Here is a 56599-nt window from a genome sequence, read left to right as displayed (position 1 = left end):
GGCGCCGTCCACGTCGCCCGGTCCGAGTGCTCCACCCTGCCGGGCGCGCTCATAGAGCCCTTCCAGAACCCGGCGCGCCAGCTCGGAGCCCTCGGGCGTTCCCTTGACGGTGACCCGGTTGCCGTTGGCGATGGCGGTCACGTTCAGGCGCCGCTCCAGATGGGCGAGGTTCTGGTCGTATTGTCCGAAGACGAGGCTGGCGAGGCGGTTGTCGTCGAAGGTGAGAATGATCTCCGCCTCTTCCACGACGCCGGGGTGCAAGCTGTTGGCGTTCCGTCCCTTTTGGGCTCGTGCGGTCGCGTTGTCCGCTGGGCTCAAATGCCTCTCCTCTGAATGTCGGCCGCAAGACGTGCGGCCAACGGATATGGGGTCTCGCGGGGCTGGAGACTAGGCCGCCACCTGGCTGCCCGGCCCGACCCATTCCCCGAACAGGCTGTTGGAACCGGCCTGCGTGATCCGCACCGTCACGATCTCGCCGACGGCATGGCGATCGGTCTCGATCTGCACGGCCTGCAGATAGGGCGACTTGCCTGCCATCTGGCCCGGATGACGACCCGGCTTCTCCAAGAGAACGTCGAGGGTCTGCCCCACGGTTCCGTGATTGAAGGCCTGCCGCTGGATTTCCAGCAAATTCTGAAGCCGGGCCAGACGCTCGGCCTTCACGGGCTCGGGCACCTGGGCGTCGATCTCGGCCGCCGGCGTGCCGGGGCGGGGGCTGTACTTGAACGAGAAGGAGCTGGCAAAGCCCACATCGGCCACGAGCCGCATGGTCTCCTCGAACTCCGCATCCGTCTCGCCCGGGAAGCCGACGATGAAGTCGGACGAGAGGGCGAGACGCGGCTGGGCCTTGCGGATGCGCTCGATCAGGCGGCGATACTCGTCGCCCGTATGCTTGCGGTTCATCACGTCGAGAATCCGGTCGGACCCGGATTGCACCGGCAGGTGCAGATAGGGCATCACGGCAGGCAGGTCCCGATGGGCGGCGATCAGCTCGTCGTCCATGTCGCGCGGATGGCTGGTTGTGTAGCGGAGCCGGGCGATGCCGGGCACCTCGGCGAGTCGGTGGAGCAGGCGGCCCAGCGACCAGACGGAGCCGTCCGGCCCCTCGCCATGATAGGCATTCACGTTCTGGCCGATCAGCGTCAGCTCGCGAACGCCCGCATCGGCCAGGCGCAGCGCCTCGTCGAGGATCTTGGCGACCGGGCGCGAGACTTCCGCGCCCCTCGTATAGGGCACCACGCAGAAGGTGCAGAACTTGTCGCAGCCTTCCTGGATGGTGAGGAAGGCCGACACGCCGCGGCTCCGGGTCCTGGCCTTGCTCGGGGCTGGCAGGTGGTCGAACTTGTCCTCGATCGGGAATTCCGTGTCGACGACCCGCTCGGAACGCGACTTGTTCAGGAGTGCGGGCAGGTTGTGATAATTCTGCGGGCCGACCACCACGTCGACGGCGGGCGCCCGGCGCAGGATCTCCTTGCCCTCGGCCTGGGCGACGCAGCCGGCGACCACGACCTTCGTCTCCTGGCCCGACGCCTCGCGCTCCTTCTTGAGCTCGCGCACCCGTCCGAGCTCGGAATAGACCTTCTCGGCGGCCTTCTCGCGGATGTGGCAGGTGTTGAGGATGACGAGATCCGCCTCCTCCATGGCCTTGGTCTCAGAATAGCCTTCCGTCGCCAGCATGTCCGCCATGCGCTCGGCATCGTAGACGTTCATCTGGCAGCCATAGGATTTGACGAAGACTTTTTTCACGAGTTCGGCCTGTCTGCTTGCAATCGGGCGGTGGAGGGTGGACGCCGTTTTAAGCCTTTTACGCGTGCAAGAGAATAGCGGCGGTTTGGCTCAAGACCCCGGTCGCCCTGCCGCCCTCCCCGGACCGCGCGGCGGAACCCGGGATCGGACGGGCTACGGCTCTTCTTCCCCTTCTGGGACGGGGAAGAAGAGCACCGGATCTGAACTTACCCCAGCAGCCCTTCCTGCTGCGCCAGCTCGCGCAGGTTCGCCTGCGGGCGGGCGCCCAGGTGGCTGATGATCTCGGCGGCGGCGAGGCCGCCGAGGCGGGCGCAATCGACGAGGTCGAGATTGTTCACGAGGCCTGCGAGGAAGCCCGAAGCGAAGAGGTCGCCCGCGCCCGTGGTGTCGACGACGCGCTCGACCGGGAAAGCCGGGACGGCCTTGGTCTCGCCGCGGGTCACGATCAGGGCCCCCTCCGCCGAACGGGTGATGGCGCCGAGCACGTTCTCCTCACGGAGCGCCGCCAGGGCGGTATCGGCGTCCGAGGTGCCGTAGAGGCTCTGCAGCTCGTGGATGTTGGCGAAGAGGATGTCGAGGCTGCCGTCGCGCATGAGTCCTAAGAACTCGTCGCGGTAGCGGTCGACGCAGAAGGCGTCGGACAGGGTGAGCGCCACCTTGTTGCCGGCCTCGTGGGCGATCTTCACCGCCTTGCGGAAGGCCTCCTTGGCGGCCGGCGGATCCCAGAGATAGCCTTCGAGATAGACGATGCTGGAAGCCCGCACCGTCTCCGGATTCACGTCGTCGGGCGTTAGGTTCTGGCACGCGCCTAGATAGGTGTTCATGGTGCGCTCGCCGTCCGGCGTCACCAGGATGAAGCTGCGCGCCGTGGCGGGACCGTCCTCGGCGGGATTCACGTCGTAGTGGACGTCGATGGCCCTCAGATCGTGGGCGAAGAGCTTGCCGGTCTCGTCGTTCTTCACCTTGCCGATGAAACCGGCCTTCACGCCGAAGGAGGCCGCGCCCGCCGCCGTGTTGGCGCCCGAGCCGCCCGACACGATCACCGCCGGACCCATGTCGGTGTACAGCTCCTCGGCGCGCGCCTCGTCGATGAGCTGCATAGCGCCCTTGTGCACCTTCTTCTGGAGCAGGAAGGCCTCGTCCGTATGGGCGAGCACGTCAACGATGGCGTTGCCGAGGGTGAGGACGTCGATGCGGGTCTGGGACATGAGCCACCGGGGTTATGAAATGACGGGGCGCTTTCGCATCCACTGCCCCGTCGGTCAAGGCTCGCGTCTTCTCAGACCGTGTCCTGCACCGCCTGGATGGGCACGGGCAAACGCCTCTCCCGGGTCTGGGCCCTGTCGAGAACCGCCAGCATCTCCTCGAGCTCGCTTTCGGACAGGGACTGGATCTCGCGGGCGAGGCGGTTGGCCAGCAGGGTCGCCTTGGGGTCGCCGCCCGCCGTGTCGATCTTCACCTTGGGGTCGGAGAGATCGGCGAGGCGCGTCAGCTCGTCGGCCTCGTCCCAGATGATGTGGAAATATTGCAGGACGCCCTGGATGAGGGCCCAGGTTGGCTTGCCGCGCTCGCCGCGCTCGAGGGCCGAGAGATAGGCGCTCGACACGCCGAGATGGGAGGCCATGTCCTTCAACATCCGCCCGCGTTCCCGGCGCAGCTGCCGCACCCGTTCACCGAAGGGAGTCATGTCGTTATCCCGCGCCCCGCCGCCGGCGGAGCCTGACATAGAGTGCACCGGATCCACCGTGCTGGGGAGAGGCCTCCTCGAAGCCGATCACCACGTGGCGCAGGTCGGGCAGGCGCAGCCAATGGGGCACCATGCGGCGCAGCACTCCTCGCTCGTCGAACAGGCCCCCGGCAACGGCCGCGCCGCCCTTGCCGGTGATCACGAGGACGAGACCATAGCCGGAGCCCTGCGCCCGATGCAGGAAACGCAGAAGGGCGAAATGCGCCTCTTCCTGGCGCATCCCATGCAGGTCGATGACGCTGTCGACTTCCTTGCGGCCCCGGCGCAGGGCCTGAAGGGTCTTGCGCTCCACCGGAGCAAGCGGGGGCAGGGCGGGTTTCACGGGAGGCGGGAGCGAGGGCAGGACGGGGGAGGCCGCGACAACCTGAGGAACGGGAGCCGTGGCGGGCTTGGCCTCGGGTTCCGGCTCGACCGGGAGGCGCTTACCCTTCATGGGCTTCACGTGCCTGGCCACATGGGACCAGAGCCGCTTCTCCTCGGAGCTGAGCTGGCGGGTGCGGCTTCTCTTGGTCATGAACGGGATTTGGGCTGCAGGACCACGAATCGCACGGCATGCCGGAGCAGACCGGCGCGCCGCCCCGCCTCCTCGCCGCTGCCGAAGAAGAAATCCCCTCGTGCCGGGCCGACGATGGCCGAGCCCGTATCCTGGGCGATCATCAGCCGCCGCAGGGGCTCGGCCTCCCCGAGGCTCAGGGGCAATTGCCCGTCGAGCCAGACGGGCAGGCCGTAGGTCCACAGGGACCGGTCGACGGCGAGGCTGCGGCCGGGCACGAGCGGAGTGCCGGCGCCACCGATGGGACCGTCCTCGGGCGCAAGCTCGCCCGCCTCGCGGAAGAAGATGTAGGATTGGTTCTGCCGCATCAGGGCCTTGGCCGGTTCCGGATGGCTCTTGAGCCAGCCCATGAGCTTCTCCAGCGTCATGGTCTCCAGATCCATCTCGCCCCGCTGCACCAGGAGCCGGCCGATGGAGGTGTAAGGCCGGCCGTTGCGTCCGGCATAGGCCACGCGCATCACCGAGCCGTCGTCGAGGCGGATGCGGGCCGAGCCCTGGACATGGATGATGAAGGCCTCGCCCGGCTCGCGCAGATAAACGATGGGCCGGGCGAGCGTCCCCAAGGCCCCTTCCTCGATGGCGGCGCGGTCGGGATAGGGCTCGTAGCCGTCCTTGCTGCGCCGGGCCGCCTGGAGGCCCTTGTCGAGGCCGGGCAGGGTTTCGCCCTGCGGGATCGTGACGAGATCGGCGGGCCGGTCGAGCAGGGGGACCCGATAGGTGGCGTCCGGCGTGCGCGAGCCCTGGAATTCTGGCTCGTAATAGCCGGTGAGGAAGCCGTCCCCGGAGCGCGGCGTCACGGCAACAGGCTGAAAATGGGTCTCGAAGAAGCGCCTCGCCTCGGCTCGGCCGAGATCGGGCGTCTTCAGGGCCTCGCGGCAGACGGCCAGGAGGTCCGCTTGCGGCGCCTGGGCCGGGCGCAGCTCGGCGGCGCTCGCCTCGAGAGCCCGGCAGGAGCGCAGAAAGGCCCGGAAGGCGGCGTCGTGATCGTCCGCCTCCCAGCCGGCAAGATCCTGGAAGGGCAGGGGCTCAAGGCGCGCCTGGTCGGCCAGCGCCGATGCTGCGCCAGTGGACATGGTCACCGCCCAGGCGAGAGAGCAAGCGAGAAGAGCCCGCCCGGCATGCCTCATTGCCCCGCTTCGGTCGCCACGAGCTGCCAGTTGGGATCGCGGTTGCCGAGGGTGCGGGCGAAGGTCCACACGTCGGTGACGTCGGCCACGGTCTCGGGGCTGCCGTCGACCACGGTGCCGGAGGCGTCGCGGGTGGCCGTGATGAGCTTGGAGAGGAAGCGCACGACGATCTGAGCCGTCTTGCCCTGGAGCTCGGCGCCGGCCATCTCGGCCTTGTCGATCGACACGAAAGTGGTCTCCACCGTCTCGCCACGGCGCTCGCGCTCGGTGATCGCCCTCTCGAAGCCTTCATAGACGTCGCGGGAGAGAAGATCCTTGAGGGTCTTGCGGTCGCCCTGGGCGAAGGCGGTCACGATCATCTCATAGGCCGACTTGGCGCCCTCCAGGAATTCGCCCGCGTCGAAGCCGGGCTCGACGCGGGCGATGCCGTCGAGGGCCTGGGCCGTGGGCGTGCCGGGCTCGGCGATGCCCTTCCAGCGCTCGGCCGGGGGAATTTCGGACGCGGGACGGGCTCCGTTGGTGCCGGGCAGACGCACCACATTGTGATCGGGCTCGGCCGGCGCATTGCCCGGGCGCAAGGGGGCATCCCGGCGCGACATCGGGTCGAACGGCGGTTGCTCGTTGCCGGTCTTCTGCCCCAGGACGGAGCGCAGACGCCAGATCACGAAAACAGCGAGTACGATGAAAATGAGGGTCGTGATGTCGAAGGAATCCTGCATCGTCGATCCGTTGTGAGCCTGCCCGTGCCCGGTTGTCGCCGGGCGTTGTGTGGAGGAGGCGAAGGTGTCATCCTTCGCATATGGGGTCTTGAGGTCGTAACATCCACCTCTGCCCCCGACAAGCGAATGAGTCGGCTGAAATCTTGCCTCATGCGGGAGAAGCTGATAGCGCGAAGATCCATGGCCCGAAGCGAGCCGGCGCTTTGCCTGACGACGTGTTTCGTCCGGGCCCGAGAAGACACCCCTCAGGGAGCATGAACCCATGGCCGAGAACCCGGCAAACAACGGAGCGCCCGCGCTCAACGCCCTTGCGCAGTACTGCAAGGACTTTTCCTTCGAGAACCCCAACGCCCCCCGTTCCCTGCAGCAGCAGTCGGAAGGCCCGCAGATCAACCTGCAGGTCAACGTGAACGCCAAGCAGCTGGCGGAAGCCGATTTCGAGGTCGACCTGACACTCGAGGGCGATGCCAAGATCGGCGGCAAGGACGTGCTGTTCGCCTTCGAGCTGACCTATTCGGGCGTGTTCCGGATCCAGAACATCCCGCAGGAGCAGCTGCACCCGGTGGTGATGATCGAGTGCCCGCGCCTGCTGTTCCCCTTCGCCCGTCAGATCGTGGCCGATGCGGTGCGCAACGGCGGCTTCCCGCCCCTCTACATCGACCCGATCGACTTCGTGGCCCTCTACCGTCAGCGCGCCGCCGAGGTGCAGTCCCAGCAGAACGGCAACGGTCCGACGCTGTCGTAAGCCTTCGAACCACCGACGTTTTTCAGGATCGGGCGAGGCGGCTTCCGTCTCGCCCGATTTTTTTGTTTTCAGCCTCTCGGGATGAGGGCTGAGCTAGAATTCTTAGGACGCCTCCGGCGTGGTCTCTCCGAGATATTCGCGCCAGAGGGCATTGGGCCCGAGCTGCTGGATGAAGGCTTCGTGGGCCGCGCGCTCGGCCTCGGTCAGGCGCGAGATCAAGGTACGGGGCCGGGCGTCGCGCGCCGCCGCGGCGGCCTGGCGGGAAGCGGCCGACCGCGCGGCGGGCTGGAGCGAAAGGTCGAAGCCGACCTGCCGGCCGCCGATCAGCTCGATATAGACCTCGGCCAGGATTTCCGCGTCGAGGAGCGCGCCGTGCTTGGTGCGCCTGGAATTGTCGATTCCGTATCGCGAGCAGAGGGCATCGAGGTTGTTCGCCGCGCCCGGATGCTTGCGCCGCGCCATCGAGAGGGTGTCGATCACGTCGGGCAGGTTGAATGGCGCATGCCCGGTGCGGGCGAATTCCGCATTGAGGAAGCCGATATCGAAGGCGGCGTTGTGGATGACGAGCCGCGCATCGCGGACGAACTCGGCGAATTCGTCCGCAACGGCTGCGAAGACCGGCTTGTCTTTGAGGAATTCGTCGGAGAGCCCGTGGACCGCGAAGGCGCCGGGCGAGACCGGGCATTCCGGATTGATGTAGACGTGATAGCTCTTGCCCGTCGGGATGTGGTTGAGCAGCTCGACGCAGCCGATTTCGATGACCCGGTCGCCATTGGCATGGCTGGTGCCGGTGGTTTCGGTATCGAGAACGATTTCACGCAACATCAGGAAAACTCTTCATCAAAAACGGTGACGCCGTCCGGGCCGACCGGCGAGACAGGCAAGGATCGATCGCACCTGCGCCTCGGCGGAGGAAAAGCCGCGGCTGGTATCGACCAGAAAATGGGCCCGGGCCCGCTTGTCGGCATCCGGCATCTGCTTGGCCAGGATGGCACGAAATTTCTCGTCCGTCATGCCGGGGCGGGCCATGACGCGGTCGCGCTGGACGAAAGCCGGCGCGGTGACCACCAGAACGGCGTCGCAGCGCGCCTCGCCGCCCGTTTCGAACAGGAGGGGAATGTCCAGGACGGCGACCGGCGACACAGCCGAGACCCTCTCAAGAAAATTTTCCTCTTCGTCCCGCACCAGGGGGTGGATGATCGCCTCGAGCTGCTTCATGCGCTCCGGATTGCCGAGCACCACCGCCCCCAGCTTCGTCCGGTCGACGGCCTCGTCCACGACGGTGCCGGGAAAGGCTTTCTCGATCAGCGGGGCGGCGCGGCCGCGATAGAGCCTGTGGACGGTGGCGTCGGCATCGTGAACCGGCACGCCGAGCCGGCGGAAAAGATCGGCCGTGGCCGATTTTCCCATGCCGATGGAACCGGTGAGGCCGAGGACGAAGGTCATCGATGCCTCTCGATATCGGCCAGGATCAGCGCCCGAAGCTCCGGTGTCACCTTCGGCGTCACGCCGAACCAGCGCCGGAAGCCCGGCACCGCCTGATGCAGCAGCATGCCCAGTCCGTCGACGGTTCTCAGACCCTGCGCGGCGGCCGCCGCGAGGAGAGGGGTTTCCAGCGGAACATAGACGATGTCCGCGACAATGGCGTCGCGCGGCGCTCGGGACAGATCGACGGGCAGTGGCGGCTGGCCCGGCATGCCGAGGGACGTGGTGTTGACGATGAGCCGGGCCTGCGGGATTGCCTGCGGAATGGCCTCCAAGGCACAGGCCGCCAAGGCGACGGAACTGCCGGACCCGAGGTCACGCACCAGATCCTCGGCCTTCGACAGAGTGCGGTTCGCCACGACGATCCGTTTCAGGGGCCGATCCTGGACCCCCGCCACCACGGCACGGGCCGCCCCACCGGCGCCGAGCACGAGGGCCGTATCCACATCCTGTTCCCAGCCTGTCCCCAAGGTGGAGTCGAGATTGGCCATGAAGCCGGGCACATCCGTGTTGTCGCCCCAGAGCACGCCGTCCTCGATCCAGAGGGTGTTCACGGCTCCCACGCGCTCCGCCTGCGCGGTCCTGCGCTCGACTCCCAGGAAAGCCGCCTCCTTGTGCGGAATGGTGACGTTGCCGCCGGCGAAGCCCTGGGACCGGAAGCCTTTCAGAAATTCCCCGAAGTTCACAGGCGCCACATCGATGCGCTCGTAGGAGCCTTCGAGCCCGTATTGCTTCAGCCAATAGCCGTGGATCAGCGGCGAACGTGAATGCTTGATCGGATGGCCGACGACGAAGGCCTTCGTCATGACGTCAAATCCTTAGAGGGCGAGGCTGCCGAGGCGGCGCAGGGAGGCGAGAAGCGGAAGGAGAGGGAGACCCAGAATCGTCGAATGGTCTCCCTCGACCGTCTCGAAGAGATGAATGCCGAACCCTTCGAGCTGGTAAACGCCGACGCTTCTGAGCACGTCCGGCCCGGCCAGGGCGAGATAAAGGTCGATCCCCTGCTCGGTCAAAGGCCGCATGGTGAGATGCGCGCTCGCGGCGAAGCGCTCAATCACCTGCCCGCCGACCGCGATGGCGCCGGCCGAATGGAGAGCGTGCCGACGGCCCGACAGCGCCGCCAGATGGGCTCTCGCCGCATCGCGATCCGCAGGCTTGTGGAACACTGCCCCTTCGCATTCGAGGACCTGGTCGGCTCCAAGCACGACCCGTTCCGGATGGCGGCGGCTGACGGCAAGCGCCTTTTCGGCCGCGAGCCTCCCGGCGAGCGCCGGCGGATCGAGCGCCTCATGAGCGGCCGCTTCTTCGACGGCGCGCTCGTCAATGTCGGAATTCTGCGTTTCGACGGGAAGCCCCGCGCTCACGAGCAGGGCGAGCCTCGTCGCGCTCGTCGAAGCAAGAAGCAGTTTTTCCGCATGGGTCCAGAGCACCGGCATGGATCTATTCCGCGATGAAGCGCAGGCGATGGTCGCGATAATGGTCGATGATCGCCGCGGCCGTCTCCTCGATGGAGCGTCGGGTCACGTCGATCACCGGCCAGCCGTTGCGCGCGAACAGCCGCCGCGAGGCCGCCAGTTCTTCCGCCACGGCGTCGCGGTCCACATAGGAGGTGTCGTCGTCGGCGTTGAGGCTGAGCAGCCGGTTCTGCCTGATCTGCACGATCCGCTCCGGCGTCGCCACAAGGCCGACGATGAGCGCCTTCCGGGCCGTTTCAAGAACCGACGGCGGCGGCACGCCCGGAACGAGAGGAATATTCGCCGTCTTCAACCCACGATTGGCGAGATAGACGGCCGTCGGCGTCTTCGAGGTCCGGCTCACGCCGACCAGGATCACGTCCGCCTCGTCGAGATCGTGCGGCAGGTGCCCGTCATCGTGCAGGAGGGTGAAGTTCATCGCGTCGATGCGCTTGAAATACTCCGCGTTCAGCATGTGCTGCGCGCCGGGCCGGGCCGTCGAATGGGTGCCGAGATAGGAGGAGAGCAGGGCGTGCACCGGCTCCAGCACGGAGAGGTGCGGCGAGCCCGTATTGCGGCAGACCTCCTCGAGCCTGTGGGCCAGATCCTGCTCCACCAAGGTGTAGAGCACGATGCCCGGCGCGGTCTCGATCTCGCTGATCACGCGCTCCAACTGCGTGTTGGAGCGTACCAGCGGATAGACATGCTCGATGGCGGCCACGCCCTCGTATTGCGCCACCACGGCGCGGGCGACCGTGATCAGCGTTTCGCCGGTCGAATCCGACACCAGATGAAGATGGAAATAGCTGCGTCCCACGGTGGAGGCCCTCTATGACGCATCGTGCGGAAAAATGGATCGGATTTCCCGCGAAAACGATGCGTCTCGATAATAAAGCATCGGATCGATCCCAACAGTGAAAGCCACTCTTGGGTCCGATGCACGAGGAGTCGATCAGTGTGGATAAAACGCCCTTGTCCGGAGGTCCAGCCGAGAGGCCTGTGGGATTCGGCCGAAGCCATCAACAGGGCTCGTCGTTGTGCGAGTCTTGGAATGCCGATTTGGGAGAATCCGGCACGAATCGGCACCGAGAATTCGATTCAGATCTGGTTAATCTTCATTAACGGGCTGTTAAGATTTAAGAATTCGGAAAGGATTGTGACACCCTCGCCCCATCCGTTAATGACCCGTTAACGGCACAGGCCGTGTGGACCGCTTGTGGACGGACTTGCGGCTTTGCGATTCACGGCCCAAGAGAAACATCAGATTCTTAGATTCAAAGATTATATTTTTAAGAGAGGGCCTGTGAACGAGCGTCCCACCAAAGCGATCCTCCGCGTGCTGAACGGCGAACCGGTCTGGCCGCTTCCGATCTGGATCATGCGCCAAGCCGGCCGGTATCTGCCGGAATACCGGGAGACCCGGAAGCAGGCGGGCTCCTTCCTCGACCTCTGCTACAATCCGAGGCTTGCCGAGGAAGTGACCCTTCAGCCGATCCGGCGCTTCGGCTTCGACGCCTCGATCCTGTTCTCCGACATCCTTGTCATTCCCCATGCCCTGGGCCAGGAGGTTCGCTTCGTCGAGAACGAGGGCCCCAAGCTCGATCCGGTGACCTCCCAGGCGGATTTCTCGCGGCTTGCCGAGGAGCTGCCGCTGGAGCGCCTGGAACCCGTCTTCGAGACCCTGGACCGTTTGAGGCAGTCTCTGCCGAAGGAGACGACCCTTCTCGGCTTCTGCGGCGCGCCCTGGACGGTGGCGAGCTACATGATCGCCGGCAAGGGCACCCCCGACCAGGCGCCGGCCCGGCTCACCGCCTATCGCGATCCCGCCTTCATGGACGGGTTGATCGACAAACTGGTGCGGGCCTCCACGGCCTATCTCATCCGCCAGATCGACGCGGGCGCCGAGGCGGTGCAGATCTTCGAGAGCTTCGGCTCGGCCCTGCCGCCCGCTCTCTTCGACCGGCTGTCCCTGGACCCGATCCGGCGCATGGTGGAGGGTCTTAAGGAGGCCCGTCCCCAGGCGAAGGTGATCGTTTTCGTCCGCGGCGGCGGCGCGAACCTTCATCGCTTCGCCTCGGCCGGCATCGGCGATGCGCTCGCCCTCGACTGGACCCTCGATCCCGCCATCGTGCTGAAGACCCTGCCGGGCACGGTCGCGACCCAGGGCAATCTCGACCCCCTGGCGCTGATCGCCGGCGGAGCGGCCCTGACCGACGGCATCGACCATATCCTCGGCACGGTGCGCGGACGCCCGCACATCTTCAATCTCGGGCACGGCATCCTGCCGGAAACGCCCGTCGAGCATGTCGCGCAGATGATCGCTCGCGTAAGGGGAGCCTGAACGCCATGCTCTATCTCTGGCTCAAGGCGTTCCACGTGATCGCCGTCATCGCGTGGATGGCCGGTATGCTCTATCTGCCGCGCCTCTTCGTCTATCATTGCGACGCGCCGAAGGGCTCGATCCAGTCCGAGACCTTCAAGATCATGGAGCGGCGCCTGCTCAAGGCCATCATCAACCCGGCCATGGCGGTGACCTGGGTGCTCGGCCTGTATCTGGTCTGGGAGGGCGGCTGGTACAGCTCCGGCTGGCTCCATGCCAAGGTGCTGCTCGTCCTCGTCATGTCCGGCCTGCACGGGGTCTATGTGCGCCGGCTGAAGGAGTTCGCCGCGGACAAGAACACGAAGCCGGCGAAATATTACCGCATCCTCAACGAGGTCCCGACGCTTCTCCTGATCGGCATCGTGATCCTGGTGATCGTGAAGCCGTTCTGACATCGTCAGGATTGCGTCATCCCGGCGCCGCAGAGCGGAATCCAGGATCCCAGGACGAGGATGGCGCGGGAAGACCTCTCCCAAGGGGATAGGTCGGACCGGACGTCCAGGTGAGGGGTCAGCGTCGTCTCCGGATGGACCTGTAACTCCTCATCCCAGCCCTCTCCCTCAGGAAGAGGGAACGCAGCGTGCCATCCTGCCGCCGCTCCGAACCCCTTGCCCGCCTGGCCCGGAATGACCCTTTTGGATTCAATCCTTCAAAGCCTCTTGAGCCCCAGCCCGAATGAGGCTAAATAAGAATCCTCCTCCTCTAAAGACAGGTGCGCTGCACGGGGCCCCCGGGGCTCTCTCTCAAGTCACCCCTCGTGAACTGAGCGGCCCTGTCGAACGTTTCCCCGATCTCCTCCGCGTACAGCTCCATCTGCCCGCGAATTTACCCCGAGAGTGTTCCCCGATGAGGGAAATCAAACTTCAAGACCTGAAATCCAAGACGCCCACCGAACTCATTGCTTTCGCCGAAGAGCTCGAGGTCGAGAATGCGAGCACCATGCGCAAGCAGGAGCTCATGTTCGCCATCCTCAAGCAGCTGGCGGCCCGCGAGGTGGAAATCATCGGCGCCGGCGTCGTCGAGGTGCTGCAGGACGGCTTCGGCTTCCTGCGCTCGGCCGATTCGAACTACCTGCCCGGCCCCGACGACATTTATGTCAGCCCGAGCCAGATCCGGAAATTCGGCCTGCGCACCGGCGACACGGTGGACGGCCCGATCCGCGGCCCTAAGGAAGGCGAGCGCTATTTCGCCCTGCTCAAGGTCAACACGATCAATTTCGAGGATCCGGAGAAGATCCGGCACAAGGTTCATTTCGACAACCTGACGCCGCTCTTCCCGCATGAGCGCTTCAAGCTCGAGCTCGAGGATCCGACCCGGAAGGACTTCTCGCCCCGGATCATCGACATCGTGTCGCCCATCGGCAAGGGCCAGCGCGCCCTCATCGTGGCGCCGCCCCGCACCGGTAAGACGGTGCTGATGCAGAACGTGGCCCAGTCGATCACCACCAACCATCCCGAGTGCTACCTCATCGTGCTGCTCATCGACGAGCGCCCGGAGGAAGTGACCGACATGCAGCGCTCCGTGAAGGGCGAGGTCGTGGCCTCCACCTTCGACGAGCCGGCGACCCGCCACGTGCAGGTGGCCGAGATGGTGATCGAGAAGGCCAAGCGCCTCGTGGAGCACGGCCGCGACGTGGTCATCCTGCTCGACTCGATCACCCGCCTGGGCCGCGCCTACAACACGGTGGTGCCGTCCTCCGGCAAGGTGCTCACCGGCGGTGTCGACGCCAACGCCCTGCAGCGTCCGAAGCGCTTCTTCGGTGCGGCGCGCAACATCGAGGAGGGCGGTTCGCTCACCATCATCGCCACCGCGCTCATCGATACCGGCTCGCGCATGGACGAGGTGATCTTCGAAGAGTTCAAGGGCACCGGCAACTCGGAAATCATCCTCGACCGCAAGGTCGCCGACAAGCGGACCTTCCCGGCCATCGACATCACGCGGTCCGGCACCCGCAAGGAAGAGCTGCTGGTCCCGTCCGACACGCTCAAGAAGATGTACGTGCTGCGCCGCATCCTCAACCCGATGGGCACGGTCGACGCCATCGAGTTCCTGCTCGACAAGCTGCGCCAGACCAAGTCGAACCAGGAATTCTTCGACTCGATGAATACCTGAGGCGGCCGGACCGTCCGGCTCCGAACATCAGCCCACCCTCTCAAGCCGAGAGGGTGGGGTTTTTGTTTGCCGTCACACCACACCCATCAGCCACAGGACGATCAGGGTCAGCACGGCGGAGACCAGAAGCGAGCCCGCGCAGCCCAGGCGGTTCGAGAAAAAGAAAAACATCGCCGCTTCCCTGACGCCTCAATCCCTCGGAGCCGAGCCGATATCGGCGCTCGACATCTCCAGGACCTGCGCCTTCAACCCATCCGCGTCCGTCACGGGCAGCGAGCAGCGCATCCCCGCGCAGACGAGCGCCCGTGGTCCGGCGCCCGATGCGGCGAGGGCCTTGGCCGGATGGTTGTCGTCGAGCTCTTCGTCCGATTTCAGACGACGGATGCTGCGGATCGGGTAGGGGATCTTCAGCCCTGCCTCGAACAGGGCGTCGGCACCGTTTCCCGTGACGAGGATGGTCAGGCCCCGCAGGTGCAGGTCGAGGGCGTTGAGGATCGACGTATGACCGAGCGGCGAAGAGCGGGCGATTCCCCCGAGCTTGGTCAAGACTTCCGAGGCTTGCCGGAGATCGCCGTCCATTTCCGTGAGCTGCGCCAGGCGGACGAGAGCTTCGGCGCAGACCCCATTGGCGTTGGGGACCGCATCGTCCTGGGTCGGCTGCGGCCGGACCACCAGGGGGTCGGCGTTCCTTGCCGTCATGGCGAGGGCACCGGTGTCCTCTATCCGATAATCGGACATCAGCCGGTCGCGCCACGTCTGGGCGTCCCGGAGGTAAGCTTGGTCAGCCGTTACCTCGAAGAGCGCCAGGGCTGCCCGCATCATGGCGGCATGGTCGAGGGCGAAGCCCGGAACGATCAGCGCGCCGCCGCGCCAGGAATGGCCGAGCCGGCCGTCGCGGGTCATTGCTTCCGTGACGAAACGGTAGGCCCGTTGCGCGAGGGCGATCCAGTCGGGCCGGTCGAGCAGGGGAGAAGCCCGCACCAGCGCGGCGATCATGAGCCCGTTCCAGTCCGCCAGCACCTTGTCGTCGAGGCCGGGCCTCACCCGCGCCGACCGCCGTTCCAGCAGTTTCGCTCGCAGGGCGGCGAGGCGCTCTTCGATGGCGAGCGGAGCCACGCCGGAGAGGAGACGGTTCGGAATGTTGCGCCCCTCGAAATTGCCTTCTTCGGTGATATCGTAGACCTGTCCGAAGAAGGCCGCGTCCTCCTCGCCCAGGACCTCCCGGATCTCGGCGAGGCTCCAGACGTAGAACAGGCCTTCCTCGCCCTCCGAATCCGCGTCGAGGCTTGATGCGAACCCGCCCTCCGGTGTGGTCATCTCCCGCCCGAGCCAGATGACGATCCCCTCGGCCGCATCCCGGAACAGGGCGCGGCCGGTCTCGGCATAGGCCAGCCCATAGAGTTCCAGAAGCTGCGCATTGTCGTAGAGCATCTTCTCGAAATGCGGCACGAGCCAACGCTCGTCGACGGAGTAGCGGGCGAAGCCGCCGCCGAGATGATCGTGGATTCCCCCGAGCGCCATTCGCTCCAGGGTCAGGAGAAAGCGCCGCTTCGCCTCGCCGTCGCCCGTGCGGCCGGCATAGCGATAGAGACATTCGAGGATCGGCGGATTGGGAAACTTCGGTGCGCCCTGCAATCCGCCATTCTCGGTGTCGATCAGCTCGGCCAGACGGGCGCCCAGGCGGTCGAGATCAACGAGGCCGAGGGTGCCGCCGTCGCCCCTATCCGACCTCGCCAGATGCTGCTTGATCGCGTCCCGGTTCTTGAGGATGCGCTCCGGCTCGGAACGGTAGAGGCGGCTTATCTCGCGCAGCACGCCGACGAAGCCGGGCCGGCCGAAGCGCGGCTCCTTCGGAAAATAGGTGCCGCCCCAGAACGGTTCACCCTCCGGGGTGAGGAACATGGTGAGCGGCCATCCGCCGGGCTCGCCCAGGAGATGCAGGGCGCTCATATAGACATGGTCCACGTCCGGCCGCTCCTCGCGGTCGACCTTGATATTGACGAAGAGCTCGTTCATGACCGCCGCCACGTCAGCATCCTCGAAGCTTTCATGCGCCATCACATGGCACCAGTGGCAGGCGGCATAGCCGATGGAGATCAGAATCGGCTTGTCCAGCCGCTTGGCCTCGGCGAGGGCGTCGGGTCCCCATTCCCACCAATGGACAGGATTGGCCCTGTGCTGCAGAAGGTAGGGCGAGCTGGCCTCGTTCAGGCGGTTCATCGTGTCTGCTCCGGCGTCGCTCGTCGCTTGCTCGACCTGGGTTGCGGCTCGTGGCCTTAAGACTTCATCAACCTTAAATCCTCTCACGCTGACGAGGTTCATCCCCATGCGTTCCGACGACACGATCTTCGCCATCGCTTCCGGTCACGGCCGCGCCGCCGTGTGCCTGATCCGGATCAGCGGACCGGAGAGCCGCACGATCCTGGAGAGTATGGCCGGGAGGGTGCCGGAACCGCGGCGCGCGGTGGTGCGCACCCTGAAGGACCCGATGACGGGAGAGCCGCTCGATCAGGCCCTCGTCCTGTGGATGCCCGGACCGGGCAGCTTCACCGGCGAGGATCAGGCCGAGCTCCAGATCCATGGCGGGCTGGCGACCCGCGCCGCCGTGCTGCGCGCCCTCGGCTCCCTGGAGAATTGCCGCGCCGCGGAAGCCGGCGAGTTCACCCGACGGGCCTTCCTCAACGGGCGGATGGATCTTGCCCAGGTTGAGGGTCTGGCGGACATCATCGACGCCGAGACGGAGGCGCAGCGGCGGCAGGCCATGCGTCAGCTCGGCGGCCGGCTCGGGAATGCCGCCGAGGGCTGGCGCGAGAGCGTTCTGCAGGTTCTGGCGCTTCTCGAGGCGAGCCTCGATTTCTCGGACGAAGGGGACGTGCCGGAGGATCTCGAGGCGGAAAGCCTTCAGATGATCGACCAGGTCCGCGGCGAGATCGGCCAGGCCATGGCGAACCGCAGCGGCGAGCGCCTGCGCGAAGGCCTCACCGTCGTGCTCGCGGGGCCGCCGAACGCGGGCAAGTCGACCCTGTTGAATGCGCTTGCCCGGCGGGACGTGGCCATCGTATCGCCGATCGCCGGGACGACCCGCGACGTGATCGAGGTTCATTGCGACCTCGGCGGATTGCCTGTGATCATCGTCGATACGGCGGGCCTGCGGGAGAGCGCCGATGCGATCGAGCAGGAGGGGGTGTCCCGTGCCCGGGCCCGGGCGGAGAATGCCGACCTGGTGCTCTGGCTCGTACCTCCGGAAGGTGAAGAGAGTGCGCCACCTCCGGCGCGTCGCCTTCTACGGGTCGGTACGAAGTCGGACCTGGACCGGACGAGCTGGGATTGCGACCTGACGATCGCCGCTGCCACGGGCGAGGGCCTGCCGGAGCTGATCGCACGGTTGGAAGAGGAAGCCGCCGCGCTGATCGGGCAGGGGGATGCCATCGTGACCCGCGAGCGTCACCGGAGGGCGCTTGAGCGGGCCCATGGGGCGCTCGATCGTTCACGCGCGATGCTCGTGAGCCACGGGCCTCTCGAACTGGCCGCCGAGGAAGTGCGCATGGCGGCTCGCTCCATCGGCGAGATCACTGGCCGGGTGGATGTGGAGGACGTGCTCGACCGGCTGTTCTCCAGCTTCTGCATCGGCAAGTAACGGGCGGGCGGGCGGGCCGTCACCGAATCTGTGAGAGTCCCGTTTCGCCTGTTCACGAATCGGTGGAACAATGCTGAATCCGGATGGCACATCGTGTGAATGGAATGTGCAGAACCGGGGCGGATCCAAAATGTTTCACGTGAAACATTTTGCCCTTTTGACCTCCGTCGTGCGGACCCCTAAAGCATCGGACCCATAAGTCGGGTCCGCTATTTGGGTCCGATCCGATGCTCTTGTCTCATCAGAGCATCGGACGCAAAGGTCAGACCCGCTTACGCCTGAAATGGCGCGAGGCCGAATGTTGCGAGCATTGGACGTGACGGCGCATTAACGTCCTGTGCTTTAGAACCCAGGCCCATCGCGTAAGAACAAGGTGTTTTCAGTTTCCCGTGTCGGGCACCACGCTCGACATGGGGGAGCATCGATCCAATCCCGAGGGAAGATCTGCCCGAGGATGCGGTGCCCCGCATTGGAGAATGTCATGAGTCAGGTGTTCGATGTGATCGTCGTGGGCGGCGGTCATGCGGGGTCCGAGGCAGCCGCGGCGGCAGCCCGCATGGGCGCGCGCACGGCTCTCGTCACCCATAAGCTCGCCACCATCGGGGCCATGTCCTGCAACCCGGCCATCGGCGGTCTCGGCAAGGGTCACCTCGTGCGCGAGATCGATGCTCTCGACGGGGTCATGGGACGTATCGCTGATCGGGCCGGTATCCAGTTCCGTCTGCTCAACCGCCGCAAGGGTCCGGCCGTCCGAGGACCGCGCACCCAGGCGGATCGCAAGCTTTATGCCCGTGCCATGCAGGCGGAGCTGCTGCGGACGCCGAACCTGTCCATTGTCGAAGGGGAGGCGGATGATCTCGTCGTCCGGGACGGCCGGATCGTCGGTCTTCTCCTGACCGACGGACGCATTCTCGCGACCGCTTCGGTGGTCATCACCACCGGCACCTTCCTGTCCGGCCTGATTCATATCGGTGAGAAGAAGATTCCGGCGGGACGCATGGGGGAGCGCCCGTCCCTGGGCCTGCCGAAGACCTTCGCGCGGCTTGGCTTCACCCTCGGGCGGCTCAAGACGGGCACCCCGCCACGCCTCGACGGCCGTACCATCGACTGGGCCGGCGTCGACAAGCAGGCGGCCGATGACGAGCCGGTGCCGTTCTCCCTCCTGACCACCCGGATCGAGAACCCGCAGATCGAGTGTGGCATCACCCGGACCACGGACAAGGTGCATTCCCTGATCCGCGACAACCTGCATCGCTCGGCCATGTATTCCGGCGAGATCCAGGGCAGGGGACCCCGCTATTGCCCGTCCATCGAGGACAAGGTGGTGCGTTTCGGCGACCGGGACGGTCACCAGATCTTCCTCGAGCCCGAGGGCCTCGACGACATTACGGTCTATCCGAACGGGATCTCCACCTCCCTGCCGGAGGACGTGCAGCTTGCCTTCCTCCAGCATATCCCGGGCCTGAAGAACGTCCGGATGCTCCAGCCCGCCTATGCCATCGAGTACGATTACGTGGACCCGCGCAACCTGACAGCTGCGCTCGAGACCAAGGCGGTCCAGGGCCTCTTTCTCGCAGGCCAGATCAACGGTACGACGGGCTACGAGGAGGCGGCGGCCCAGGGGCTGGTGGCCGGCATCAATGCGGCCCGCAGGGCCTGCGGGCTAGACGGCACCGTGTTCGACCGGGCCGAATCCTACATCGGCGTGCTCATCGACGACCTGATCACCCGGGGTGTGAGCGAGCCCTACCGGATGTTCACCTCCCGATCCGAGTATCGCTTGAGCCTGCGCATCGACAATGTGGATGAGCGCCTGACGGGAAAAGGCCTTGAACTCGGCTGCGTCGCCTCGGAGCGCGAACGGCATTTCCAGCAGTCGCAGTCGGAGATTCGGGAGACGCGGCAGCGCCTTCAGGCCCTCATGCTGACGCCGCAGGAGGCTTCCCGCCACGGGATCGACCTGAACCAGGACGGAGTTCGCCGCTCGGCCTACCAGCTCCTGTCCTATCCGAATATCGGCTGGAACGACTTGATCCGGGTCTGGCCTGATCTGTCCGGCGTCGGCGTTGCCGTGAAAGAGCGGCTGGAAACGGACGCGACTTATGCGGTCTATCTCGACCGCCAGCAGGCCGACATTGCTGCCTACCGCCGGGACGAGAGCGTCGTTCTGGAGGAGAGCATCGATTTTCAGGGCTTGCCCGGATTGTCGAACGAGATCAAGGCCAAGCTCGATCTCGTGCGCCCGAAGACCCTGGGACAGGCGGCACGGATCGAGGGGATCACCCCCGCCGCCCTGACCCTTCTTGCCGCGCATGCCCGCAAGAATTCGAGCCGGAGCAGCCGCGTGGCTGAACCTGCGGCATGACGGAACCTCGCATGACCACCGCATCCGACCTGAATGTTTCACGTGAAACATTCGAGAAGCTGGAACTGCTGGAGCGCGAGCTTCGCCGCTGGCAGGCAATCAAGAACCTGGTTGGCCCGGCCACGCTGACCCAGATCTGGGACCGCCATATCGTCGATTCGCTCCAGCTTCTCGACCTCGCGCCCGATGCCGGAACCTGGCTGGACCTGGGATCCGGTGCCGGCTTTCCTGGTCTGGTTCTTGCCATCGCAGGAGCGGAAAGGGGGCTCAATGTCCACCTCGTTGAGAGCAATTCGCGCAAATGTGCCTTCCTTCGCCACATCGCCCGGCTCACGGGCGTATCGGCGACGATCCATGAAACGCGGCTTGAAACCGTGGTGCCGACCTTCGTCGGCAAGGCCGACGTGGTCTCAGCGCGCGCTTTGGCGTCCCTTGCCATGCTGCTGGATTGGACCGCCCCCTTGTTGAAAGCGGGGACAATAGGCCTGTTTCCCAAAGGGCGGGACGCCGAGACTGAATTGACCGAGGCGCGGAAAAAGTGGACATTCGCGGCAGAGATCCTGCCGAGCCTGACCGATTCCGAAGCCAGGATTCTTCGCATAACCTCCATCGAGAGCCATTCATGATGACCGATCGCAACGGATCCGAAGCAGGCGCGCGTGGCGTGACACCACGCGTTCTCGTGCTCGCCAACCAGAAGGGGGGCGTCGGCAAGACCACGACGGCGATCAACCTCGGCACTGCGCTTGCCGCCATCGGCGAGAAGGTCCTGATCATCGATCTCGATCCGCAGGGCAACGCTTCGACGGGTTTGGGGATCGACCGCAAGAGCCGCCAAGTCTCGACGTACCATGTGCTCGCCGGGGAAGCGTCGCTGTCTGCGGCGATCACCGAGACCGTCGTGCCCGGTTTGTCGGTCGCGCCGTCGACTCTCGACCTGCTCGGCGTCGAGCTGGAGATCGCTCACGAACGGAATCGGTCGCACCGGCTCCGCTCGGCGATTCAGAGCCTTTCCGGCTTCGAGGTAAGCGAACCTTTTACCTATATTTTGATCGATTGTCCGCCATCGCTCAATCTTTTGACCATCAATGCCTTGGTCGCTGCCGACGCGGTTCTGGTCCCCCTCCAATGCGAATTTTTTGCTCTGGAAGGCCTCAGCCAGTTGCTCAAGACGGTCGAACAGGTCCGTTCGGCTCTCAACCCGGATTTGTCGATCCACGGCGTCGTGCTGACCATGTTCGACCCGCGCAACAACCTCTCGGGCCAAGTGGTGGCCGACGTGCGCGAGTTCATGGGCAACAAAGTCTACGAGACCATGATCCCGCGGAACGTTCGCGTGTCCGAGGCGCCGTCGCACGGCAAGCCCGTCCTGCTCTACGACCTGAAATGCGCCGGCTCGCAGGCCTATCTCCGTTTGGCATCCGAAGTCATTCAGCGTGAGCGCGCCCTGCGCGCGGCATAAAATATTTGAGAGAGACAATGGCAGAAGAAGGTAAGTCGCGCCTGGGTCGTGGATTGGCCGCCCTGATCGGGGAGGTCGGGGACGAGATCGGCAATCTCGAACGCAAGGGTTTCGTGCCCCGCCACGTGCCGGTGGAGTTCCTGCGCCCGAACCCGCGCAACCCGCGCAAGGTCTTCGACGACGAGGATCTGCAGGAACTGACCCAGTCGATCAAGGATCGTGGCATCATCCAGCCCATCGTGGTGCGCTCCCTCGTGCCGGGTTCAACCGAAAACTACGAGATCGTCGCCGGCGAGCGCCGCTGGCGCGCGGCCCAGAAGGCGGGCCTGCACAAGGTGCCGGTGGTTGTCGTCACCATCGACGACAAGACCTCGCTCGAATACGCGATCCTCGAAAACGTCCAGCGCGCCGACCTCAACCCGATCGAGGAATCGGAGGGCTATTCGCGCCTGATGGTCGAGTTCTCCTACACGCAGGAGAACCTCTCGAAGATCATCGGCAAGAGCCGCAGCCACATCGCCAACATGCTGCGCCTTGCCGATCTTCCGGCCGGCGTGCGCAAGCTCCTGATGGAGCGCAAGCTCACGGCGGGCCACGGCCGCGCGCTTCTGTCCGTGAAGGATCCGGTCCAGGTCGCCAAGCGCGTCATCGACGAGGGCCTGAGCGTGCGTCAGGTCGAGGAGATCGCGCAGAATGACAACGCGACGCCCGAGAAGGCGGAAGCCAAGGCGGAGAAGGCCGCCAAGGCTGAGAAGGACCCGGATACCCGTGCCCTCGAAAGAGCCCTGCAGGATGTGCTCGGCCTTACCGTCAGCATCGATCACAAGGCCAAGGGCGGCGAATTGCGCATCAAGTACAAGACCCTGGAACAGCTCGACGGCCTGTGCCGGCGGTTGAATCCCTGAGCGCCAGATCGTCCTTCTCGACGATACGCAGGTTCAAGCCGCACATTTCCCACGTCATCACCGGCCTTGTGCCGGTGATTTCGTTTGAAAGAGCGCGGCGCTTCATGGCAGCGGGATAGCCGACGCAAGGCCTGACAGGGCGTGATACTTGTTCTGCCGAGACAGGTTTTTACCGCCGTGCCGCCCGCGCGATATCCAGCAGGGTCTTAGCCGCGATCGTGTCGTCCAGGTCGGCGAGGCGGCGGGTCTGCAACAGGCTTGCCTGGAGAAGCGCGACGACGGTCTTGAGATTGTCGCTCGTCCAGCGCTGAAGGTGGCGCTCCACCAGGGGCTTGCGCCGGAAATGCAGGCTGCGCATGGTTTCCAAGACGGCGGGGATCGGCCGTCCTTCCTCTACGGAAATGCGCGCCGTCAGCAGCATCAGGGCATGGCGCAAGGCTGCACCGAGCAGAACCGCCGCATTGACGCCCTCGGCAGCCAGACGCCGGGAGCCGGTTTCCAGGCCCGTGCCCTCGCCGCCGAAGGCGGCATCGACGACCGCGTCCATGGCCAGGCTCGACACGTCGCTCATGATCGCGTCCACATCGGCCAGCGTGATCTCGCGCTGCCCATGGGCGTAGAGCATCAGCTTGGCGAGTTCACCCCGGGTCGCCAGTCGGTCACCGCCGAGGCTCGCGATCAGGGCCGTGCGCGCGTCGCGCTGGATGGAAAAGCCGTTCGCCTTCAGGGTCTCGTCGACGACCGTGCCGAGGTCGCGGCCCGTATCGGCGTAGCAGGGCAGGGCGAGCGCCTTCTGCGAGCGCTCGCAGAGGGTCCTCAACGGTGACGATTTCTGCAGATCGCCGCCCTCGATGACGATCACCGTATCCTGGAGCTCGCCTTTCAGGACCGCATCGACCGCTGGCGCGATGTTGCGCGAGGTCGATTTCACCCAGATGGCGCGCTTAGCCCCGAACAGGCCCATCGTGCCGGCCTCGTCCGCCAGCCGGGCGGGATCGGCGGCGATGTCGTCGCCGTCGATGCGGATGAGCTGGAAGGGATCCGACGGGTCGTCCACCGAGCGCTCGGCCACGGCGCGGGCGCGCTCGTTGATCAGGCCCATGTCGGGTCCGTAGAACAGGAAGACTCCGATCCGCGGATCGGGGCGCCGCAGCGCCCCATCCACGTCACCGGCCTTGACGGCGACCATCGGTTCAGCTTGCGGTTGCGAGAGTCGCCGACAGCCGGGTCTTCACCTGCTCGGCCAGATCCTTGGCCATCCTGATTTCCGCATCGCGGCCCGCCCGGATATTGGCGAAGCGCTGCGGGAAGCGGTCGAAGCTGGTGGAAGAAGTCGCGGTTCCCTGGGTGACCACGGTCTTTCCGTCGAGGCTCGTCAGGGTATAGGTCAGGGTGCCGGCGACGATGACCGAGCTGGCGGTGCCCGTGTTGGTGTCGACGACCGGGCTCGACCGGCTCTCGCTCAGTTTCATGGTGAGCTTGTAGCGCTTCGGCGTCTGCGATCCCGAGCCGTTGAGGGCATAGATCATCTCGCTGCGCAGGTAATGGCCGACATTCGCAAGCGACGGCGGCCAGTCCATCGTCGGCACGTCGATGGAGGCGAGCACCGTCTGGAGCGACTCGCCCGAGGCCGTCGGACCGTAGAGTGGACGGAAGCACGCGGACAGGCCGAGAGACAGGCCCGCCACGACAACCACGTGAGCAAGGCTCTTCAACTTAAGCGACGACATTCACGATCCTTTGGGGAACCACGATGATCTTGCGGGCGGGCTTCCCTTCCATGGCCTTCTGCACGGCCTCAAGCGAGAGCACAGCCGCCTCGACTGTAGCCTGATCCGCATCCCGGGCAACCGTCACGTCGGCCCGCTTCTTGCCGTTGACCTGAACCGGCAGGGTAACCGTGTCCTCCACCAGCAGCGACCGGTCGAGAACCGGCCAGGCGGCGTCCGACACGAGGCCCGGCTGGCTTAAGGATTCCCAGCACTCCTCGGCGAGGTGCGGCATCATCGGTGCAAGCAGCTGCACGAAGATGCGACCCGCCTCGGCGAAAGCCGCGCCCGAGCCCGGCTCGTTGCCGGCCTTGGCCTGGTTGGACAGATCCTGCAGGGCGTTGGCCAGTTCGTAGAGATGGGCCACGCAGCGGTTGAAGCGCAGGCGCTCCACGTCGTCCTCGACGGCCGCCAGTGCCTTGTGCGCGGCCTTGCGGACGGCAAGCGCGATCGGGCCGTCGCCGGCAGCGCCATCGGGGCTGCCGATGCGCTCGGCGATGTCGCCGATCAGGCGCCACACGCGCTGCACGAAGCGGCCCGCGCCCTGCACGCCTTCCTCGGTCCAGATCACGTCGCGCTCGGGCGGCGAGTCGGAGAGCATGAACCAGCGGGCGGTGTCGGCCCCATAGGACGCGATGATCTCGTCCGGATCGACCGTGTTCTTCTTCGACTTCGACATCTTCTCGATGGAGCCGATCTCGATGGGCGCGCCGGTCTCCACATGGAAGGCCTTGCGGGTATTGCCCTGAGTCTCGAAGCGCACGTCGGAGGGCAGAACCCAGCCGCCGTTGGCGTCCTTGTAGGTCTCGTGGACCACCATGCCCTGGGTGAACAGGCCCGCGAAGGGCTCGTCCAGGCCGGCATGGCCCGTCTCCCGCATCGCGCGGGTGAAGAAGCGCGAATAGAGCAGGTGCAGGATCGCGTGCTCGATGCCGCCGATATACTGGTCGACCGGCAGCCAGGCATCGACCGTCGCCCGGTCGGTGGGCTCGTTCGTCAGGGTCGGATCCGTGAAGCGCGCGAAGTACCAGGACGAATCCACGAACGTGTCCATCGTGTCCGTCTCGCGCCGGGCCTTAGCCCCGCATTGCGGGCAATCCACGTGCTTCCAGGTCGGGTGGCGATCGAGCGGGTTGCCCGGCACGTCGAAGGAAACGTCCTCCGGCAGTTCAACCGGAAGTTGGTTCTTCGGCACCGGCACGACGCCGCAGGCATCGCAATGGATGATCGGGATCGGGCAGCCCCAGTAGCGCTGGCGCGAGATGCCCCAGTCGCGAAGGCGGAAATTCACCTTGCGCTCGGCCACCGGGCGATTGCCCCGGGTCTCGTTCTCCAGGCGGCGGGCGACCTCTTCCTTGGCCTCCGCGATGGTCATGCCGTCGAGGAAGCGGGAATTGATCATCCGGCCGTCGCCGTCATAGGCCACGTCGGTGACGACGAAGGAGGCCGGGTCCACGTCCGGAGGGCAGACGACAGGCGTGTTGCCCAGGCCGTACTTGTTGACGAAATCCAGGTCGCGCTGGTCGTGCGCCGGGCAGCCGAAGATCGCGCCCGTGCCGTATTCCATCAGGATGAAGTTCGCCACGTAGACGGGCAGCGTCCAGTTCGGATCGAAGGGGTGCTCGGCGCGGACGCCCGTGTCGAAGCCGAGTTTCTCGGCCTTGTCGATGGTCTCCTGGGCCGTGCCCATGCGCTTGGTTTCTTCGATGAACGCCGCCAGCTCCGGGTTCTTCTCGGCGGCGGCCTTCGCCAGCGGGTGATCGGGCGCAACCGCCATGAACTTCGCGCCGAACAGGGTGTCGGGGCGCGTGGTGTAGATCTGCAGCTCGGTCTCGCCGTTCGGCACGGTGTCCGGCTTCAGGGCGAAGCGGACCAGCAGGCCCTCGGAGCGGCCGATCCAGTTGCGCTGCATCAGGCGCACCTTCTCCGGCCAGCGGTCCAGGCTGTCGAGCCGGTCGTCCAGATCCTGGGCGAAATCGGTGATCTTCAGGAACCACTGGGTCAGCTCACGCTGCTCGACCAGGGCGCCCGAACGCCAGCCGCGCCCGTCGATCACCTGCTCGTTGGCCAGCACCGTGTGGTCGACCGGATCCCAGTTCACCTTCGCGGTCTTGCGATCGACGAGGCCCTTTTCCAGGAAGTCCAGGAACATGCGCTGCTGGTGCTTGTAATAGCTCGGATCGCAGGTCGCGATCTCGCGGCTCCAGTCCAGCGACAGGCCCATGCTCTGCAGCTGGGCGCGCATGGTGGCGATGTTGGCGTAGGTCCATTCCTTGGGGTGGACCTTGTTCTGCATGGCGGCGTTCTCGGCCGGCATGCCGAAGGCGTCCCAGCCCATCGGGTGGAGCACGTTGAAGCCCTTGGCCCGCTTGTAGCGCGCCACCACGTCGCCCATGGTGTAGTTGCGCACGTGGCCCATATGGATGCGTCCCGACGGATAGGGAAACATCTCGAGCACGTAGTATTTCGGCCGTGGATCGTCGTTATTCGTCTTGAACAGGTCGCGGTCGTTCCAGACCTGCCGCCATTTCAGCTCGGCTTCCTTGGCGTTGTAGCGCTCGGGCCTCATTTTTCTCGTCACATCCGTCATTGATCAGCGAAGCGGCTTGCGCCGCCGGGTTGCGGCGGACTAGGACACAGCTCTCCGGCGCGGTCAACGGTTTCGCGCGCGGGAGGCGGCTTAAAGAGGATCCCATGAGCGAGAACGACGCAGTCGAAGGTCTGAGACAGGTCCGGGAGAGCATCCGGCGCGCGGCCTCGGATTACGGCCGCGATCCGGCCGCGATCACCCTCGTGGCGGTTTCGAAGACCTTTCCGGCCGAGGCGATCGAGCCCGTGCTCGCCGACGGCCAGCGGGTCTTCGGCGAAAACTACGTCCAGGAGGCCAAAGCCAAGTGGCCGGCCTTGCGGGAGCGCTATCCCGACGTCGAACTTCACATGATCGGCCCGTTGCAATCGAACAAGGCCAAGGAGGCCGTGGAGCTCTTCGACGTGATCCACACCCTCGACCGCCCGTCTCTCGCGGAGGCACTGGCCAAGGAGATCGCCAAGCAGGGGAGAAAGCCCCGGCTGCTGGTGCAGGTGAACACGGGAGAGGAGCCGCAGAAGGGCGGCGTGATCCCGGCCGAGGTGGACGCTTTTCTCGAAGCCTGCCGTGGCCGTTACGGCCTGGAGATCGACGGCCTCATGTGCATCCCGCCGGCGGAGGACGCGCCGTCGCCCCATTTCGCCCTGCTCAACACCATTGCGAAGAGGCATGGATTGAAGCTGCTCTCCATGGGGATGAGCGCCGATTTCGACGCTGCGATCCAGCTCGGCGCCACCCATGTTCGGGTAGGCAGCGCAATCTTCGGGGCAAGGCCGAAGGCGAAACTTTGAGACTCCGTCAATCGACCATCAGGACGCCGTTGAACCGTTTCGCTTTCCTGTCCCAGACATAGAGGACGGTTCGACCATCGCTGATCGCGAGGATACCTGGGTTTTTGAGCGTTACGCGACCTGGATAGCCCGCGCATTCATGGAACTCGCGAAAGGCGTTGCCGCAAATCGTGTTCCAACGACCGGGCTTCGCGACCCTAAGGCTATCCGACGGCTCGATACTGTCGGGATCGATCACATGAACCTGGCCGTTCAGGACAGCGATGAGGCCGCGGGAACCATTGGACTTCCGGACCGCGATCAGCGCCTTGTCCTTGCGCCCATCGCCGTCGAAATCGGCCTCGATCATCGCAGGATCGATGGAACCGGCAGGGGTGTCCCCAATGCGGCTCTTCTCCTCCTCGGCCGTGAGCGGGCGCCAAGGACCGAGATCCTGGGCCGAGGCGCCTGTGGCGATCGACCAGGTGAGGCCCAGTCCTAGAACGGCCAGGATTGTTTTACGTCCTTGATGCATGGAAAGCCGATCATCCACGATTGGGCGAGAAAGGCCAAGCGGTTGACATCGCGCAACCAGCGCTTCGTCATATCGAATTGCTCGTGAAGGAAGCGAGCTTCAGCCACCCCGATGCCGTGAGGTTTTCCGCTTTTTGCGAGCGTCATCACCGGCACAAGGCCGGTGATGACGTGGCGGGTCGTTTAAGCCCTCTCGCTGTCCAGCATGGCCATCTGGGCCGTGGGGTAGCGGTCGCCGGCGGCGGCCCCCTTGGGGACGATCCGCTCGATGGCCGCGAGATCCTCCTCCGTCAGCGTCACGTCCAGCGCCCCGAGGGCCTCGTGAAGCCGGTCGCGGCGACGGGCCCCGATGAGCGGGACGATGTCGTCGCCCTGAGCCGCCACCCAGGCGATGGCGATCTGAGCGACGCTGACGCCCTTCGTCTCGGCCAGGCGCCGCAGGCCTTCGACCAGCGCCAGGTTCTTCTCCACGTTGCCTTCCTGGAAACGGGGAGAGTGGGTGCGGAAATCCCCCGGCCCGGTCGCGGCGTTGCTCCAGTGGCCGCTGATCAGGCCGCGCGAGAGCACCCCATAGGCCGTGATGCCGATCCCGAGTTCGCGGCAGACGGGCAGAATGCTCTCCTCAGGCCCGCGCGAGATCAGGGAATATTCGATCTGCAGGTCGCAGATAGGGTGCACGGCGGCGGCCCGGCGGATGGTCTCGGGGCCGACCTCGGAGAGGCCGATATGGCGCACATAACCCGCCTTCACCATGTCGGCGACGGCCCCGATCGTGTCCTCGATGGGAACGTTCGGATCGAGCCGCGCCGGGCGGTAGATGTCGATGTGATCGACCCGCAGGCGCTGCAGGGTGTAGGCCAGGAAGCTTTTGACGGCCTGCGGCCGGGCGTCGTAGCCGAGCCAGGCGCCGGTCGGATCGCGCATGGCGCCGAACTTCACGCTGATGAGAGCCTGATCGCGGGTGCGGCCCTGAAGCGCCTCGCCGATGAGCATCTCGTTATGACCCATGCCGTAGAAATCGCCCGTGTCGAGCAGGGTGATGCCGGCCTCGAGCGCCGCATGGATGGTCCTGATGCTCTCGAGCCTGTCGGCCGGTCCATACATGCCCGACATGCCCATGCAGCCGAGGCCGAGAGCGGACACGGAGGGGCCGGTTTGTCCCAAGCGGCGATGTTGCATCTGCTGATCTCCTGAAAAGGGTTGGCCGGCGGTTCTACGTCGGCATGAACGGATCATGCCCGCTTCCGGTTCGTGCGATAATCCGGCATAGCCGGAACAGGCTGTTTGGATTTTCGAACAATGAGCGATGTGGATCTGGCGGATCTCGAAGCCTTCGCGGCAGTCGCGCGGGCGCGCAGCTTCCGCAGCGTGGCACGGCTGCGCGGCGTCTCGGCCTCGACCCTGAGCGAAGCCCTCCGGCGCCTGGAGTCCCGCCTCGGCGTGCGCCTCCTCAACCGCACGACCCGCAGCGTCACCCCGACGGAAGCGGGCCAGAGGCTGCTGGAACGATTGAGCCCGGCCTTGAGCGAGGTCGCGGCCGCGCTCGATGCGGTCAACGGCTTTCGCGACTCGCCGACCGGGACGCTGCGGCTCAACGTGCCCACGGCGGTGGCCCGCCTGGTGCTGCCTCCGATCATCGGGCCGTTCCTGACAGCCCATCCCGGCATCGCCCTGGAAGTGACCACCGAAGACAGCTTCGTCGATGTCCTGGCGGCCGGGTTCGATGCGGGCATCCGCTATGACGAGCGGCTGGAGAAGGACATGATCGCCGTGCCCATCGGCCCGCGCGTGCAGCGCTTCACCGTCGCCGGTGCGCCGGCCTATTTCGCCGCGCACGGCCGGCCGACGCACCCGCGGGACATCCTGAACCACGCCTGCATTCGCCATCGCTTCGCCAGCGGCATCATGCATCCCTGGGAGTTCGAGCGCGACGGCGAGGTCATCAAGATCACGCCGACCGCGCGGGTGATCGCCAACAGCATCGACCTGGAGGTCACGGCCGCGATCCAGGGGCTCGGCTTGATCGCCACCTTCGCGGGCTTCGTGGAGCAGGAACTGACGAGCGGCGTCCTCGAGCCGGTGCTGGAGGACTGGCTGCAGCCGTTCTCGGGGCCGTTCCTCTACTACCCGAGCCGCCGCCACATGCCCGCGCCCCTGCGGGCCTTCGTGGACTTCATCAAGAAGCGGTAACGTCCCGAGTTTGCATCCCAGGCCCATTCCGGTTAAGCTTGCGTTCTCGATCGCCATTTGAACCAGGGAGGGCTGCATGTTTGAAGCGATGCATCAACGCAAGTTCGGCCCCTGGCACGCCCTGCAGCAGCTCGTTGCAGGGCCGGCCATCGAACGGATCTGACAGCCATCCCTCTGTCTCCATCTCATTCTGGTCAGCTCTGAACGGCTCATCGCGCCCGAGGCTCCGCAAGGATCAGGCGCGCCTGACACCTTCCAGACTCTTCGCGCTTCCGATGGCCTATGCCCGAGCGCGCCGCACCAGTGAGATTTCCCCATGGCCGCCTTGAGCCTTCGCAATGTCACCGTCATTGCCCACACGCCCCTGTTCCGCAACCTGAACCTCGTCATCGGCGAGGGCGACCGCCTCGGTCTCGTGGCCGCCAACGGCGCCGGGAAATCGACCCTTCTGAAATGCATCGCCGGTCTTGTCGAACCGACCGAGGGCGACATCGTCCGCCCGCGGGGCCTGAGCGTCGCGCTCGTGGAGCAGGACGTTCCGGCGAACCTCCTCGACCTGTCCCTTCACGACATGCTGCTCACGGCCCTCTCCGGCGACGAACACGCGAGCGAGGAATGGCGCGTCGACATGGTGCTCGACGAGTTCGAGGCGCCGGACGATCTGCGCACCCTGCCGATGCGCGCGCTCAGCGGCGGCTGGCAGCGCCTTGCGCTCATCGCGCGGGCGTGGATCACGCAACCGGATCTGCTCCTTCTCGACGAGCCCACGAACCATCTCGATCTCGAAAAGCTCTTCAGGCTGGAAGCCTGGATCAATGCGGCGGGTTACACCGCGCCCATCGTTGTGGCGAGCCACGACCGGGACTTCCTCGATGCCTGCACGACGAAAACCCTCTTCCTGCGGCCGGAGGAATCGGTGGCCTTCGCGCATCCCTATCGCGGTGCCCGCGCCTTGCTCGATGCACACGATGCGGCGGCGCAGACGCAGCGCGACAAGACACTGCGTGAGGTGAAGCGCCTGCGCCAGAGCGCATCGGCGCTGCGCAATGTCGGCATCAACAGCGGCAGCGACGCGGCGCAGGTCAAATCCGCCCAGATCAAGCGCCGCGCGGACACGCTGGAGCAGGCCGCGCGTGCCGTGCACAAGGAGCGGCCGGGCGAGATCAGGCTCGCCAATCGCGGCTCCCATGCGCGGGTGCTCGTGGCGCTGGAGAACGTCGCCGTGCACGCGCCCGACGGGCGAAAACTCTTCACGGTTCCGAAGCTCGATGTGGCGCAGGGCGAGCGCATCGTCGTTCTCGGCCGCAACGGCGCGGGCAAGTCGCAATTCGTGCGCCTGCTGCACGGTGCGATGACGCAGGCGGATGGCCTGCCGGGCATCCGCGTCAGCCCGAGCCTCGCTCTCGGCTATGTGGATCAGGACATGGGGCAATTGCCGCAAGGCGCGACCGCGCACGACTTCATCCTGTCGCGCTTCCGCCTCGGCGATCAGCGCAGCCGCGCGGTGCTGGCGGAAGCGGGCTTCACCATCGAGCGACAAGGCTTGCCCATCGCGAAACTGTCGCCGGGCCAGAAGGCGCGACTCGGCCTTCTGGCGCTTCGCCTGTCGGAGCCGAACGTCTATCTCATGGACGAGCCCACCAACCACGTGGACATCCCGGGCCGCGAACAGCTGGAAGCGGAAATCCTCGACCAGCAGGCCACCTGCATCGTCGTGTCCCACGACCGCAGCTTCGTCAAAACCATCGGCACGCGCTTCCTGCTCATCGACAAGGGCCGGCTGCGCGAGATCGACGGGCCGGAGACGTTTTACGACACGGTAACCGGGTGAGGCATCTCGGCACTGAGACCCGCCACGTCGTCACCGGCCTTGTGCCGGTGATCTCGATCCGAAGAGCACCACCGGTGTCATTCCCGGCCGAAGCGCAGCGGAGGGGAAGGGAATCCACGATCAGGCGCAGAGCCTTGGATCCCCTTCCCGCACTTCGTGCGCCGGGGATGACAACGCGGCCTCTATCCCACGATCTCGATCCGCGTCCTCGGCCCGATCCGCTCCAGCAGGCGGCGGATCATGCGCTTGTCGACGGCGACGCAGCCTTCCGTCGGCAGGAAACCCGGGCGGGCGAGGTGGAGGAAGATGGCGCTGCCGCGCCCCTTAACGATGGGGCTGCGGTTCCACGCGATGTCGAGCACCACGTCGTAGAGGTGGTCGTCCCGCCACATCGTCTCATGGCTGGTCGGGCAGGGCAGGGGAACGAGGCGGTTGTAGCGGCGGTCCCTCACGTCGTCCGACCAGCCGTCGCCGGGGCGGATCGGCTTCAAGCCGAGGCCGGTTCGGGGGCGCGGACCGCGATCGGGCCGGTAGAAGGCCTGCAGGATCCCGAAGCGCCCGACCGGGGACGCGCCGTCGCCCTCGCGCTTGGCACGACGCGTGCCGGATCGTCCCAGAGCGCAGGGGATCACGAGGTTTCCGGCTTCGAGCCGCCCGCGCCGGTGGTCGAGCGGGGAGCGGAAGACTCGGATGACATTGACGCGAGAACGTTTCATCGGCAGTGGAAGGGACGGGAGGTCCCTCTTGTTGTCAAGCTGGGAATGACTACTCTTATGCGTCGAGCGTGATCCGAAGCTCAAGGCTCGCGCGGGCGAAAACCGGGCGGCGATGGTCGAACCGGATCGTGCGCGGCGACAAGAGAGCGAACGAACCGGCTTGAGGCCTGGGGGTTTTTCGCTATTGGAAGGCCGCTTCTGCCATTTCGCGGTTCCTCGTGTTGAAGGGTTTGAGATGTCGAATGCCAGCCGCCTCCTCGTCGTCGATGACGATCAGGACCTGCGCGACACCCTAGCCGAACAGCTCGGATTCTATGACGAGTTTCAGGTTGCGATCGCCGAGACGGCCACGGGGGCCATCGAGGCGGTGAAGGGGGACCGGATCGATCTCGCCATCATGGACGTGGGCCTGCCCGACATGGATGGGCGCGAGGCGGTCAAGGTCATGCGCCAGAACGGCTTCCGCAGCCCGATCATCATGCTCACGGCCCAAGGGTCGGACGCCGATACGGTGATGGGCCTGGAGGCCGGCGCCAACGATTACGTGGTCAAGCCGTTCAAGTTCGCCGTGCTGCTCGCCCGCATCCGGGCGCAACTGCGCCAATACGAGGCGAGCGAGGACGCGGTGTTCCAGATCGGCCCCTACATCTTCCGCCCGGGCTCGAAGCTGCTCACCACCGACAAGGGCTCCAAGCTCAAGCTGACGGAAAAGGAAACGGCGATCCTGCGCTATCTCTACCGCGCCGGTCAGGCGGTGGTCGGGCGCGACACCCTGCTCACCGAGGTCTGGGGCTACAATTCCAACGTGACCACCCACACCCTCGAGACGCATATCTACCGCCTGCGCCAGAAGATCGAGGCCGATCCGTCCAATGCGAGCATCCTGGTCACGGAGCCCGGCGGCTACAAGCTGGTGCCCTGACATCCCATGGCGCTCGACGACGATATCGCGGTCTTGAGCCAGGCTCCGCTGTTCAACCTGCTGGGGCGGGATGCCCTGCGCCTCGTCGCCTTCGCGTCCGAGAGCCGGACCTATCGGGAAGGCGACGTGCTGTTCCGCAAGGGCGACCGCTCGGATGGGGGCTATGTGGTGAGCCGCGGCGCCATTGCGCTCGACGCCGGCGAGAGCGGCTCGTCCGAAGCCTTCGTGGCCGGTCCGGGCTCCCTCATCGGGCAGGCGGCCCTGTTCGCCCGCATCGAGCGCCGCGCGACCGCCACCGCCCGCGAACCCTCGGCCATCATCCGCGTCAGCCCCAGCCTCATGCGCCGGGTGCTGGAGGAGTTTCCGGATGCCGCCACGGCGATCCAGGACGTCATGGCGGACGAGCTGGCCCGCCTCACGGAAGGCCTGGAGCGGGTCCGCCAGCAGCTCATCGCCATCGACGGCGAGGAAAACCCCTCGAAGACGCCGGACGAGACGTGAGGGGAAGCCCCCTCACGCGGCTTTCACGTCCGACAGGAAGACGTCGACCTCGCGGCTGAGATTTTCCGCATAGCGGGCGAGTTCCTGGGCCGCGCCGAGGACCTGCGTGGCCGCGGCGCCGGTTTCGCCCGCACCGTGCTTCACGCTGTCGATGCTCTCCGTCACCTGGCCGGTGCCGCGGGCGGCCTCCTGGACGCTGCGGGAGATCTCGCCCGTCGTGGCGCCCTGCTGCTCCATGGCGGCCGCGATCCCGGTCGAGATGGCCGAGATCTGGTCGATGATGGTCTGGATGCCGTGGATGGCCCCGACGGCCTCCTGGGTGGCCCCCTGGATCTGGGCGATCTGCGAGCCGATCTCCTCGGTGGCCTTGGCGGTCTGGGTCGCGAGGTTCTTCACCTCGGAGGCCACCACGGCGAAGCCCTTGCCGGCTTCGCCCGCGCGGGCCGCCTCGATGGTGGCGTTGAGCGCCAGCAGGTTGGTCTGGGCGGCCAGGTTGTTGATCAGCGTGATCACGTCGCCGATACGCTCGGCGCTGCTCGACAGGGCCTGCACGATGCCGTTCGTCCGCTTGGCGTTCTCGACGGCTTCGAAGGAGATCTGCGAAGACTGGTTGACCTGCCGGGCGATCTCCCGGATCGAGATCGACATCTCCTCGGTCGCGGCCGCGACGGTCTGCACGCTGCTCGAGGTCTGCTCGGCGGCGGCGGCCACGCTGACGGATTGCCGGTTGGTCCGGTCGGCCGTGACCGTCATGGTCTGGGCGGTCGCCTCCATCTCCGAAGCGGCCGCGGCCAGCCCTTGCGTCAGGGCCGAGACATTGGCTTCGAAATGGCGGGTCAGCTCGTCGAGCTTCAGGGCGCGCTGCATCTTCGCGTCGCTCTCGGTGGCCTGCTCGGCGGCCAGCCGCTGACGCTCCACATTGTTCTCGCGGAAGATCTCCACGGCCCGGGCCATCTCGCCGATCTCGTTCTTCCAGGCCAGGTAGGGTACCGTCAGGGCGGTTTCGCCATGAGCCAGGCTCTTCATGGTCTGGGCCAGCTTCGGAATGGGCCGGAACAGCATCCGGGCCGACAGGATCGCCGCGAGCGTCAGCACGAGGACGGCCACGAGGGACGCCATCTCCATATGCCACATGAGGCGGTCCGCCGAAGCCTCGAGCGCGGTGACCTGAAACCCGCTCCCGAGGACGCCCAGAACCTGTCCGCTCTGGCCGAAGACAGGCAGGTTCACCAGGAGATAATCGTTCCCGAGGATCTTGGCCTGGCCCACATAGGTGCCGCCCGCCGATACGATCGGGAAGATCACGCCGTTGCGGTCCATGGCCGTGCCGACCGCACGGGAGCCGTCGGGATTGCGCATGTTCGTGGCGCGGCGGATGAAGTTTCCGCTCGAATCCTTCACGAACAGGGTGGCGGGAGCCTGCGTCGCCTCGGCGATCCGGTCGGCAAGCTCGTCGCTGTAGAACACCGCGTCGTCGCTCACCGTGATCCCCGTGACGGCGCCCGTGGCGTCCTTCTTCACGGCGAGGCTGTCGATGGAGCCGCGCAGGATGCCCACGAAGGTCCGCACGTTGGATTGAAGCTGTGCCAGCGCCTTGGTCTGGACGTCCGAGCGGGTCTGAAGGGACACGACCGCGAAGAGAGCGGCGGCGGTCAGCACGACGAACGCCACCATGGCGGCCGTCGTGAGATGGGAAAGCTTTCGATTGGCGAAGAACTGCACTGCTATTTACCTTAGGGAAAGTCGTGCAGAACCTTTCGCAAAGAGCGGTTAACAAGATCTCAAAGGCTTAACCGGCAAACGATCCTTCTATAGTTCAAGCACCGCCGTCACAGGGGCGTGGTCCGAGGGCCGCTCCCAACCTCTGGTGTCGCGGGTGACGTCGATGGAGCGCAGCGTGTCCTTCATGCCCTTCGACAGCCAGATATGGTCGAGGCGCCGGCCCTTGTCGGCCGCCGCCCAGTCGGGCGAACGGTAGCTCCACCAGGAATAGATCTTCTCGGGCTCCGGGCGCAGAACGCGCATGGCGTCGATCCACTCCGCCTCCTGGCGCAGCTCCTCCAGGGTCTCTGTTTCGACCGGGGTGTGGCTCACCACGTCGAGAAGCTGCTTATGACTCCAGACATCATGCTCGAGGGGCGCCACGTTGAGATCGCCCACCAGGATCGCCGGGCCCGCCGTCGGCTTCGCGCGGCTGCCCCAGGAGCGCATCTCGGCCATGAAGTCGAGCTTGTGCCTGAATTTCTCGTTGAGCTCCGGGTCGGGAATGTCGCCGCCGGCCGGGACGTAGAAGTTATGGATCGTCAGCCCAGCCGCCGCCTTGGCCTCGCGGCTCAGGGTCACGGTGATGTGGCGCGCGTCCTGCCGGCCGCACATCTCCATCACGCTCGTTTCGGAGAAAGGGTAGCGGGACAGGATGGCGACGCCGTTATAGCCCTTCTGGCCCATATGGACCACGAAGGGATAGCCGAAGGCCTGCAGGTCCTTGAGGGGCAGCTTGTCGTTCGGGCACTTGGTCTCCTGCAGGCACAGGATGTCCGGGCGGCGCTCCTTGAGGAAGCGGCCCACCTGATCGAGGCGCAGGCGAACGGAATTGATGTTCCAGGTCGAGACGGTCAGTTGCACGGGGGAAGCCCTTCGGAAGATCCCTCCGGGCTACGACAGATTTCGGCCCGAGGGAAGGGCGACATTGTCGTCTCTGCGGAGAAGGGCGCGATGAGTTCCCGTCGCCATTACCGGCCCTGTGCCGTCCCCATGGATTGAGCGACTACTTATTCCCACCCACGAGGATGTCGTACTGGATCTTGAACAGGTCTTGGTCGATCCGGCGGCCGCGCTCGGCTTTGTTCAGGACCACCACGGTCTGGAAGCCCTGCGCGTCGACGATGCGCCACTGGTTCAGGTTTTCCACCTGGGAGTCGAAATAGAGGGTGATGCGCGAGGTGCCGCCCAGGGTCGAGGAATCTTCCAGGCCGATGCGAACCGAATCGCCGTCGTTGGTGATGCCGGTGATGCGGATGTCCCGACCGAGATTGACCTGCTCGCGCAGGAGGAATTTCAGCGGCGTCTGGGAGATGGAATAGAGGTCCTGGGTGGCGAGCTTGCGGTCGCGCACGGCGACCGAGCGCCCGTCGGCGATCACCTGGAGGGTCGCGGGCGGATCGTATTCGAACCGCACCTTGCCGGGACGCTGGAGATAGAGGGTGCCGCCCTGCCGCCGCCCGTCGCCGCCCACTTGCGTGAAATCGGCCACCAGGGTGGTCAGGTTCGTGAAATAGGCGTTCGCCCGCTCCACCACCGCGCTGTTCGGCAGGGGCTGCTGCAGGGCCACGGGCTCCACCGCCGCGGTCACGATGGGTTTAGGCGCGATGGCGACGGGTTCCGATTCCGGGGTCCGCTGGATTTCCGACAGGGCCGGGCGACTCGGCGGCAGGGGAGCCGTCACGGCCAGAACCTGCTCCGCATTGGCCGGTCTCGGGATCACGGGCCGGGACAGCTGAATCTCGGCTGCCGCATGGCTCGCATGGCGGAACGAGGCGGTCGGCAGGTGAGGGAGAGAGGGGCCGAAGGCCTGGGCCGCCGCGGGACGGGTCGGAGCCAGGATCATGTCGATCGGGAGCGTCTGTGCCATGGCCGGCAGAGCACCCGCGAGGAGGGCGGTCGCCAGGCTGACGAGAGGGATGAGACGCATCCGGTTCAATCTCCTTCGGACCATCGTCGCGACGGCTGCTTGGCCATTGCGCATGGCTCAACGATGACGCGGTGCAGCCGCCAAGGTTCCGACGAAGCTTTAATCGTCTCCCATCCCCGGCGTTTCAAGCAGAATCTCGCGTTTACCGGCATGGTTTGCGGGGCCGACGATGCCCTCGTTTTCCATGCGCTCCATCAGGGAGGCGGCGCGGTTGTAGCCGATCTGCAGCCGGCGCTGGATGTAGCTCGTCGACGCCTTCTTGTCGCGCAGCACCACCGCCACCGCCTGGTCGTACAGATCCCCGCCCGGCGCCCCGAACTCGCCCTGGTCGAACACCGGCGCATCGGCGCCGGCCCCGCCGCCCTCGTCCTCCTCGGCCGTGACCGCCTCCAGGTACTGCGGCCGGCCCTGGCGCTTCAGATGCGCCACCACCTTCTCCACCTCCTCGTCCGAGCAGAACGGCCCGTGCACGCGGGTGATCCGCCCGCCGCCGGCCATGTACAGCATGTCGCCCTGGCCCAAGAGCTGCTCGGCGCCCATCTCGCCCAGGATCGTGCGGCTGTCGATCTTCGAGGTCACCTGGAACGAGATCCGGGTCGGGAAGTTCGCCTTGATCGTGCCGGTGATCACGTCGACCGACGGACGCTGGGTGGCCAGGATCACGTGGATGCCGGCGGCGCGCGCCATCTGGGCCAGGCGCTGGATCGCGCCCTCGATCTCCTTGCCGGCCACCATCATCAGGTCGGCCATCTCGTCGACGATCACCACGATGTAGGGCAAGGCATCGAGATCCATCACCTCGTCCTCGTACACCGCCTCGCCGGTCTCGCGGTCGAAGCCGGTCTGCACCGTGCGGGTGATGGTCTCGCCGCGCGCCTTGGCCTCGACCACGCGGGCGTTGAAGCCGTCGATGTTGCGCACGCCGAGCTTCGACATCTTGCGGTAGCGGTCCTCCATCTCGCGCACCGCCCATTTGAGCGCCACGACCGCCTTCTTCGGGTCGGTGACCACCGGGGTGAGCAGATGGGGAATGCCGTCATAGACGGACAGCTCGAGCATCTTCGGGTCGACCATGATCAGGCGGCACTCGGCGGGCGAGAGCCGGTAGACCAGGGACAGGATCATGGTGTTGATCGCCACCGACTTGCCCGAGCCGGTGGTGCCGGCCACCAGCAGGTGCGGCATGCGGGCGAGATCGGCGATCACCGGCTCGCCGCCGATGGTCTTGCCCAGGCACAGGGCGAGCTTCTGCTTCGAGGTCTCGAAGTCCTGGGAGGCAAGCAGCTCGCGCAGGTACACGGTCTCGCGCTTGTGGTTGGGCAGCTCGATGCCGATGGCGTTGCGGCCCTGGACCACGGCGACGCGGGCCGAGACCGCGCTCATCGAGCGGGCGATGTCGTCCGCCAGCGAGATCACCCGCGACGACTTCGTCCCAGGCGCCGGCTCCAACTCGTACAACGTCACAACAGGTCCGGGATTGACCTTCGTGATGGCGCCGCGCACGCCGAAATCCTCCAGCGTTCCTTCGAGAAGGGCGGCGTTCTGCTCCAGCGCCTCGGCCGAGATCGTGGGCGCGGCGGGCCGCTTCGGCTCGGCGAGCAGGTTGAGCTGCGGCAGCTGATAATGCTCCTCGTCCAGCAGGGAGGGCTGCGCCTCGCGGGCCATGCGCTTGCCGGGCTTGGGCGCGGCATGGGCCGGTCCGACGCGCGTGGGCGCCGGCTCGGGCCGGGGCGCCGGACGCGGGGAGGGCGGGGCGTGTCCGTCGTCGTCCCAGCCGGCCTCGTCCTCGTCGTGCATCGGTACGGAAGCCGGCGCGGGTCTCGGACGCGCGGGCGCACCGTCGAGAACCGGCTCCCGACGCAGGCCCGGCTGGCGGGAGGCGCGCTTCGGCTGCGCGGGCGCCTCGTCGTATTCATCGTCCAGAGCGGAACGGCGGCCTTCCTTCCAGCGCCGCGCGGTCGCGCGCAGGCTCATGACGCCATGGGCCAGGGCGCCCAGGGACACGATGCCCCAGCCCGGCTCGTCGTGGCCGATCTCCTCCGCCTCGTCCCAATCCTGGATCTTGCGCCGCCTGAGGGGCTGCGGCTCCTCGATCTCCTCCAGCTCCTCGTGATGCCGCTCCTCGTCCGGCCCGAGGCCGCAGGCGGCCGTGAGGCTGAAAATGGCGAGGCCCGCGAACAGGAAGCCCAGGACCGCGCTGGCCGAGCCGCTGGAGAGGCCCGTGATCGCCTTCGCTCCGGCGAGGATCGCATCGCCGACCACGCCGCCGAGGCCCGTCGGCAGGGGCCAGCTCTGGGTCGGAGGCATGGCGCTGGCCAGGGCGGTCGCGGCACCCGCGCCGATGACCCAGAGGGCCAGGCGCAGCTGCAGGCGGCCGAGATCGCCGGATTTCATCAGGCGCCAGCCCCAGAGCGCCAGGGGCAGCACGGCCGCGATGGCGCCTAACCCCAAGAGCTGCATCAGCAGGTCGGCCACAATGGCGCCGGGCCAGCCGAGAAGGTTGCGGACCGGGAGGTCGGTCGCGTTGTTGAGGCTCGGATCGTCCACCGACCAGGTGGCGAGCGCCACCGCGACCGCGCCGGCGACGGCGATCAGGCACAGGCCCGTCAACTCCTGCGCCCGGCGGGCGAGGAAGGCCCGGAAGGCGCTGAAGAGGCCATCATAGGCGGAAGAAGAACGGCGGGCCGTACGCATCAAACCACTCTAAAAATCCATAGGACGGGACAATCTCGCCAGGATGCTAGAGAAGCCGGGTTAAGGGTCCTTTAACCGTAAGTGCATCGGGCGGAGAAAGTCGCCCGGGCGATCCGATGTTGACGTTCCTCTTCGAAAAGAGGAGTGTCCCGGCCATGACGCGCAGGGCTCCCCGAACCCCTTGGACACGCGCCGCGATCGTGGCGGTGATGGCCTATGCGTTCGTCCTGCAGGCCCTGCTTCTCTCGGTCAGCGGCGCGTTCCACACGGCCGTGGCGGCCGAGACGCAGGAGATCATCTGCCTTCAGGACGGATCCTCCGCGCCGGATCACGGGCCGACGAAGGCCCATCAGAATCTCTGCTGCACCCTGAGCTGTCACGGCCCCGGCATGACCGGGCCCGTTCCCGACACGGCCCTGCCCGGGCGGATCGCGCCCGTCGCCGCCGCGGACGAGATGCCCGCCGAGGCGCCGCATCTGCGTCTCACCTCCAACGTCCTGCCCCTGGGATCGCGCGCGCCGCCGCGTCGCGGCTGATCCGCAATCGCCGATTTCCCAATTCCGCAAGGACTCTTTCCATGACTTCGTCACGCATTGGCGCGCTTGCCGCCGCCCTCATGCTGTCCACGCCAGCTCTCGCCCACGTCACCTTCGAGAACGCCCAGACGGCGCCGAACTCCACCTACAAGGCGGTGCTGCGCATTCCCCACGGCTGCGACGGCAAGGCCACCCTCAAGGTCCGCGTCCGCATTCCCGAGGGCATCATCGCCGTCAAACCCATGCCCAAGGCCGGCTGGAAGCTGGAGACCACCAAGGGCTCGTACGTGAAGGCCTACCAGCTCTACGGCGACGCCGTCACGGAGGGGGTGACCGACATCGTCTGGACGGGCTCCCTCGACGATGCCTATTACGACGAGTTCGTGTTCCAGGCCCGCTTCACCGATGCCTTCCAGCCCGGCGCGACGGTGTATTTCCCCGTGGTGCAGGAATGCGACGGCGCGACCGCGGAATGGACCCAGGTGCCGGCCGCGGGCGAGAACCCGCACAGTCTTGCATCGCCGGCACCCGGCGTGCGCATCGCGGGCGCCGTCACCGCCCCGCAGGTCGTCAAGGCCGGAACCCTCACTCTCGAACAGCCCTGGTCGCGGGCGACCCCGGGCGGCGCCAAGGTCGGCGGCGGGTATGTGAGCATCACCAACACGGGCGCGACGCCCGACCGGCTGATCGGCGGTTCGTTCCCGCTCGCCTCCAAGGTCGAGGTGCACGAGATGCGCCTCGACGGCGACGTGATGCGCATGAAGCCGGTCGAGGGCGGGCTCGAGATCAAGCCCGGCGCCACGGTCGAATTGAAGCCGGGCGGATACCACCTCATGTTCATGGATCTCAAGGAGCCGTTGAAGGAAGGGCAGACCGTCAAGGGCACGCTCGTCTTCGAGAAGGCCGGCTCCGTCGAGGTGGAATACGCGGTGCGCGGCATGGGCGGCGGGACAGCGCCGGCCGAGCACAAGCACTAGCCCGGGAGATCGGCCATGACCATCAAACGTCTCCTCGTGCCCCTCGTCGTGTTCACCGCCGGCCTCCTGGTGCTGGTGGTGACGGCGGGCCTGCTCCTGTTCCCGTCCGGGCAGCAGCAGAGCGCCGGCAAGGTGCCGATCGGCGGCCCGTTCCGGCTCACCAGCCATGAGGGCAAGCCGTTCACGGAGGACAACCTGAAGGGCAAGCCCTTCGTGGTCTTCTTCGGCTTCACCCATTGCCCGGAAGTCTGCCCGACCACCCTCTACGACCTGACCCAGGACATGACGGCCCTGGGCAAGGACGCCGACCGGCTGCAGGCCGTGTTCATCACGGTGGATCCTGCGCGCGACACGCCGGAGCTGATGAAGACCTATCTCTCCTCCTTCGATCCGCGCATCGTCGGCCTGTCTGGAACCGAGGAGGAGATCGCGGCCGCCGCGCGCGCCTACAAGGTCTATTACCGCAAGGTGCCGACCGAGGGTCAGGATTACACCATGGACCACTCGGCGACCCTGTTCCTGATGGACAGCAACGGCGAGTTCTACGGCACCTCCAACTTCCAGGAGCCGGAGGAGACCCGGCGGGCGAAGCTGCGGCAGCTGATCAAGAACGGGTGAGACGCATCTTCGCCGTCCCCTCGTCATCACCGGCCTTGACGTGGCGGGTGTCCCGTCGGCGGCTGCGGATCGGGAACGACACGACATGAACGAGAAAAGCCCCGGCCGCTCGGACCGGGGCTTTCCATGTGAGCCTCTGGAAGGCTTCTTGCCGGATCGCTCGAGTCGAGCCGGGCGATCCGGGTGATCTCAATAATTGTAGGCGCGCTCGCCATGGTCCGCGAGGTCGAGGCCTTCGCGCTCCTGGTCCTGCGTGACGCGCAGGCCGACGATGAGATCGGTGATCTTGTAGAGCACCACGGAGCCGATGCCGGTCCAGGCCAGGGTGATCACCACGGCGATGATCTGGGTCCAGACCTGGCCGCCGATGGAGTACTCTCCGACGCCGTAGCCGCCGAGCGACGGGGCCGCCACGATGCCGGTGCCGATGGCGCCGATGATGCCGCCGACGCCGTGGATGCCGAAGACGTCGAGGGCATCGTCATAGCCCAGCGCGTTCTTCACGCCGGTGACGGCAAAGTAGCAGACCGCGCCGGCCACGAGACCGAGCACGATGGAGCCCATGGGCCCGGACAGGCCGGCGGCCGGGGTGATGGCCACGAGGCCGGCGACCGCACCGGAGGCGATGCCGAGCAGGGAGGCCTTGCCCTTGCCGAAGGCTTCCACGGTCATCCAGGCGAGGCCGGCCGCGGCCGGAGCCAGGATGGTGTTGATGAGCGCGAGAGCGGCCCCGCCCGTGGCTTCCAGGTTGGAGCCTGCGTTGAAGCCGAACCAGCCGACCCACAGAAGGCAGGCGCCGACGAAGGTGAGCGTCAGCGAGTGCGGGGCGAGCAGGTCGCGGCCGTAGCCGACGCGCTTGCCGATCATGAGGGCGCCGACGAGGCCGGCCACGCCGGAATTGATGTGAACGACGGTGCCGCCCGCGAAGTCGAGGGCGCCGAGGCCGAAGAGATAGCCTTCCGAGAACCACACCATGTGGGCGATCGGGAGATACACGAAGGTCAGCCACAGGCCCGTGAAGACCATCACGGCGGAGAACTTGATGCGCTCGGCGAAGGCACCGACGATCAGGGCCGGCGTGATGGCCGCGAAGGTGAGCTGGAACGCGATGAAGGTGAATTCCGGAATCGCCACGCCCTTGGTGAAGGTATCGGCGGTGGAATCCGTGTTCACGCCGGCGAGAAACGCTTTCGAGAAGCCGCCGATGACGGCGCCGATGCCCTCGCCGCCGGACGTGAAGGCGAGCGAGTAGCCGTAGAACACCCACAGGATGGCGACCAGGCTGAACACGGAAAAGACCTGCATCAGCACGGACAGCATGTTCTTGGTGCGCACGAGGCCGCCGTAGAACAGGGCAAGGCCGGGAATCGTCATGAGGATCACGAGGATGGTCGAGACGAGCATCCAGGTGGTGTCACCCTTGTTGACCGTGGGGGCCGCAGCGGCGGCGTCTTGCGCCAGGGCCGGATCGAGGGTCGCGAGGCCTAATCCCAGCGCACCGAGCGCCGGCAGGAGGAGAGGACGGAACTTCATCGGATCTAAACTCCGGAATATCAAAAGAATGGAATCAAAGGGCGTCGATGTCGGTCTCGCCCGTGCGGATGCGGACCGCCCTCTCGAGCGAGGTGACGAAGATCTTGCCGTCGCCGATCTGGCCCGTGCGCGCGGCCGCCGTGATCGCGTCGATCACCTGGTTCACGAGCTCGCTCGCCACGGCCACTTCGATTTTCAGCTTCGGCAGGAAGCTCACGGCGTATTCGGCGCCGCGATAGATCTCGGTATGACCCTTCTGCCGTCCGTATCCCTTCACCTCAGTCACGGTGAGGCCGTGCACGCCGAGAGCGGTGAGCGCGTCGCGCACCTCTTCCAGCTTGAACGGCTTGATGACCGCCATCACGATTTTCATGGGTTAGGCCCCCTTTGAGACGTCCGCCCGATAGCCCGGGCGGCGGTTTCCAACGTGAACCCGGCCTCATGGACGGGTGTCGGGGGGATCTACGCAAGAAGCATGCCAAGCTCTGTCGGCATGCGAAAAGGGCCTCTGCCTCTTTGCTAGGCATCGGAAGCTGGGCTATAAAACAGACATATTGTTGAATTTTTAGGCAGTGCTGGTCAGGTCCGGCGCTCGCGGATCAGCCCCTCCTGGGCAACCGAAGCCACGAGGGTCCCGTCCTGCTTAAAAATGAGTCCGCGCGAGAAGCCGCGCGCACCGCCGGCGCTCGGGGTATCCTGCGCATAGAGCAGCCATTCGTCGGCCCGGAACGGCCGGTGGAACCACATGGCGTGATCCAGGCTCGCCGGCTGGATGTTCGGATCGAAGACCGTTCGGCCATGGGGGAAGAGGGACGTGTCGAGGAGGGTCATGTCCGAGGCATAGGCCAGGACGGATTGGTGGATGGCGGGATCGTCCGGCAAGCGGCCCAGGGTCTTGATCCAGACATGAAACCGCGGCTCGCCCGGATCGCGGGACGTGTAGCGGTTGATCTCCACCGGGCGGATTTCCAGGGGACGCTCGCGCTCGTAATAGGTCCGCATCGGCTCGGGCATCTGGAGGAGCAGCCGGCCCTTCACGTCCTCCTCGCTCGGGAGTTCGTCAGGGCCCGGCACCTTCGGCATCTCGGCCTGATGCTCGAAACCCTCCTCGTCGCGATGGAACGAGGCCGACATGGCGAAGATCGCCTGCCCGTGCTGGATCGCCAGGACCCGGCGGGTGGTGAAGCTCTTGCCGTCGCGGATGCGGTCCACCTCGTAGATGATGGGAACCTTGGGGTCGCCGGGGAGCATGAAATAGCAATGGAGCGAATGGGGGTGACGACCCTCGACCGTGCGGGTCGCGGCGACCAGCGACTGCCCGATCACCTGCCCGCCGAACACGCGCTGCCATCCGCTCTTCGGGCTCTGGCCGCGGAACAGGTTCACCTCGAGCGGCTCGAGGTCGAGGATGGAGAGGAGATCGGAGACGGCACGGGACATGGGTTCAAGGTCCTTCGATCGGCAACAGCCATCCATCGATGAGCGCTTCGAGAAGGTCAAGCTTGACGCTGGTCAATGATTGGCGGACACCCACCTATAACGTTCGGAGCCGGAGAGCGTCCCGGGCCGATGCATTTTCGACCCGCGTAAGCGTTTCCTTCACCGGACAAGGCGTTGAGGAGCAAGAATCATGAGCGCAGCGACGGGAATGGAGGGGCCGCGCATCGTCATTGCGGGCGGAGGGCTCGCCGGTCTGTCGCTCGCGCTGGCGCTGAAGAAGGCGCTCGGCGACGGAATCGGCGTGGTGATGTGCGACCCGGCGCTCAGGCGCGATCCCCACGGAGACAAGCGCTCCTATGCGATTGCCGCGGCGGCACGGCGGATGCTGACGGCGCTCGGGACCTGGGACCAGATCGCCGACAAAGCTCAGCCGATCCTCGACATGGTGATCACCGACAGCCGCCTCCAGGATCCCGTGCGACCGACCTTCCTGACCTTCGCCGGGGAGGTGGATGGGCACGAGCCTTTCGCCCACATGATCACGGCGGGCGACCTGACTGCGGCCCTGCTGGAGGCCTGCCGGGAGAACGGTGTCGATCTCAGGCCGGAGGGCGTGAAAGGTTTTGCCGTCCAAGGCGCCCACACGGAGATCGCATTGGCGAACGGCGAGAGCCTGCCGGCTTCGCTGCTCGTGGCCGCCGACGGGGCGCGCTCGCGCCTGCGGGAGCAGGCAGGCATCGGCTGGATTTCATGGCCTTACAACCAGTCCGGCATCGTGGCGACCATCGCTCATGAGCGCGACCACGAGGGCAGGGCCGTCGAACATTTCCTGCCCTCCGGCCCCTTCGCGATCCTGCCGCTCAAGCCCGAACTCCAGGCCGATGGCAACCTCCGGCATCGCTCCTCCATCGTCTGGACCGAACGCGCCGATAACGTGCCGGCCCTGCTGGATTCAGCCCCGGACGACCTGCTCGTCGAGCTCGAACGCCGTTTCGGGCTCCAGCTCGGCAAGATCGCTTTCGAAACTAGGCCGCAGGCCTTCCCTCTGTCCTTCGGGGTGGCGCGCTCCTTCGTGGGCGAGCGGCTGGCGCTCCTCGGCGACGCGGCCCATGTGATCCATCCGATCGCCGGCCAGGGGCTCAATCTCGGCCTGCACGACGCGGCGGCGCTCGCCGAGATCATCACCGACGCCCTGCGCCTCGGGATGGACCCCGGCGCGGCCGACGTGCTCGACCAATACGAACGCGCACGCCGTGCCGACATCACCGCGATGGGTCTCATGACGGATGGCCTCAACCGCCTGTTCTCGAACGACGTCCTGCCCGTGCGCCTGATCCGCGACCTGGGGCTGGGCCTCGTCGACCGGATGCCGGGCCTGAAGCGCTTCTTCATCCGCGAGGCGGCCGGCCTGCGCGCCGACGAGGCGCCGCGCCTCCTGAGAGGCGAAGCTCTCTGAGCCGTCCGCGGCGGAGGTCATCCGAACGTCGGAGAAGGTTCTTTCGCATCGTTACTTCATAACGTATAAACCCTCCATGACCGGCTCGGTCCGAGGGTTCTCTCATGACGGAAATCTACAAGGCCATTCTTCAAAGCTCCGACCTCTCGGCCGGGGCCGACAACCAGATCCAGTACAAGCATTTGACGGCCGAGACGGGGACGACCTTTCTCGGATGGAGCCTGTCCGATCCCGACAGCGACGCCGGCGGCATCAAGGCGACCGCCAGCCACCGCCTCATCGTCGCCTACGACATCACCCTGAACGTCAAGCTGAACGCCCTGGAGTTCTCCGGCGCAAGCAACACCGTCTACAATGAAGGAAAAATCACATCCGGGTCAGGGACCGGCCTGCGCTTCCTGGGCACCGGCACCCACACGGTCAGCAACGTTCTGCACGGAACCCTTCCGACGAGCGCCTCCAACCTGAGTTCTCTGCAAGGCGGCAGCATTTCCGGCGTCGTCGGGATCGACCTGACCCCGACGGGCAGTACTTCGAGCCGGCTGGACCTCTTCAATTCAGGCCTCGTCCAAGCATCCTCCGGCACGATCATCATCGGCGGCGAAGGCGACGACCGGGTCATCAATGCCGGGTTGTTCCTGACGACGGCAGCCGACGGCTCTCTCCTCGTCGATCTGAAGAACGGCAAGAACTTTTACGACGGGACCGCCGGCAGCTATCTGGCTTCCGCCGGCACGACCTTGAGCGTCACGATCAAGGGCGGAGCAGCCGAGGACACGTTTTATGGCGGCGCGGTCGGCGAAACCTTCATCGGCGGAACGGGCGTCAACATCATCAACGGCGGCAGTTCCACCAGTGCCACCCAGAAAGACACGGTCGATTATTCGTGGGCTTCGGCGGCACTCAATGTCAGCCTGGACCGCGCCTTCTCGCAATGGACCGGCGTCTCGACCGATCTCCTGGTCAACATCGAAAACCTCACCGGCGGCGCCTTCAACGATACGCTCACCGGAGACAGCTATGCCAACGTGCTCAAGGGCGGGGCGGGCAACGACACGCTGGAGGGCGGCTACGGCGACGACGTGCTCGACGGCGGCAGCGACCAGAACGAAATCAACACGGCCTTCTTCTCCGGCAGCCTTGCCACGACCGTCGATCTTGCGATTCAAGTTGCGCAAAACACCGGCTATGGCCTCGACACCCTGATCAACATCCGCAACGTCGAAACCGGCGGAGGCGCGGACAAGCTGAGCGGAGACGCCAGGAACAACCTTCTCAAGAGCGGAGCCGGCAACGACAGGATCGAAGGTCGCGGCGGCAAGGACACGCTCGAGGGCGGGTCCGGAGCCGACACCCTCGTCGGCGGAGCGGGCGACGACACGCTCGATGGCGGGAGCGGCGAGGATACGGCGGAATTCTCCGGCAACCGCTCCAACTACACCTGGAGCAAGAATGCGGATGGCAGCTACACGATCATCGACAACACGGGTCAGGACGGCACCGACCTTCTCAAGGACATCCGCATCCTGAAATTCGCCGACACCAAGGTTGCGCTGTCCAACGCCGCACCGTCGTCGATCTTTCTGTCGAGTTCGAGCATTTCCGAAGCGGCGGCGTCCGGCAAGATCGCTGACATCTACGGTTCCGATGCCGATGGCGACACGCTGACCTACACGCTCATGGACAGCGCCGGAGGCTTGTTCTCCATCGACGGTGACAAGCTTTTCCTCAATCGCGCACTCGATTACGAGACGGCGAAGCAGCACATCGTCTCCATCAAGGCCACGGACCCCTATGGCGGCGAATTCACCAAGGCCATCACGATCGGTGTCCGGAATGTGACCGAGACCACGCCGCTCACCCTCAGGGGAACCGCAGGCATCGACACCCTATCGGGCGAGTCCGGCAACGATCACCTCTCGGGCTTGGCCGGGAACGACCAGCTCAACGGTTACGAAGGCGACGACACGCTCGTGGGAGGCAACGGCAACGACATCATGCTCGGAGGGAACGGCAAGGACGTGTTCGTGTTCGACACCAAGCCCAACGTGAAGACGAATGTCGAATATCTCTACGACTTCAACGTCGCGGACGACACGATTCACCTCAAGCTGTCAGCCTTCAAGGGCATCGGCAAGAAGGGCTGGCTCTCGAAGTCCGCGTTCTGGACGGGCGACAAGGTGCACGATTCGAACGACCATATCCTCTACAACAAGAAGACCGGCGCTCTCTTCTTCGACCCCGACGGCACCGGCTCCAAACCGGCGCTGCAGATTGCCGTCCTGCCCACCAAGCTCAAGCTGACCCACAAGGATTTCTTGATCGTCTGACGGTCCGCCCAGGTATCAAACGACAAAGGCCGGGCTCATGCCCGGCCTTCTTCTCTTCTCAAAACGTAACTTCTCAGCCCTGTTTCTTCGCCCGCTCGATCGCCTCGACGATCAGGCGGCGGGCTTCCTCGGCGTCGCCCCAGCGAATGATCTTGGCCCATTTGCCGGGCTCCAGATCCTTGTAGTGCTCGAAGAAGTGCTCGATCTGCTTGATGGTGATCTCGGGCAGATCCGTATAGGTCGCCACCCGGTCGTAGCGCTGGGTGAGCTTGCTCGACGGAACGGCGATGATCTTCTCGTCCTGGCCGCCGTCGTCCTCCATCACGAGAACGCCCACGGGGCGCACGTTCATGACGGCGCCCGGCGCGATGGCGCGGGTGTTGGCGACGAGCACGTCGCAGGGGTCGCCGTCGCCCGAGAGGGTGTGGGGAATGAAGCCGTAATTGCCCGGATACCGCATGGAGGTATAGAGGAAGCGGTCGACGAAGAGCGCGCCGGATTCCTTGTCCATCTCGTACTTGATGGGCTCGCCGCCGAGGGGCACTTCGATCACGACATTCACGTCGTCCGGCGGGTTCTTTCCAATCTTGATCGCGTCAAGGCGCATAGAGCTGTTCTCCGGAACAAGGCTTGAAGCATCCTCCCGGGGCGGCCCTCCTCCTGCCAGGGAGATGGACCGTCACGCCGGGCGATGCGGCAAAAGCTCGTCTTGAGAGCGGCTTGAACCCTTTAGGAGAAAGGCCGCTTTCTGAAGCTTGGACGCCTCACTAGAGCATTGAGGTCAAAAGGGGAACCCACTTTTCGGCCTCATCCGTTCTCCCTCCCGGCAGGAAGCGCTATCGGCGGCGGAGACCGACGACATTGTCGCGGGCCGATGACCCGAGGGCCGTCACCGGAAGAGATAGGCCACCTTGGCGAGCGGCGTTCCGCCGATCCGCTCCTCGACCCGGGAGATCGTCCGCCCACCCATGCCCGCATAGAAGGCGCAGGCGCGCTCGTTGTCCTCGAGCGCCCAGACCACGATCCTGTCCATCTCGCGCGCTTTCAGGTCGTTGCGCACGGCATTGAACAGGCGCCGGCCGAAGCCGACGCCCTGGTATTCCGGCAACAGGTAGAGCTCGTCGATCTCCCCGTTGGCCGGCAGCGACCGGTCGCGGCAGCGGCCGTAGGAGGCATAGCCGACGGCGCCCTGGCCTAGGTCGAGGACGACCAGCGGACGCCCGCGCGACACGGTGGAACTCCACCAGCGAGCGCTGCGCCGAGAGAACATCTTGTCGAGGGTCACGCCGGGGATGATGCCGAGATAGGCTTCCCGCCAGGCGGCGTCGAAGACCCGCGAGAGCGCCTGGGCATCCTCGGGCTTGGCGTGACGGATACTGACGAGAAGGTCGCTCATGGCTTTGGCAGAAAAATCGAGAGAAGCAATAATATCAGTTTCCCCGTGGATGGGTTAACGGCGCCTTAACGAAATGGGAAGACCGATGGTGAAAGCGTGGCATTCTCAGCAAATCCAGGGCGTCGGGGGAAGGGCCATAGTGACGCAAGCGGTGAGCGTTCCTGCCGCTTCTGGGAATGTAATGCCAATACAGAGAAAGATTGTCGGAGAGGGAAGTATAATGTTATAAAATAAAACACCGAAATATCCGCTGGCTTCCAAGATGGTCCCGCCCTTCTTCCTGATCTCCAGCTTTGACGAAATGCCGAAGCACTCCTTGTACGGTCACTGCTTTCAGGATGAGGACCTGATCATCGGAGACGTCGGGTATGACCAATATCGGATCACACGAAAGGCCGAGATCCGGCCTGGGCAGGACGGCTCTTATATCGTCGTCAATTCCTCCGATCGGGAAACGACCATAGGGACCGATCACAGTGGCTATTATAAGCTGTTTCTCTATCGTCACCGTGAGGATTGGGCTCTTTCGAATTCCCTGATCGAACTAGCGAGATTTGCTGCGGGCAAGAACCTGCCTGTGACGATCGATGAAAGTCATCTCTCGACATTTTTCATTACCGGCCCATTCGGCAATCAGCTCACCTCCCTGCGAACCAGTGTCAAGGAGATCCGGCTGGTCCCTTCCACCAGGGAGGTCGTCATTCCGAAGTCTCCCGGGCCGGGAGTGACGCTTCGCCCGACAGCCAGGACCGAAGAGCAGGGCAGGAGCTACTCGGATGGCATCCGTGAGTACCTCAGGGTCTGGACAGGCCGCATGGCGGCCTTGCTGCAATCGGACATGATCGTGGAGAGCGAACTGACTGGAGGTCAGGATTCCCGTGCGGTGCTTGGGTTGCTGCTTGCGGGGGCTCAACGGGCAGGGCGAGATCTTATCCAGAAAGTGAATTTCGTCACCCATCCGGGCGCGCAGGCGGATCATGCAGTCGCTCGCCAGATTGCAGAGCATTTCGGTCTACGTTTCATGGACAGAGATCCGAGCCGTCGGAAACACGTTCGGACCGAATTGTCGGAAGCCTACCAGAAATGGAAGTCCCTGTGCCTTGGCGTATACGCCCCGATCTATTTTCCTGGGCAGCGTCCGGTACCGAATGCGGTCGCACTTGGCGGGGCCGGCGGAGAGGGACACCGGAATTTCTACAAAGGTCGTGGCATCGAGGATTATCTCGATAGACGCCGGCACTCTGTGCCGTCGTCGAAGCATTTCAACAAACTGAAGCAGGACATCATCGAGGATCTCGCATTCCTCCGTCAGGGGAGCGAGGCTTTGGTTGATCCGATGATCGTCCATTACCGCCATTTCCGTGATCGCTGTCATGGAGGACGAACGCCGCAATACAAGAACCTGATCACGCCGTTATCCAGCGCGATCCTGAGACAAGCATCATCCTTATCCTCACCGGAGCAACTGGATCGCCGGCAAGTGGCTGCAGACATTCTCATCAATGCGAACCGCGACCTCGCATTCATGCCGTATGACATGTCCGACAAGTCGTTCGGCGCAGATCATTTGGCAACGTTGGTGGACGCCAGGGAGGCCATTGATGCCGCCTCCACAGGGGGGCGGACCTTTGCCGAAGAAGCAAAGCCTGAGCAGGCCGGAGATTTCACGAGGGAGAAAGGAATCCAGAAGCTCAGAGAGGATTTCCTCACACATTATGAGAATGTGGAGAAAACCGGTTTCTTCCCGAACAAATACTTGGAGCGGGCAAGAAGAACCGTCGAAGAGGCGGCATCGAACGGAAGCTTCGTCCATGCCGTGGAGGCATGTGCTGTCTCCCATGTCATTCTAGCGGGCGAGCTATCGAGCCTGTCTCACAAGGAACTGCAAGGATCATCGTCTTGGCAGACATGGAAGAATGCGCTCGTCGGGCGCATCCGTTAGAGCGGTTTGAAACAAAAAGGCCCGCTCCCCGATCGGGGAGCGGGCCTTCTCGTATGTCATGGCGCGTGTCTTACGCCGCCAGTTGCCGCAGGACGTAGTGCAGGATGCCGCCGTTGCGGAAGTACTCGACCTCCTCCAGCGTATCGATGCGGCAATGCACCGGCACCCTGCGGACCGAGCCGTCGGCGGAGGTGACTTCCATCTCCATGCGCTGACGCGGCTTCAGTTCCCCCGCGAGGCCCTTGATGGTGATGGTCTCGTCCCCTTTGAGACCAAGGGTCTCCCAGGACGTGCCCTGCTCGAACACGAACGGAGCCACGCCCATGCCAACGAGGTTCGAGCGGTGGATGCGCTCGAAGCTCTCCGCGATGACGGCGCGCACGCCGAGCAGGTTCGTGCCCTTGGCCGCCCAGTCGCGCGACGAGCCGGTGCCGTATTCCTTGCCGGCGAGAACCACCAGCGGAACGCCTTCCGCCTTGTAGCGCATGGCCGCGTCGTAGATGAACATCCGCTCGCCGGAGGGCTGGTGGATGGTGTAGCCGCCTTCGACCACGTGGCCGCTCTCGTCCTTCACCATCTGGTTCTTGATGCGGATATTGGCGAAGGTGCCGCGCATCATGACTTCGTGGTTGCCGCGACGGGTGCCGTACTGGTTGAAGTCGGCGACGCGCACCTGATGCGACTGCAGGTATTCACCGGCCGGCGAAGCGGCGCGGATGTTGCCTGCGGGCGAGATGTGGTCGGTTGTGATCGAATCCTGGAAGAGGCCCAGGATCCGGGCGTTCAGGATATCCGTGACCGGCTTCGGCTCCTTGGTCATGCCCTCGAAATAGGGCGGGTTCTGCACATAGGTGGAACCCATGTCCCACTCGTAGGTGAGGCCCGGCTCGAAGGTGACCTTCTTCCAGTTGGCGTCGCCCGAGAACACGTCGGCGTAGCGGGTCTTGAACAGCTCGCTCGTGATCGTGCGGTCGATGAAGTCCTGCACCTCGGCCGAGGAGGGCCAGATGTCCTTGAGATACACCGGCTGGCCGTCCGAGCCCGTGCCGAGCGGATCCTTCGTCAGGTCCACCAGCATGGAGCCGGCGAGGGCATAGGCCACCACCAGCGGAGGCGAGGCGAGGTAGTTCGCGCGCACGTCCGGGTTCACGCGGCCTTCGAAGTTGCGGTTGCCCGAGAGCACCGACACGGCCACGAGGTCGTTGTCGTTGATCGCCTTCGAGATGTTCTCCGGCAGCGGGCCCGAATTGCCGATGCAGGTGGTGCAGCCGAAGCCGACGAGGTTGAAGCCCAGCGCATCGAGGTCGCCCTGGAGACCGGCCTTCTTGAAGTATTCCTCGACGATCTGCGATCCGGGCGCGAGCGAGGTCTTCACCCAGGGCTTGGAGGTCAGGCCCTTGGCGACGGCGTTGCGGGCAAGCAGACCGGCGCCGATCATCACGCTCGGGTTCGAGGTGTTGGTGCAGGAGGTGATGGCCGCGATCACCACGTCGCCGTGGCCGAGATCGTAATTGGCATCGTCCACCTTCACGCGCTTGCCGATCTCGCCTGCCTTGCGGAACTCCTTCTCCATGGCGCCGAGGAACTCGGTCTTGGAGGTGTCCAGGGTGACGCGATCCTGCGGGCGCTTGGGGCCGGCGAGCGAAGGGACCACATCGCCGAGGTCGAGCGCGAGGGTATCGGTGAAGACCGGATCCGGCGTCTCGGCCGTGCGCCACATGTCCTGAGCCTTGGCATAGGCCTCGACGAGGGCGATGCGCTCGTCCGAACGGCTGGTGGTGCGCAGGTAAGCGATGGTCTTCTCGTCGATCGGGAAGAAGCCGCAGGTGGCGCCGTATTCGGGGGCCATGTTGCCGATGGTGGCGCGATCCGCGACCGACATGTCGTTGAGGCCGGGGCCGTAGAATTCCACGAACTTGCCGACCACGCCCTTCTTGCGCAGCATCTGGGTGACGGTGAGCACCAGGTCGGTGGCGGTCACGCCTTCCTTGAGCTTGCCGGTGAGCTTGAAGCCGATGACCTCGGGGATGAGCATGGAGACCGGCTGGCCGAGCATGGCGGCCTCCGCCTCGATGCCGCCCACGCCCCAGCCGAGGACGGCGAGGCCGTTGACCATGGTGGTGTGCGAATCGGTGCCGACCAGGGTGTCCGGATAGGCGGTCTCTTCACCGGTCGCCGTGTCCTTGCGGGTCCAGACGGTCTGGGACAGGAATTCCAGGTTCACCTGGTGGCAGATGCCGGTGCCCGGGGGGACGACGGAGAAGTTCTCGAAAGCGGTCTGGCCCCACTTGAGGAAGCGGTAGCGCTCGCCGTTGCGCTGGTATTCCAGCTCCACGTTGCGGTCGAAGGCCTTCGGGGTGCCGAACTCGTCGACGATCACCGAGTGGTCGATCACGAGATCGACCGGGACGAGCGGGTTGATCTTGCGCGGGTCGCCGCCGAGAGTCTTCATGGCGTCGCGCATGGCGGCGAGATCCACCACGGCCGGAACGCCGGTGAAGTCCTGCATCAGGACGCGGGCGGGGCGGTAGGCGATTTCCTTCTCGTCCTTGCCCTTGTTGTTGAGCCATGCGGCCACGGCCTCGATGTCGGCCTTGGTGACCGTGCGGCCGTCCTCGTAGCGGAGCAGGTTCTCGAGCAGCACCTTCATGGAGAAGGGCAGCTTCGAGGCGCCGGTCAGGCCGTTCTTCTCGGCCTCGACGAGGGAATAGTAGGTGTAGGACTTGTCACCGACCTTGAGGGTCTGGCGAGCATTGAAGCTGTTGTTGAGCGTCACGGCGAATCCTCGCGTGCATTTGGGTTACGAACATGTGTTCGGCCGAAAGCGCGATAAGCGCGCGCCGCTCCGGGGGTGCCCGGACAGGGGAGAAGCGCGCGAGACGGATTGGACGCCTTGGCGCGCGGCGCAGCCGAGGGTGCTATAGATCATTTCGAACCATCCCGCTACACGGTTTAGAACCATTCTGGGGTGCAATCAGGGCAGGGGTCTTAAGGGTTTGCGTCTGAGCGTTAACAAATTGGCCTGCGAACGGGGAGAGCGCCGCATCTTCGAAGGGGTCACCTTCTCCCTCGAGCCCGGCGAGGCCCTGGTGATCACCGGCCGCAACGGCGCCGGAAAATCCACCCTGCTGGAACTCCTCGCCGGACGCCTCACGCCCGCGGCCGGACAGATCCTCTGGGAGGGAGCGGGCGAGCGGACATTGACCGAATGCCTGCATTACGTGGGCCATCGCGATGCCCTCAAGAGCGCGCTCACGGCGGAGGAGAACCTGACCTTCGCCCGCGACTTCCTCGGGCACCCGGCGATGAAGCCGGGAGAGGCGCTCGACGCCGTGGGCCTCGCCCACGCGGCCCGGCTGCCCGTGGCCTATCTCTCGGCCGGGCAACGCCGCCGCGTCGCGCTCGCCCGGCTCCTGGTGGCCGAACGCCCGCTCTGGCTTCTCGACGAGCCGACCTCGGCCCTCGATACCGCGTCCCAGGAGACCTTGCGGCTTCTCCTCGAACGTCATCGAGAAGTCGGCGGCATGATCGCGGCCACGACCCATTCGCCGCTGTTCCTGAGGGATGCGAAGGAAATCAGGATCGAGCGCGCGAGGATCCCTCTCCCACAGAGGGGAGAGGGATGATGCTGAGATCCTTCCACGCCCTCCTGGTCCGCGACCTGAAGCTCGCCGCCCGCGTCGGCGGCTCGGGCGTCATGGGCCTCATCTTCTTCCTGATGATCGTGAC

The 56599-nt window shown here is 65.5% G+C and carries 52 protein-coding genes (2 of these 52 running past the window's edge); 22 read left to right on the top strand and 30 right to left on the bottom strand.

The window, feature by feature from the left end; all coding sequences use genetic code 11:
* The 7 genes from U0023_RS08265 to U0023_RS08235 all read right to left on the bottom strand — a co-directional run.
* Positions 1-318, bottom strand: partial view of a PhoH family protein gene (locus U0023_RS08265; RefSeq protein ID WP_009490675.1) — the start only. The gene continues 783 nt to the left of window position 1, outside the view; the window shows 318 of its 1101 coding nt (coding positions 1-318); it begins with the start codon at positions 316-318; the stop codon falls past the left edge of the window.
* A gap of 69 nt (positions 319-387) precedes the next feature.
* Complete coding sequence (gene miaB, locus U0023_RS08260; protein WP_009490674.1) at positions 388-1746, bottom strand: tRNA (N6-isopentenyl adenosine(37)-C2)-methylthiotransferase MiaB; 1359 nt, start codon at positions 1744-1746, stop codon at positions 388-390.
* A 206-nt stretch (positions 1747-1952) separates the two neighbouring features.
* Positions 1953-2954, bottom strand: coding sequence for an adenosine kinase (locus tag U0023_RS08255; protein ID WP_009490673.1), 1002 nt, complete (start codon positions 2952-2954; stop codon positions 1953-1955).
* Between the two features lie 71 nt (positions 2955-3025).
* Positions 3026-3433 (bottom strand): helix-turn-helix domain-containing protein, encoded by a 408-nt coding sequence (locus U0023_RS08250; RefSeq protein WP_009490672.1) that lies wholly within the window; start codon positions 3431-3433, stop codon positions 3026-3028.
* A 4-nt stretch (positions 3434-3437) separates the two neighbouring features.
* The gene (locus U0023_RS08245) at positions 3438-4007 is read right to left on the bottom strand and encodes a Smr/MutS family protein (RefSeq protein ID WP_009490671.1); all 570 of its coding nucleotides are present in this window, start codon (positions 4005-4007) and stop codon (positions 3438-3440) included.
* Entirely contained in the window at positions 4004-5119 is a 1116-nt protein-coding gene (mltA, locus tag U0023_RS08240) for a murein transglycosylase A (protein WP_052600499.1), read from the bottom strand. The genes U0023_RS08245 and mltA overlap by 4 nt, the downstream gene beginning before the upstream one ends.
* Positions 5120-5169: 50 nt before the next feature.
* Positions 5170-5892: a Tim44/TimA family putative adaptor protein gene (locus U0023_RS08235; RefSeq protein WP_009490669.1), complete on the bottom strand. Its 723-nt coding sequence runs from the start codon at positions 5890-5892 to the stop codon at positions 5170-5172.
* A 262-nt stretch (positions 5893-6154) separates the two neighbouring features.
* Between U0023_RS08235 and secB the strand changes: the two genes are divergently transcribed.
* A complete protein-coding gene (gene secB / locus U0023_RS08230; protein ID WP_009490668.1) occupies positions 6155-6637 on the top strand; it encodes a protein-export chaperone SecB in 483 nt (160 codons plus the stop codon).
* 102 nt (positions 6638-6739) lie between these two features.
* On the opposite strand, the gene dnaQ is transcribed toward secB, so the two are convergent.
* The 5 genes from dnaQ to U0023_RS08205 are packed head-to-tail and all read right to left on the bottom strand — an operon-like array spanning position 6740 to position 10393.
* On the bottom strand, positions 6740-7462 hold the full coding sequence (gene dnaQ, locus U0023_RS08225) for a DNA polymerase III subunit epsilon (RefSeq protein ID WP_009490667.1): 723 nt from the start codon (positions 7460-7462) through the stop codon (positions 6740-6742).
* A 15-nt stretch (positions 7463-7477) separates the two neighbouring features.
* On the bottom strand, positions 7478-8083 hold the full coding sequence (coaE, locus tag U0023_RS08220; protein WP_009490666.1) for a dephospho-CoA kinase: 606 nt from the start codon (positions 8081-8083) through the stop codon (positions 7478-7480).
* Positions 8080-8928, bottom strand: a complete 849-nt coding sequence (locus U0023_RS08215; protein ID WP_009490665.1) for a shikimate dehydrogenase — start codon at positions 8926-8928, stop codon at positions 8080-8082. The genes coaE and U0023_RS08215 overlap by 4 nt, the downstream gene beginning before the upstream one ends.
* Positions 8929-8940: 12 nt before the next feature.
* Complete coding sequence (locus tag U0023_RS08210) at positions 8941-9558, bottom strand: Maf family protein (protein ID WP_009490664.1); 618 nt, start codon at positions 9556-9558, stop codon at positions 8941-8943.
* 4 nt (positions 9559-9562) lie between these two features.
* Positions 9563-10393 carry a pyruvate, water dikinase regulatory protein gene (locus U0023_RS08205; protein ID WP_009490663.1) on the bottom strand — a complete coding sequence of 277 codons (831 nt, stop codon included), beginning with the start codon at positions 10391-10393 and terminating at the stop codon, positions 9563-9565.
* A 486-nt stretch (positions 10394-10879) separates the two neighbouring features.
* On the opposite strand from U0023_RS08205, the gene hemE reads away from it, so the two are divergent.
* The 3 genes from hemE (at position 10880) to rho (ending at position 14068) form a co-directional block, all read left to right on the top strand.
* Entirely contained in the window at positions 10880-11917 is a 1038-nt protein-coding gene (gene hemE, locus U0023_RS08200) for a uroporphyrinogen decarboxylase (protein ID WP_009490662.1), read from the top strand.
* Between the two features lie 5 nt (positions 11918-11922).
* The gene (gene hemJ, locus U0023_RS08195) at positions 11923-12348 is read left to right on the top strand and encodes a protoporphyrinogen oxidase HemJ (protein WP_009490661.1); all 426 of its coding nucleotides are present in this window, start codon (positions 11923-11925) and stop codon (positions 12346-12348) included.
* A 454-nt stretch (positions 12349-12802) separates the two neighbouring features.
* Positions 12803-14068 (top strand): transcription termination factor Rho, encoded by a 1266-nt coding sequence (gene rho / locus U0023_RS08190; RefSeq protein ID WP_009490660.1) that lies wholly within the window; start codon positions 12803-12805, stop codon positions 14066-14068.
* A gap of 189 nt (positions 14069-14257) precedes the next feature.
* On the opposite strand, the gene U0023_RS08185 is transcribed toward rho, so the two are convergent.
* Entirely contained in the window at positions 14258-16288 is a 2031-nt protein-coding gene (locus tag U0023_RS08185) for a thioredoxin domain-containing protein (protein ID WP_009490658.1), read from the bottom strand.
* 106 nt (positions 16289-16394) lie between these two features.
* Between U0023_RS08185 and mnmE the strand changes: the two genes are divergently transcribed.
* From mnmE to U0023_RS08160, 5 genes are all read left to right on the top strand, one after another.
* Positions 16395-17705: a tRNA uridine-5-carboxymethylaminomethyl(34) synthesis GTPase MnmE gene (gene mnmE, locus U0023_RS08180; protein WP_009490657.1), complete on the top strand. Its 1311-nt coding sequence runs from the start codon at positions 16395-16397 to the stop codon at positions 17703-17705.
* 481 nt (positions 17706-18186) lie between these two features.
* Positions 18187-20070 (top strand): tRNA uridine-5-carboxymethylaminomethyl(34) synthesis enzyme MnmG, encoded by a 1884-nt coding sequence (mnmG, locus tag U0023_RS08175; RefSeq protein ID WP_009490656.1) that lies wholly within the window; start codon positions 18187-18189, stop codon positions 20068-20070.
* Entirely contained in the window at positions 20067-20696 is a 630-nt protein-coding gene (gene rsmG, locus U0023_RS08170; RefSeq protein WP_040638238.1) for a 16S rRNA (guanine(527)-N(7))-methyltransferase RsmG, read from the top strand. The genes mnmG and rsmG overlap by 4 nt, the downstream gene beginning before the upstream one ends.
* Complete coding sequence (locus tag U0023_RS08165; protein ID WP_009490654.1) at positions 20693-21532, top strand: ParA family protein; 840 nt, start codon at positions 20693-20695, stop codon at positions 21530-21532. Before rsmG ends, U0023_RS08165 begins: the two co-directional genes overlap by 4 nt.
* A gap of 17 nt (positions 21533-21549) precedes the next feature.
* Complete coding sequence (locus U0023_RS08160) at positions 21550-22437, top strand: ParB/RepB/Spo0J family partition protein (RefSeq protein ID WP_009490653.1); 888 nt, start codon at positions 21550-21552, stop codon at positions 22435-22437.
* 169 nt (positions 22438-22606) lie between these two features.
* Here U0023_RS08160 and holA read toward each other — a convergent pair whose 3' ends face one another.
* Genes holA through leuS form a run of 3 tightly spaced genes read right to left on the bottom strand, consistent with a single transcriptional unit; the run spans position 22607 to position 26775 of the window.
* A complete protein-coding gene (gene holA / locus U0023_RS08155) occupies positions 22607-23626 on the bottom strand; it encodes a DNA polymerase III subunit delta (RefSeq protein ID WP_009490652.1) in 1020 nt (339 codons plus the stop codon).
* A gap of 4 nt (positions 23627-23630) precedes the next feature.
* Positions 23631-24167: an LPS assembly lipoprotein LptE gene (lptE, locus tag U0023_RS08150; RefSeq protein ID WP_009490651.1), complete on the bottom strand. Its 537-nt coding sequence runs from the start codon at positions 24165-24167 to the stop codon at positions 23631-23633.
* Positions 24154-26775: a leucine--tRNA ligase gene (gene leuS, locus U0023_RS08145; protein WP_040638237.1), complete on the bottom strand. Its 2622-nt coding sequence runs from the start codon at positions 26773-26775 to the stop codon at positions 24154-24156. The genes lptE and leuS overlap by 14 nt, the downstream gene beginning before the upstream one ends.
* A gap of 125 nt (positions 26776-26900) precedes the next feature.
* On the opposite strand from leuS, the gene U0023_RS08140 reads away from it, so the two are divergent.
* Positions 26901-27584 (top strand): YggS family pyridoxal phosphate-dependent enzyme, encoded by a 684-nt coding sequence (locus U0023_RS08140; RefSeq protein ID WP_009490649.1) that lies wholly within the window; start codon positions 26901-26903, stop codon positions 27582-27584.
* 7 nt (positions 27585-27591) lie between these two features.
* Here U0023_RS08140 and U0023_RS08135 read toward each other — a convergent pair whose 3' ends face one another.
* Genes U0023_RS08135 through U0023_RS08125 form a run of 3 tightly spaced genes read right to left on the bottom strand, consistent with a single transcriptional unit; the run spans position 27592 to position 29276 of the window.
* Positions 27592-28098 carry a hypothetical protein gene (locus tag U0023_RS08135; RefSeq protein ID WP_009490648.1) on the bottom strand — a complete coding sequence of 169 codons (507 nt, stop codon included), beginning with the start codon at positions 28096-28098 and terminating at the stop codon, positions 27592-27594.
* The gene (locus tag U0023_RS08130) at positions 28062-28244 is read right to left on the bottom strand and encodes a hypothetical protein (RefSeq protein ID WP_154660995.1); all 183 of its coding nucleotides are present in this window, start codon (positions 28242-28244) and stop codon (positions 28062-28064) included. Before U0023_RS08130 ends, U0023_RS08135 begins: the two co-directional genes overlap by 37 nt.
* 36 nt (positions 28245-28280) lie before the next feature.
* Complete coding sequence (locus tag U0023_RS08125; protein ID WP_009490647.1) at positions 28281-29276, bottom strand: aldo/keto reductase; 996 nt, start codon at positions 29274-29276, stop codon at positions 28281-28283.
* 120 nt (positions 29277-29396) lie between these two features.
* Between U0023_RS08125 and U0023_RS08120 the strand changes: the two genes are divergently transcribed.
* Positions 29397-30287, top strand: a complete 891-nt coding sequence (locus U0023_RS08120) for a LysR family transcriptional regulator (RefSeq protein WP_009490646.1) — start codon at positions 29397-29399, stop codon at positions 30285-30287.
* A 316-nt stretch (positions 30288-30603) separates the two neighbouring features.
* Positions 30604-32118: an ABC-F family ATP-binding cassette domain-containing protein gene (locus U0023_RS08115; RefSeq protein ID WP_009490645.1), complete on the top strand. Its 1515-nt coding sequence runs from the start codon at positions 30604-30606 to the stop codon at positions 32116-32118.
* A 182-nt stretch (positions 32119-32300) separates the two neighbouring features.
* Here the strand turns inward: U0023_RS08115 and U0023_RS08110 are convergent, their stop codons facing one another.
* Positions 32301-32834 carry a L,D-transpeptidase family protein gene (locus U0023_RS08110; protein WP_009490644.1) on the bottom strand — a complete coding sequence of 178 codons (534 nt, stop codon included), beginning with the start codon at positions 32832-32834 and terminating at the stop codon, positions 32301-32303.
* Positions 32835-33069: 235 nt separating this feature from the next.
* Here U0023_RS08110 and U0023_RS08105 point away from each other — a divergent pair, with 235 nt between their 5' ends.
* Positions 33070-33756, top strand: coding sequence for a response regulator transcription factor (locus U0023_RS08105; RefSeq protein WP_009490643.1), 687 nt, complete (start codon positions 33070-33072; stop codon positions 33754-33756).
* 6 nt (positions 33757-33762) lie between these two features.
* Positions 33763-34257: a cyclic nucleotide-binding domain-containing protein gene (locus U0023_RS08100; protein WP_009490642.1), complete on the top strand. Its 495-nt coding sequence runs from the start codon at positions 33763-33765 to the stop codon at positions 34255-34257.
* 12 nt (positions 34258-34269) lie between these two features.
* On the opposite strand, the gene U0023_RS08095 is transcribed toward U0023_RS08100, so the two are convergent.
* From U0023_RS08095 to U0023_RS08080, 4 genes are all read right to left on the bottom strand, one after another.
* Positions 34270-35979 carry a methyl-accepting chemotaxis protein gene (locus U0023_RS08095; protein WP_009490641.1) on the bottom strand — a complete coding sequence of 570 codons (1710 nt, stop codon included), beginning with the start codon at positions 35977-35979 and terminating at the stop codon, positions 34270-34272.
* An 87-nt stretch (positions 35980-36066) separates the two neighbouring features.
* Positions 36067-36882: an exodeoxyribonuclease III gene (gene xth, locus U0023_RS08090; RefSeq protein ID WP_009490640.1), complete on the bottom strand. Its 816-nt coding sequence runs from the start codon at positions 36880-36882 to the stop codon at positions 36067-36069.
* 142 nt (positions 36883-37024) lie between these two features.
* Complete coding sequence (locus U0023_RS08085; protein WP_009490639.1) at positions 37025-37948, bottom strand: outer-membrane lipoprotein carrier protein LolA; 924 nt, start codon at positions 37946-37948, stop codon at positions 37025-37027.
* Between the two features lie 99 nt (positions 37949-38047).
* Positions 38048-40642, bottom strand: a complete 2595-nt coding sequence (locus tag U0023_RS08080; protein ID WP_009490638.1) for an FtsK/SpoIIIE family DNA translocase — start codon at positions 40640-40642, stop codon at positions 38048-38050.
* Between the two features lie 155 nt (positions 40643-40797).
* On the opposite strand from U0023_RS08080, the gene U0023_RS08075 reads away from it, so the two are divergent.
* Genes U0023_RS08075 through U0023_RS08065 form a run of 3 tightly spaced genes read left to right on the top strand, consistent with a single transcriptional unit; the run spans position 40798 to position 42773 of the window.
* The gene (locus U0023_RS08075) at positions 40798-41178 is read left to right on the top strand and encodes a hypothetical protein (RefSeq protein ID WP_009490637.1); all 381 of its coding nucleotides are present in this window, start codon (positions 40798-40800) and stop codon (positions 41176-41178) included.
* Between the two features lie 41 nt (positions 41179-41219).
* On the top strand, positions 41220-42155 hold the full coding sequence (locus U0023_RS08070; protein WP_009490636.1) for a DUF1775 domain-containing protein: 936 nt from the start codon (positions 41220-41222) through the stop codon (positions 42153-42155).
* A gap of 15 nt (positions 42156-42170) precedes the next feature.
* Positions 42171-42773, top strand: a complete 603-nt coding sequence (locus U0023_RS08065; protein WP_009490634.1) for an SCO family protein — start codon at positions 42171-42173, stop codon at positions 42771-42773.
* 189 nt (positions 42774-42962) lie between these two features.
* Here the strand turns inward: U0023_RS08065 and U0023_RS08060 are convergent, their stop codons facing one another.
* From U0023_RS08060 to tesB, 3 genes are all read right to left on the bottom strand, one after another.
* The gene (locus U0023_RS08060) at positions 42963-44306 is read right to left on the bottom strand and encodes an ammonium transporter (protein ID WP_009490632.1); all 1344 of its coding nucleotides are present in this window, start codon (positions 44304-44306) and stop codon (positions 42963-42965) included.
* Between the two features lie 34 nt (positions 44307-44340).
* Positions 44341-44679, bottom strand: coding sequence for a P-II family nitrogen regulator (locus tag U0023_RS08055; protein WP_009490630.1), 339 nt, complete (start codon positions 44677-44679; stop codon positions 44341-44343).
* 206 nt (positions 44680-44885) lie between these two features.
* Complete coding sequence (gene tesB / locus U0023_RS08050) at positions 44886-45746, bottom strand: acyl-CoA thioesterase II (RefSeq protein ID WP_009490628.1); 861 nt, start codon at positions 45744-45746, stop codon at positions 44886-44888.
* Positions 45747-45936: 190 nt separating this feature from the next.
* Here tesB and U0023_RS08045 point away from each other — a divergent pair, with 190 nt between their 5' ends.
* Together U0023_RS08045 and U0023_RS08040 are read left to right on the top strand one after the other, a co-directional pair.
* Positions 45937-47202 (top strand): ubiquinone biosynthesis hydroxylase, encoded by a 1266-nt coding sequence (locus U0023_RS08045; protein ID WP_009490626.1) that lies wholly within the window; start codon positions 45937-45939, stop codon positions 47200-47202.
* 104 nt (positions 47203-47306) lie between these two features.
* Complete coding sequence (locus U0023_RS08040) at positions 47307-49532, top strand: calcium-binding protein (RefSeq protein WP_009490624.1); 2226 nt, start codon at positions 47307-47309, stop codon at positions 49530-49532.
* Positions 49533-49605: 73 nt separating this feature from the next.
* On the opposite strand, the gene ppa is transcribed toward U0023_RS08040, so the two are convergent.
* Both ppa and U0023_RS08030 read right to left on the bottom strand, forming a co-directional pair.
* The gene (gene ppa, locus U0023_RS08035; protein WP_009490622.1) at positions 49606-50139 is read right to left on the bottom strand and encodes an inorganic diphosphatase; all 534 of its coding nucleotides are present in this window, start codon (positions 50137-50139) and stop codon (positions 49606-49608) included.
* A gap of 282 nt (positions 50140-50421) precedes the next feature.
* Entirely contained in the window at positions 50422-50928 is a 507-nt protein-coding gene (locus U0023_RS08030) for a GNAT family N-acetyltransferase (RefSeq protein WP_009490621.1), read from the bottom strand.
* A gap of 262 nt (positions 50929-51190) precedes the next feature.
* Between U0023_RS08030 and U0023_RS08025 the strand changes: the two genes are divergently transcribed.
* The gene (locus tag U0023_RS08025; protein WP_009490620.1) at positions 51191-52870 is read left to right on the top strand and encodes a hypothetical protein; all 1680 of its coding nucleotides are present in this window, start codon (positions 51191-51193) and stop codon (positions 52868-52870) included.
* A gap of 70 nt (positions 52871-52940) precedes the next feature.
* Here the strand turns inward: U0023_RS08025 and acnA are convergent, their stop codons facing one another.
* Complete coding sequence (gene acnA, locus U0023_RS08020; RefSeq protein ID WP_009490619.1) at positions 52941-55646, bottom strand: aconitate hydratase AcnA; 2706 nt, start codon at positions 55644-55646, stop codon at positions 52941-52943.
* A gap of 220 nt (positions 55647-55866) precedes the next feature.
* On the opposite strand from acnA, the gene ccmA reads away from it, so the two are divergent.
* Positions 55867-56496 carry a heme ABC exporter ATP-binding protein CcmA gene (gene ccmA / locus U0023_RS08015; protein WP_040638235.1) on the top strand — a complete coding sequence of 210 codons (630 nt, stop codon included), beginning with the start codon at positions 55867-55869 and terminating at the stop codon, positions 56494-56496.
* Positions 56496-56599, top strand: partial view of a heme exporter protein CcmB gene (ccmB, locus tag U0023_RS08010; protein ID WP_009490617.1) — the 5' end (the start) only. 565 nt of this gene lie beyond the right edge of the window; the window shows 104 of its 669 coding nt (coding positions 1-104); its start codon is at positions 56496-56498; its stop codon lies off the right edge, out of view. Before ccmA ends, ccmB begins: the two co-directional genes overlap by 1 nt.

The organism is Microvirga lotononidis (assembly GCF_034627025.1).
GTDB lineage: Bacteria > Pseudomonadota > Alphaproteobacteria > Rhizobiales > Beijerinckiaceae > Microvirga > Microvirga lotononidis.
The sequence above is the reverse complement of the archived record's forward strand: the minus strand, read 5'-3'. Positions and strand labels throughout refer to the sequence as shown.

Excerpts from the sequence above, each read along its gene's own strand:
- tesB (WP_009490628.1), bottom strand. The coding sequence starts at position 45,746 with ATGTCCCGTGCCGTCTCCGATCTCCTCTCCATCCTCGACCTCGAGCCG.
- U0023_RS08055 (WP_009490630.1), bottom strand. The coding sequence starts at position 44,679 with ATGAAAATCGTGATGGCGGTCATCAAGCCGTTCAAGCTGGAAGAGGTG.
- U0023_RS08040 (WP_009490624.1), top strand. The coding sequence starts at position 47,307 with ATGACGGAAATCTACAAGGCCATTCTTCAAAGCTCCGACCTCTCGGCC.
- U0023_RS08080 (WP_009490638.1), bottom strand. The coding sequence starts at position 40,642 with ATGCGTACGGCCCGCCGTTCTTCTTCCGCCTATGATGGCCTCTTCAGC.
- dnaQ (WP_009490667.1), bottom strand. The coding sequence starts at position 7,462 with ATGTTGCGTGAAATCGTTCTCGATACCGAAACCACCGGCACCAGCCAT.
- U0023_RS08085 (WP_009490639.1), bottom strand. The coding sequence starts at position 37,948 with ATGCGTCTCATCCCTCTCGTCAGCCTGGCGACCGCCCTCCTCGCGGGT.
- rho (WP_009490660.1), top strand. The coding sequence starts at position 12,803 with ATGAGGGAAATCAAACTTCAAGACCTGAAATCCAAGACGCCCACCGAA.
- secB (WP_009490668.1), top strand. The coding sequence starts at position 6,155 with ATGGCCGAGAACCCGGCAAACAACGGAGCGCCCGCGCTCAACGCCCTT.
- U0023_RS08140 (WP_009490649.1), top strand. The coding sequence starts at position 26,901 with ATGAGCGAGAACGACGCAGTCGAAGGTCTGAGACAGGTCCGGGAGAGC.
- U0023_RS08165 (WP_009490654.1), top strand. The coding sequence starts at position 20,693 with ATGATGACCGATCGCAACGGATCCGAAGCAGGCGCGCGTGGCGTGACA.
- mltA (WP_052600499.1), bottom strand. The coding sequence starts at position 5,119 with ATGTCCACTGGCGCAGCATCGGCGCTGGCCGACCAGGCGCGCCTTGAG.
- coaE (WP_009490666.1), bottom strand. The coding sequence starts at position 8,083 with ATGACCTTCGTCCTCGGCCTCACCGGTTCCATCGGCATGGGAAAATCG.
- U0023_RS08135 (WP_009490648.1), bottom strand. The coding sequence starts at position 28,098 with ATGCATCAAGGACGTAAAACAATCCTGGCCGTTCTAGGACTGGGCCTC.
- U0023_RS08070 (WP_009490636.1), top strand. The coding sequence starts at position 41,220 with ATGACTTCGTCACGCATTGGCGCGCTTGCCGCCGCCCTCATGCTGTCC.
- leuS (WP_040638237.1), bottom strand. The coding sequence starts at position 26,775 with ATGAGGCCCGAGCGCTACAACGCCAAGGAAGCCGAGCTGAAATGGCGG.
- ppa (WP_009490622.1), bottom strand. The coding sequence starts at position 50,139 with ATGCGCCTTGACGCGATCAAGATTGGAAAGAACCCGCCGGACGACGTG.
- U0023_RS08130 (WP_154660995.1), bottom strand. The coding sequence starts at position 28,244 with ATGACGCTCGCAAAAAGCGGAAAACCTCACGGCATCGGGGTGGCTGAA.
- U0023_RS08245 (WP_009490671.1), bottom strand. The coding sequence starts at position 4,007 with ATGACCAAGAGAAGCCGCACCCGCCAGCTCAGCTCCGAGGAGAAGCGG.
- U0023_RS08060 (WP_009490632.1), bottom strand. The coding sequence starts at position 44,306 with ATGAAGTTCCGTCCTCTCCTCCTGCCGGCGCTCGGTGCGCTGGGATTA.
- U0023_RS08125 (WP_009490647.1), bottom strand. The coding sequence starts at position 29,276 with ATGCAACATCGCCGCTTGGGACAAACCGGCCCCTCCGTGTCCGCTCTC.
- U0023_RS08075 (WP_009490637.1), top strand. The coding sequence starts at position 40,798 with ATGACGCGCAGGGCTCCCCGAACCCCTTGGACACGCGCCGCGATCGTG.
- U0023_RS08100 (WP_009490642.1), top strand. The coding sequence starts at position 33,763 with ATGGCGCTCGACGACGATATCGCGGTCTTGAGCCAGGCTCCGCTGTTC.
- U0023_RS08215 (WP_009490665.1), bottom strand. The coding sequence starts at position 8,928 with ATGACGAAGGCCTTCGTCGTCGGCCATCCGATCAAGCATTCACGTTCG.
- U0023_RS08210 (WP_009490664.1), bottom strand. The coding sequence starts at position 9,558 with ATGCCGGTGCTCTGGACCCATGCGGAAAAACTGCTTCTTGCTTCGACG.
- rsmG (WP_040638238.1), top strand. The coding sequence starts at position 20,067 with ATGACGGAACCTCGCATGACCACCGCATCCGACCTGAATGTTTCACGT.
- U0023_RS08105 (WP_009490643.1), top strand. The coding sequence starts at position 33,070 with ATGTCGAATGCCAGCCGCCTCCTCGTCGTCGATGACGATCAGGACCTG.
- U0023_RS08110 (WP_009490644.1), bottom strand. The coding sequence starts at position 32,834 with ATGAAACGTTCTCGCGTCAATGTCATCCGAGTCTTCCGCTCCCCGCTC.
- U0023_RS08120 (WP_009490646.1), top strand. The coding sequence starts at position 29,397 with ATGAGCGATGTGGATCTGGCGGATCTCGAAGCCTTCGCGGCAGTCGCG.
- U0023_RS08255 (WP_009490673.1), bottom strand. The coding sequence starts at position 2,954 with ATGTCCCAGACCCGCATCGACGTCCTCACCCTCGGCAACGCCATCGTT.
- lptE (WP_009490651.1), bottom strand. The coding sequence starts at position 24,167 with ATGTCGTCGCTTAAGTTGAAGAGCCTTGCTCACGTGGTTGTCGTGGCG.
- U0023_RS08045 (WP_009490626.1), top strand. The coding sequence starts at position 45,937 with ATGAGCGCAGCGACGGGAATGGAGGGGCCGCGCATCGTCATTGCGGGC.
- holA (WP_009490652.1), bottom strand. The coding sequence starts at position 23,626 with ATGGTCGCCGTCAAGGCCGGTGACGTGGATGGGGCGCTGCGGCGCCCC.
- U0023_RS08250 (WP_009490672.1), bottom strand. The coding sequence starts at position 3,433 with ATGACTCCCTTCGGTGAACGGGTGCGGCAGCTGCGCCGGGAACGCGGG.
- U0023_RS08030 (WP_009490621.1), bottom strand. The coding sequence starts at position 50,928 with ATGAGCGACCTTCTCGTCAGTATCCGTCACGCCAAGCCCGAGGATGCC.
- U0023_RS08065 (WP_009490634.1), top strand. The coding sequence starts at position 42,171 with ATGACCATCAAACGTCTCCTCGTGCCCCTCGTCGTGTTCACCGCCGGC.
- hemJ (WP_009490661.1), top strand. The coding sequence starts at position 11,923 with ATGCTCTATCTCTGGCTCAAGGCGTTCCACGTGATCGCCGTCATCGCG.
- U0023_RS08185 (WP_009490658.1), bottom strand. The coding sequence starts at position 16,288 with ATGAACCGCCTGAACGAGGCCAGCTCGCCCTACCTTCTGCAGCACAGG.
- U0023_RS08235 (WP_009490669.1), bottom strand. The coding sequence starts at position 5,892 with ATGCAGGATTCCTTCGACATCACGACCCTCATTTTCATCGTACTCGCT.
- U0023_RS08160 (WP_009490653.1), top strand. The coding sequence starts at position 21,550 with ATGGCAGAAGAAGGTAAGTCGCGCCTGGGTCGTGGATTGGCCGCCCTG.
- mnmE (WP_009490657.1), top strand. The coding sequence starts at position 16,395 with ATGCGTTCCGACGACACGATCTTCGCCATCGCTTCCGGTCACGGCCGC.
- mnmG (WP_009490656.1), top strand. The coding sequence starts at position 18,187 with ATGAGTCAGGTGTTCGATGTGATCGTCGTGGGCGGCGGTCATGCGGGG.
- U0023_RS08025 (WP_009490620.1), top strand. The coding sequence starts at position 51,191 with ATGGTCCCGCCCTTCTTCCTGATCTCCAGCTTTGACGAAATGCCGAAG.
- U0023_RS08115 (WP_009490645.1), top strand. The coding sequence starts at position 30,604 with ATGGCCGCCTTGAGCCTTCGCAATGTCACCGTCATTGCCCACACGCCC.